Origin of the sequence: Cryobacterium tagatosivorans (assembly GCF_004402215.1) — a bacterium.
In the GTDB taxonomy this organism is placed as follows: Bacteria; Actinomycetota; Actinomycetes; order Actinomycetales; family Microbacteriaceae; genus Cryobacterium; species Cryobacterium tagatosivorans.
Map to the genome: position 1 here is coordinate 1 of NZ_SOEZ01000063.1, position 55,865 is coordinate 55,865.

Consider the following 55,865-nt stretch of genomic DNA (forward strand, 5'->3'; position numbering starts at 1 on the left):
CAATCCGAGTCCACTGGTCATCGGTCAGCAGAGCAGTACGCGACATTCCTCCAGCCTCCCAAACGAATCACGATTCGATTAGGAGACACGCCCTAGTCCGGGTGCGGGTGGTACAGCTCGCCGACGGGCACCTCGACGGGCACGATGTTGCCGGCCTGGGGAAGCGGGCAGGCCCACATCGGGTCGAAGGCGCAGGACGGGTTGTAGGCGAAGTTGAAGTCGAGGATGAGGGTGTCGTCGTCCATGCCCGGGCCGAGGTCGGCGCCCTTGACGGTGTCGAGCAGGTAGCGCCCGCCGCCGTAGGTCCCGCCGGGCTTGCCGGCCAGGGCGTCCTTGAGCGGCAGGAACAGGCCGCCCGCGTAGCTGGCGAGGCGCCACACGTCGAGCACTCCGATGTAGGGCAGCCGCACCGTGCCGACGAGGTCGAACGGGACCGTGCCGTCGGTTCCGGTTTCGACGACCATGCGCAGCGGCTCCTCGGTCCGGTGCACCTCGGCCTCGAATCGCCAGTCGGGGTCGTAGGCGGCGATGGGCAGTCCGGTGAACGCGGCGCGGTCATCCGGCAGCAACGGCGACGACGGATGCCCGGCGAAGAGCTCGTCGCGGCCGGAGCGCCAGAGCTCGTGGCCCGCGGCCGGGCTACGCGCGCTGAGCTGGCGCACCCCGGCGTACAGGCCGAAGACCCGCCGGCGCCAGTCGACGAGCTGCAGGGCTCCCAGTGAAGAACTCATCTCGTCAGGCTAGCGGGATGTCGGCGCCGAGGTCGTGCCGCCAGGTGGGGGCCAGCTGCTTGAGCCGCAGGGCCCGCCACTGCCAGAACGCCCAGAACGCGGGCCAGAGCGCAAGGGTCGCCGGACCGGCGCGGAAGATCAGCTGGTCGCGGTAGAGCGTCTTGCCGGTGCCGGCCGGGTCGGGGGCGATCGCCATCTGGTGGTCCCAGAGGGTGACGGCGGCCAGGGACCCGGAGACGCCCCGGCCGGTGTCGCGCAGGATGCGCACGCCGTCGGGCCGGGTCGTGGCCAGGGCCAGGCGGATGACCTGTTCGCCGAGCGGCACCAGGCCGAGCCCGCGGAGCGCGACGGGGTGCTCGCCCTGCTCCCAGACCGTGGGAAAGCCCGCGTCGTCCCGCGACTCCATGCTGACGAGGGGCGCACTGACTTCCCGGAAGACCGCGGGGCTTTGGATGGCGCGCCAGGCAGCATCCGGGGGGCAGTCGAGGATTTCTTTCAGCAGCACGCGCATGCCCCCAGTCTCTGTGCAAGCCGCATGGGATACAACTGGAGCGTGGCAATCCGATACTGGCTGGGCGTCGCGCAGCGCGAAAACGTGCGGCGCGGGGTCGCCATGGGCATCGCGCAGGTCAGCCACGGTGCCCGGCCCGCGCTGGAAAGCATGCGCGACTCGGACGGGATCGTCTACTACTCGCCGCGGACCGACTTCGAGGGCGATCCGCTCAAGTGCTTCACCGCGATCGGGTGGGTGGCCGACGACACGGTCTTCCAGCCCGCCGAGTCCCCGGCCGGCGGCTACCGGCCGTGGCGGCGCCGGGTGGACTACGACCAGGGCGCCGTTGAGGCACCCATCCGACCGCTGCTGCCGCTGCTCGACCTGACCCGGGGCAATCCGGACTGGGGATATCAGCTCAGGCGCGGCCTGCTCGAGATCTCCCGGCACGATTTCGAGGAGATCCGCCGGCAGATGCGGCGCCCCTCGGCCGACGACCGGTAGCGCCGCTTCATTCGCCGGCGCGGGCCGGCGGATGCGCCGGGCCGGGCTCGGCAGGATCGTTAGACTCGCGACTATGACTGGCGAACTGTGGTGGGTACCTTCGGTCATTGTCCTCGGTCTTGTCCTGGCCATCGTCGCGTTCATCGTCGTGGTGGCCCGGCGGCGGCGGCGGGGGCGTGAGCGGGTCGCTGACGCGGAGGCGGCCGACCTCGCCCGATCGGCATCGATCGGCCTCGTGCGCGCCGATGACCTGATCCAGGCGGCCACCGACGAGCTGGGATTCGCGATCGCGCAGTTCGGGGAGAACGCGACCCGGGACTTCGCCGCGGCGCTCGCCGTGTCCCGCCGCCAGCTGCGCGACGCCTTCGCCCTGCAGCAGAAACTCGACGACGCCCTGCCCGAAAGCGCTGCCGAACGGCGGCGCTGGAACGAGCAGATCATCGCGCTCACCGCGGAAGCCACGAACCGGCTCGACGAGCAGACCCGGGACTTCGACGCCAAGCGCGGCATCGAGCGGGATGCCCCGCAGCGGCTGGACCAGCTGCGCCGGCGCCTCGACCGGGTCGCCGACCGTCTCGGCAGCGGCGCGGCGAGCCTGGACCGCCTCGGCCACACCTACGCCCCAGCAGCCCTCGCCCCGATCGGCGGCAACGTGGCGAGGGCCAGGGGCGCCCTCAACCAGGCGCGGTCCGCGGCCGACGCCGTCGCCGCGCGGCTCGAGCACGGGGCGGCCGAGCCGGTGGGGGAACAGATGCGCGAGGCCGAGCACGGCCTGTTCCTCGCCACCCGACTGCTCGATGCGATCGAAACGGGCGAGGACGAGCTGCACATCGGCCACGCCGGCCTGGTCACCGCTCTCAACGCGGCCGACGCGGAACTCGCCGAGGCGCGCGCGCTCCGCGACCGGCACGAGGAGGCCGACACGAGCGCCGAGCTCAACCGGGTCATCGCCGAGGCCGACCGGGTGCTCGCGGAGCTCCGCGATCCGGCCAGGCCGAGCCATCCGTCGGCCGACCTTGCCCGGCTGCGGGAGGCGATGGACGGCCTCGACGTCATGCGCTCTGAGGCGCGTAACCGCCAGCTGCGCCTGGAGAACGCGCGCACGGCGCTCGGCGGCGCGCTGCTCGCGGCCCGCAGCCAGATCGCGCTCACCCGCGACTTCATCACCGGGAACCGCGGCCGGGTGGGAGCGGCCGCCCGCACCCGACTCGCCGAAGCCGAACGGCAGCTCGCGCTCGCCGAGGCCGAGGCCGACCCGGTCAGCGCCCTCGACACCGCCCGCCGGGCGATGACCCACGGGACGGACGCCGAGGCCCTCGCCCGCTACGACGCTCGCTGAGCGGATCCCCGTTCCCCTCTTCGTATCTTCGTATCTTCCCTTCTTCGTATTTTGCCTTCTTCGTATATCTTCGTATCCGCCCCGCTCGCCGCGCCTACTCGCCCAGCCACCGGTTCCGCGCACAACTCCTCCAGAAAATCGGCGCAGCGCGAGTCTGCCCCGGAAATACAAGGAGGTCGCGGCGGCCGCCGCCGATCTGGAGGAGTTGTGAACGCGCCGAAGCGGCGGGAGCGGGCGGGGCTAGCCTTGGGGGGTGATTGACGTGCAGCCGCAGCAGAAGTACCAGGTCCGGTTCGACTGGGGGCTGGCGGGGTTCCAGGCCCTCGCGGAGCAGGCGGACGTGGTCATCCTCGCCGACGCGCTGCCGACGACGGATGCCGCCAACGGCTACCCGACACCGCTCGCCGCGCACCAGGTGATCGCCGCGGGGCTGGGCAATCGCAGCGCCGTGGCCGAGTGGGTGCTCGCCCGCCAGACCGAGAAGGGCGACCGCTTTTCCGTCGCCGTCATCGCCGTGGGGGAGCGGCGCCCGGACGGCACACCGCGCGTCGCGGTCGAAGACCTCCTCGTCGCCGGCGCCGTGATCGACGCCCTCACCGGCCTCGGCATCGACCATTGCTCGCCAGAGGCGGCCGCAGCATCCGCGGCCTTCGTGGGCTTGAAGCGCGCGCTGCGGCACCTCACCAGCGCCTCCGAAACCGGCCAGGCGCTGGCCGCGGCCGGCCGGGACGCCGAGGTGGCGGCCGCCGGCCTGCTGGACGACTCCCGAACCGTTTTGGGACTCGGGGAATTTACCTTTCCGGCCTGACGTTTCGGCAGGGGAAGCCCACCTTACGAAGGAGCCCCATGCAGGCAGTCATCAACGGCACCGTCATCGCCGACGCACCCCTGGCCGACCTGATCAAGATCGAGGGGAACTGGTACTTCCCGCCGGCGAGCGTCAACGCCGACCTGCTCGTCGAAAGCCCCACCCCGTACACCTGCGGGTGGAAGGGCGACTGCCAGTACTTCAGCGTCAAGGACGGCGACACCCTGCTGCAGGACCGCGCCTTCAGCTACCCGACGCCCTACCCCGCGTCGTTCGACCGCGTCGGCCAGGACTACAGCAACTACGTCGCCTTCTGGAAAGAGGTCCAGGTCGTCGACTGAGGCGACTGAGGCGACTGGCACGCCTGAGGACGACTGGGCCGTCTGCGACGCCTGAGGGGCGACCGGGCGCGGCCGAGGCCCGGCCCCGGGCGGTCAGCTGGCTGCCGCCGCCGCCCGCCGTCTGGCCGCGGCGGTGATCTCGCGCCGGTCCCAGGTGATCAGGTGGGCGCGGTTGAACCCGCGGCCGCACAGCCCACAGGCCAGGGCGCGGGTCGGCTGCCGGTACCGGTAGTGCGTGTGCCCGGCCGGGCACGTGCCCACCCAGGGCGCGAGTTCGTCGGCGATCTCGCCGTCGTGCGTGCGCTTGCCGTCGTAGCCGAGGTCGAGGGCGACCTTCTTCCACCTCGGCCCGTGCGCGGCGCGGGGGCCGGCCAGCGCGTGCGCCACCTCGTGCAGCAGGATCTGGTGGATCTCGTCGTCGTCGTACCGGGCCGCGAGGTACCGGGAGACGGTGATGCGGCGGGCGGTGAAGTTGCACAGGCCCGCGCGCTTCTTGGCGTTGTCGAAGTCGAACACCCACGTGGCGTCGAGGTGCAGGGCGATGAGCGCGTTGGCCCACCGGCGTACCCGGTCGAGGTCTGCCATCAGGGCGCCACCTCCACCTGGTACAACCGGTCGTCGCCGGGAGCGGGGGTGCCCCGACCGTCCGTGTTGTTGCTCACAAACCACAGTGTGCCATCCGGACCCGGCACGACATCGCGCAGCCGCCCGTAACTGTGCACAAACCAGTCGCCGGCCTCCCCTGAGGAGGGATCGATGCGCCACAGGCGCTCGCCGCGCAGGCCGGCCATGAAGATGGTGTCGTCCACGATCGCGATCCCGCTCGGGCTGGCCTGGTCCGTCGACCACTGGACCAGGGGATTCACGAACACCTCGTGGTCGCTCTGCCCCTCGACGATCGGCCAGCCGTAGTTCGCACCGGCGGTGATCAGGTTGAGTTCGTCCCAGGTGCTCTGGCCGAACTCGCTCGCCCAGAGCCGCCCGCGGGAATCCCAGGCGATCCCCTGCGGATTGCGATGCCCGTAGGAGTAGACGTACGTGCCGAACGGGTTGCCCGCTGGCACCCGGCCGGTCGGCGTCATCCGCAGGATCTTGCCGCCGAGCGAGTCGAGGTCCTGCGCGTTCGCGCCGTTGCCGGCGTCCCCGGCCGTCGCGTAGAGCAGACCGTCCGGGCCGAACGCGATCCGGCCGCCGTTGTGATTCCCGGCCCTCGGGATGCCGTCGAGGACGGGCTCGGGCGCGCCCAGGGTGCGCTGTCCGGCGGGGCCGCCCAGCGGCATCCGCACGATGCGGTTGTCGACGTCGGCCGTGAAATAGGCATAGACCCAGCCGGTTCCGCCGGGGGCCGCGGTGTCCGGGAGGAACGCCAGGCCGAGCAGCCCGCCCTCGCCGCCCGGCCGCGCATCGGCGACGACGCCGGCCTGCCGCAGGCTGCCGTCGCCCCGCAGTTCCCGGATGAGCGTCGTGTCGCGTTCGCTGATCAGGGTGCCGCCGCCCGGAATGCGCAGGATCGACCACGGTGCGGCCAGGCCAGAGGCGATGACGACGGGGTCGCCCACCGGGTGCACCGGTCGAGGCACGGCTCCGGGCGACGGGCTCGCGGACGAGACCTCCCGGGCCGGCGTCGCCGTCGAGGCGGACGGGGCGGGCGCGCCCGCCGTGCAGCCGGACAGCGCGACGAGCACGCTTGCTGCCAGCGCAGCCCGTGTCACAGCCCCCGCCCGCATATTCACGTTCCACCTCATCGACGTCGCAGGCCAACCCCTGCTGGTCACAGCATGCCGCAGAACGGCGCGAGCGGCGAGGTGCGGCGCGTGCGGCGAGGTCCGCGATAGCCCGCGCAGCGCGGGGTCAGCGCGCCTGGTCCCGCTCGGCGATGAACGACTCGACCACGGCGACCGCGATGAGCGAGCTCTCGAGCTGGTCGGTCGGGGCGCCGGCCTTCTCGCGCAGGAAGACCGCGGCGGTGAAGTCGGTCAGCGCGTCCTCGAGGTTGCCCTGGTCGAAGTGCACCTTGCCGCGGTGCTGGCGGGCGAAGGCGGCAACGTGCGTCCAGTCGTGCGTTTCGGCATCCGCCACGCAGTGCGTCAGCTCGTAGGCGGCATCGTCGAGCTTGCCCTGCGCCTGCAGCACCTGGGCGCGACGGATGCGACAGGCGGTGAGTTGTTCCCGGGACCCGGTGAACCGGGCCTGGCGGGTGGCCTCGTTGGCGAGATCCCAGGCCTCGTCGAGGCGGCCGAGGAGGCGCAGCAGCGCGGCCTTCTCGTTCAGCGCGGACAGGCTGCGCAGCGCGCCGAGTTCGTCGAGGCGCTCCGCCGCGGCGCGGAGGTCGACCTTTTCGCGCAGGGTGACTGCGTCGTAACCGATGATGATGCTCAGGGTGTTGTCCTGTAGGCGAAGGCGGCGCGTGCCGCGTACGGGGGGTGGTCCTTCCAGAGTAACCCGGGCGCCGGGGCCTGCGCCCCGGCCCCGCCGCGCGCCTCAGTTGCCGATCTGGAAGACGGTCCGGCCGGGGAGCGGCGACGGCGTGGCCGTGGCATCCGTCGACACCGACGCGGCGGCCATGAACTGCTTCAGCTCGGCGCCCTGGATGACCTTCGCCGGGTGCGGCCCGCCGGCGAGCAGCCGCTGCACCCAGTCGAGGTCGATCGGCGTGTGCGCGGCCACGAACACGATGTTGCCGAAGCGGCGCCCCTTGAGCACCTGCGTCTCGGCCAGCCCGATCACGTGCGGGAACACGGCGGAGAGCGTCGCCGCCTGGCCGCGGGCGAAGGCCAGGCCGGGGCCGTCGGCCACGTTCACCGTGAGCACTCCGCGCGGGCTCAGCAGCGGCGCGGTCAGCTCGTAGAACTCGCGGCTGGTCACGTGGGCCGGCGTGCGCGCTCCGGAGAAGATGTCGACGACGACGAGGTCGACCGCCCCGCGGAGCCCCGCGGGCAGTTTGCCGAGCACCTCCCGGGCATCCCCGTGCCGCACCCGCAGCTGGGCGCGCTTGTCCCAGGGCAGCCAGGCGCGCACCAGGTCGATCAGGTCGCTCTCGAGTTCGACCACCTGCTGGCGGGAACCGGGCCGGGTCGCCTCGACGTACCGGGGGAGGGTCAGCGCGCCGCCGCCGAGGTGCACAGCGGTGATCGGCTCGCCGGGTTCGCCGAGCAGGTCGATCACGTGGCCGATGCGTTGCACGTATTCAAAGAAGAGCTCGTCGGGATGCTCGACGTTCACGTGCGACTGCGGGGTGCCGTCGACGATCAGCTGGAAGCTGCCCGGCGTGAAGCGGTCGGGTTCGATGACGGCCACGTGCCCGCTCAGCTTCAACGTGACCGACGGATGCTGCTGCTGCTCGCCCCTGCTCATCCCCCCATCTTCCCCTTTCTTTCCACCGCGAAACCGCAGTCGTGCACGTTATTCGGGGGTTTTAGCGCGCACAACTGCGGTTTCGCGGTGGAGGGAAGCGGGCTTATACCTGAGAATTTGCACAAGGTCAAGAATCCAGTGGACACGGCGATTCAAAAACAATATGATGGACCATTGCGCTCCCAGATTAACCTCTGCCTTCATATTGCGGTCGGCTTTGCGTGCTCAAGCCAACTTGCGGCACATCTTCCATGAGGTCTCAGAACCTCAGAGGGTCTGTGGAGTAAATCCCTTAATAACAGTAACTAGGCCTGACGGGGTCCACGGAGGTTATTTTCTTGGCTGCTGCGCGCAACGCAACCACCAACTCACCCAAGAACGGTCGCTCAGCAGAGCGTCTTTCGTTCGCAAAGATCAGCGACAACCTCACTGTTCCGGATCTGCTCGCTTTGCAGACCGAGAGCTTTGACTGGCTTGTCGGGAACGACATCTGGAAGGCGCGCCTCGCTGAGGCGCAGAAGGCCGGTCGTCAGGACCTGCCCAGCCGCACCGGACTCGACGAAATCTTCGAAGAGATCTCTCCCATCGAGGACCTCGGCGAAACGATGCAGTTGTCGTTCACCAACCCGGAGCTCGAGCCGGAGAAGTACACCATTGACGAGTGCAAGGAAAAGGGCAAGACCTACTCCGCACCGCTCTATGTGAACGCTGAGTTCATGAACCACCTCACCGGTGAGATCAAGACCCAGACCGTGTTCATGGGTGACTTCCCCCTCATGACGCCCAAGGGCACCTTCGTGATCAACGGCACCGAGCGTGTCGTCGTCTCACAGCTCGTGCGTTCGCCCGGCGTCTACTTCGACCGCCAGCAGGAGAAGACCTCCGACAAGGACATCTACTCCGCTCGCGTCATCCCTAGCCGTGGTGCCTGGCTCGAATTCGAGATCGACAAGCGCGACCAGGTCGGCGTCCGCATCGACCGCAAGCGCAAGCAGTCCGTCACCGTCTTCCTCAAGGCGCTCGGACTGACCAGCGAGGAAATCCTCGAGGAGTTCAAGGGCTTCGCGTCCATCGAGCTCACCCTCGAGAAGGACAACATCCTCACCAAGGAAGAAGCCCTCAAGGACATCTACCGCAAGCTCCGCCCGGGCGAGCAGGTTGCCGCCGAGGCCGCACGCGCGCTCCTGGACAACTTCTTCTTCAACTCCAAGCGCTACGACCTGGCCAAGGTTGGTCGTTACAAGATCAACCGCAAGCTCGGCCTCGAGGCCCCGCTGAGCGACTCCGTACTGACCCTCCAGGACATCCTGGCCACGATCAAGTACCTCGTCGCGCTGCACGACAACCAGACGACGATCGTCGGCACCCGCGAGGGCAAGAAGACCGACATCCGGATCGACATCGACGACATCGACCACTTCGGTAACCGTCGTATCCGCGCCGTCGGCGAGCTGATCCAGAACCAGGTCCGCACCGGCCTGTCCCGCATGGAGCGCGTCGTTCGCGAGCGCATGACCACGCAGGACATCGAAGCGATCACCCCGCAGACCCTGATCAACGTGCGCCCCGTCGTCGCCGCGATCAAGGAGTTCTTCGGTACCTCGCAGCTCTCGCAGTTCATGGACCAGAACAACCCGCTCGCCGGACTGACGCACAAGCGTCGCCTGTCCGCGCTGGGCCCGGGTGGTCTGTCCCGTGACCGTGCCGGCGTCGAGGTGCGAGACGTTCACCCCTCGCACTACGGCCGCATGTGCCCGATCGAGACCCCGGAAGGCCCGAACATCGGCCTGATCGGTTCGCTCGCCTCGTTCGCGCGGATCAACGCCTTCGGTTTCATCGAGACCCCGTACCGTCGCGTTGTCAACGGCAACGTCACCACGGACATCGACTACCTGACCGCGTCCGAGGAAGACGAGTACATCGTCGCCCAGGCAAACGCGCCGCTCACCAAGGACTCGCACTTCGCCGAGACCCGCGTGCTGGCCCGTAAGAAGGGTGGAGAGGTCGACCTCTTCCCCGCGGACGAAATCGGCTACATGGATGTCTCGCCGCGCCAGATGGTGTCGGTCGCGACCTCGCTCATCCCGTTCCTCGAGCACGACGATGCCAACCGCGCGCTCATGGGCGCCAACATGCAGCGCCAGGCCGTGCCGCTTCTGCTCAGCGACAGCCCGCTCGTCGGAACCGGTATGGAGGTCTTCGCGGCCATCGACGCCGGTGACGTGCTCACCGCCGACAAGGCCGGTGTGGTCATGGAGGTTTCGGCCGACGTCGTCACCATCCAGCTGGACGAGGGCGGAACGCAGGACTACTACCTGCGCAAGTTCGCCCGCTCCAACCAGGGAACGAGCTACAACCACCGCGTCATCGTCAATGCGGGCGACCGCATTGAGGTCGGCGAGGTCATCGCCGATGGCCCGGCCACCGACAACGGAGAGCTCGCCCTCGGGAAGAACCTCCTCGTGGCATTCATGCCGTGGGAGGGTCACAACTTCGAGGACGCGATCATCCTGAGCCAGAACCTGGTGAAGGATGACACCCTCTCCTCGATTCACATCGAGGAGTACGAGGTCGACGCCCGCGACACCAAGCTGGGCAAGGAAGAGATCACCCGCGACCTGCCCAACGTGTCGCCTGACCTCCTCGCCGACCTCGACGAGCGTGGCATCATCCGGATCGGCGCAGAGGTTCGCCCCGGCGACATCCTCGTGGGCAAGGTCACGCCGAAGGGCGAGACCGAGCTTTCCGCCGAGGAGCGCCTGCTGCGCGCCATCTTCAACGAGAAGAGCCGCGAAGTTCGCGACACGAGCCTGAAGGTTCCCCACGGTGAGCGCGGCACGATCATCGGCGTCAAGGTGTTCGACTCGCAGGATGGCGACGACGAGCTCGGCTCGGGCGTCAACCAGCGCGTTGCCGTCTTCATCGCCCAGAAGCGCAAGATCACCGAGGGTGACAAGCTCGCAGGCCGTCACGGCAACAAGGGTGTCATCTCCAAGATCCTGCCCGTCGAGGACATGCCGTTCCTCGCCGACGGAACCCCGGTTGACATCATCCTCAACCCGCTGGGTATCCCCGGTCGGATGAACTTCGGTCAGGTGCTCGAGACCCACCTCGGCTGGATCGCCAAGCAGGGCTGGAACGTCGAGGGCAAGCCCAAGTGGGCCGCCAAGCTCCCCGAGAAAGCGCACAGCGCCGCCCCGGGCACCAAGGTTGCGACCCCGGTGTTCGACGGCGCGCTCGAGGCCGAGATCGAGGGTCTGCTGGACTCGACGACCAAGACCCGCGATGGCGACCGCCTGATCGACTCCACCGGAAAGACCATGCTGTTCGATGGCCGCTCCGGCGAGCCGTTCCCGCGGCCGATCTCCGTTGGCTACATGTACATCCTGAAGCTCCACCACCTGGTTGACGACAAGATTCACGCACGTTCGACCGGCCCGTACTCCATGATCACGCAGCAGCCGCTGGGTGGTAAGGCACAGTTCGGTGGACAGCGTTTCGGTGAGATGGAGGTGTGGGCGCTCGAAGCATACGGAGCCGCTTACGCCCTGCAGGAACTCCTGACCATCAAGTCGGACGACATCCTCGGCCGCGTCAAGGTGTACGAAGCGATCGTCAAGGGCGAGAACATCCAGGAGCCCGGTATCCCCGAGAGCTTCAAGGTTCTGATCAAGGAAATGCAGTCGCTGTGCCTGAACGTCGAGGTGCTCTCGGCCGACGGAACCGCAGTCAGCCTGCGCGACACGGATGACGAGGTCTTCCGCGCTGCGGAGGAACTGGGCATCAACATTTCCACCCGGTTTGAGTCGTCGTCCATCGACGACATCTAAACCAGGCCACTGACGAAAACTTCGAAAAACTTTCCAAGGAGAGAAATTGCTCGACGTAACAACATTTGACGAGCTTCGCATTGGCCTGGCCACCGCTGACGACATCCGTCGTTGGTCGCACGGTGAGGTCAAGAAGCCCGAAACCATCAACTACCGCACGCTCAAGCCGGAAAAGGATGGGCTGTTCGGCGAACAGATCTTCGGCCCGTCCCGCGACTGGGAGTGCTCCTGCGGCAAGTACAAGCGAGTGCGCTTCAAAGGCATCGTTTGTGAGCGCTGTGGCGTAGAGGTCACGAAGTCGTCGGTGCGCCGCGAGCGCATGGGCCACATCGAGCTCGCCGCCCCGGTCACCCACATCTGGTACTTCAAGGGCGTTCCCTCGCGCCTCGGCTACCTGCTGGACATGGCCCCGAAGGACCTCGAAAAGGTCATCTACTTCGCGGCGTACATGGTCATCACGGTTGACGAAGACGGTCGCCACCAGGACATGCCTGGCCTGGAGAACGAACTGCGCCTCGAGATCAAGACCATCGAAGGTCAGCGCGACTCCCGGATCGCCGACCGCCTGCAGCGCCTCGAAACCGACCTCGCAGCACTGGAGGCCGAAGGCGCCAAGAGCGACCAGAAGAAGCGTGCCAAGGACTCGGCCGAGAAGGAGATGAGCCAGGTCCGCAAGTCCCTCGACGAGCAGATCGCTCACCTCGAGCGAGTGTGGGAAGACTTCCGCACCCTCAAGGTCGGCGACCTCAAGCCCGAGGACTCCGTCTTCCACGAGCTGCAGGACCGCTTCGGCATGTACTTCGAGGCCTACATGGGCGCCGAAGCCATCAAGAAGCGCCTGCTGGCCTTCGACCTGGTCACCGAAAGCGAGAACCTGCACCTGCAGATCGCCGAGGGCAAGGGCCAGAAGAAGATCCGTGCGATCAAGCGCCTCCGCGTGGTCAACGCCTTCATCATGACCGGCAACTCGCCGGCCGCGATGGTGCTCGACGTCGTGCCGGTCATCCCGCCGGAACTGCGCCCGATGGTGCAGCTCGACGGTGGCCGCTTCGCGACCTCCGACCTCAACGACCTCTACCGTCGTGTGATCAACCGCAACAACCGCCTGCGTCGTCTGCTTGACCTCGGTGCCCCCGAGATCATCGTGAACAACGAGAAGCGGATGCTGCAGGAAGCCGTTGACGCGCTGTTCGACAACGGTCGTCGTGGTCGCCCCGTCACGGGCACAGGCAACCGCGCCCTCAAGTCCCTGAGCGACATGCTCAAGGGCAAGCAGGGTCGTTTCCGCCAGAACCTGCTCGGCAAGCGCGTCGACTACTCCGGCCGTTCGGTCATCGTCGTCGGCCCGCAGCTCAAGCTGCACCAGTGTGGTCTGCCCAAGCAGATGGCCCTGGAGCTGTTCAAGCCGTTCGTGATCAAGCGCCTGATCGACCTGAGCCACGCTCAGAACATCAAGGCCGCCAAGCGCATGGTTGAGCGCAGCCGCCCGCAGGTTTGGGACGTGCTCGAGGAGATCATCCGCGAGCGCCCCGTGCTGCTGAACCGCGCACCGACGCTTCACCGCCTGGGCATCCAGGCGTTCGAGCCTCAGCTCGTTGAGGGTAAGGCCATCCAGCTGCACCCCCTCGTCTGTGCCGCGTTCAACGCCGACTTCGACGGTGACCAGATGGCAGTCCACCTGCCGCTGTCGATGGAAGCCCAGGCCGAAGCGCGCATCCTGATGCTCGCCTCGAACAACATCCTGAAGCCGTCCGACGGCCGCCCGGTGACTCTGCCCACCCAGGACATGATCATCGGTCTGCACCACCTGACCACGCTCAAGGAAGGCGTCGAAGGCGAAGGCCGTGCGTTCTCCTCCACGTCAGAGGCGATCCTCGCCTTCGACCAGAAGTCGCTCGACCTCAACGCCAAGGTGCGCATCCGCCTGACCGACAAGTACTTCACCGAGGGCACGCAGCCCGACGGCGTCGAACTCGTGGGCGGCCAGGCCGTGGGAACGGTCCTCGTGACCACCACGCTCGGACGCGCGATCTTCAACGAGGCCATGCCGGTCGACTACCCGTACTTCGAGAAGGTGGCCGACAAGGGCACGCTCTCCGCGATCGTCAACGACCTCGCCGAGCGCTACCCGAAGGTGGAAGTTGCCGCGACGCTTGACCGCGTCAAGGACGCCGGTTTCTACTGGGCCACCCGCTCAGGCGTGACCGTCGCCCTGAGCGACATCCTGACCCCGCCGAACAAGCCGCAGATCGTTGCCGGCTACGAGAAGCAGGCCGCCAAGGTCCAGTCGCAGTTCGAGAAGGGTCTCACGACCGACCTCGAGCGTCGCCAGGAGCTCATCCAGATCTGGACCCGCGCAACGGAAGACGTTGCCAAGGCCATGCAGGAGAACTTCCCGGAAGACAACACGATCAACCGTATGGTGACATCCGGTGCTCGTGGTAACTGGCTGCAGGTGCGCAACATCGCCGGCATGCGAGGCCTGGTGAACAACCCGAAGGGTGAGATCATCCCTCGCCCGATCATCTCGAGCTACCGCGAAGGCCTGTCCGTCGCCGAGTACTTCATTGCTACTCACGGTGCTCGTAAGGGTCTGGCCGACACGGCTCTCCGTACCGCCGACTCGGGGTACCTCACCCGTCGTCTCGTGGACGTCTCGCAGGATGTCATCATCCGCGAAGACGACTGTGGAACGACCAAGGGCCTCGAGTTGCCGATCGCGACCGTCGATTCGACCGGGGCACTGGTTCGCCACCCCAACGTCGAGAACGCGGTTTACGCTCGCAGCCTGGCCGCTCCGGCGGTCAACGGCAAGGGCGAGGTTGTCGCGGATGCCGGCGCCGACGTGGGCGACGTGCTCATCGGCAAGCTGGTCGCCGCGGGCGTCGAGAACATCAAGGTGCGTTCGGTGCTCACGTGTGAGTCGGCCGTCGGTGTGTGTGCTGTCTGCTACGGCCGCTCGCTTGCCACGGGTCTGCTCGTCGACATCGGTGAGGCCGTCGGTATCATCGCCGCGCAGTCCATCGGTGAGCCGGGTACCCAGCTCACGATGCGTACGTTCCACACCGGTGGTTCGGCATCCGCCGACGACATCACCCAGGGTCTGCCGCGCGTGCAGGAACTGTTTGAGGCGCGTACCCCCAAGGGTGCATCGCCGATCGTCGACACCGCCGGTCGCATCACGATCGAGGACACGGACCGCAGCCGCAAGGTGATCCTGACCCCCGACAACGGCGACGAAGCGATTGCCTACCCGGTGCTCAAGCGTTCGACCCTCCTCGTCGAGGATGGCCAGCACGTCGAGCTCGGCACGCAGATCATCATCGGCGCCGTCGACCCGAAGGAAGTTCTTCGAGTCAAGGGTGTCCGCGAGGTGCAGAAGCACATCGTCGGTGGCGTGCAGGATGTCTACCGTTCGCAGGGCGTGCCGATCCACGACAAGCACATTGAGGTCATCGTTCGCCAGATGCTCCGCAAGGTGACCGTCGTCGACCACGGCGACACCGGCCTGCTGCCGGGCGAGCTCGTTGACCGGTTGAAGTACAACGAGCTCAACCGCACCGCGCTCACCGAGGGCAAGAAGACGGCCTCGGCTCGTCAGGAAGTCATGGGTATCACCAAGGCTTCGCTGGCTACCGAGTCGTGGCTGTCGGCCGCTTCCTTCCAGGAGACCACCCGGGTTCTGACCCAGGCGGCCATGGAAGGCAAGAGCGACCCGCTGATGGGCCTCAAGGAGAACGTGATCATCGGTAAGTTGATCCCGGCCGGCACCGGTCTTCCCCGCTACCGCGACGTCACCGTCGAGGCAACGGATGAAGCCAAGGCTGAGCGTTACCCGAACCGCATCTTCACCGATGATGCGTCGTTCAGCGAGGGTGACCTGAGCTTCGTCGACTTCGACAGCTTCTCGTCGGACGACGCGACGCCCGGTACGTACAACTAATACCGAGCCCGCTCCTCGGATGGCCCCCTGCTTCGGCAGGGGGCCATCCGCCGTTAACGGGGACCGATAAGGTAGAGCCAATCTCAAAGGGGAATCCGTTGGCCGCTGCACGACCTCGACCCGCGCCGACGTTCCCGGGCGCAGGACGCCCGGCCGCGGCGCCCCGGCCGTGGGTTTTCGTGGTGCTCGCCATCGCCGGGCTCGCGGTCGCCGCCCTGGTCGTCCTGGCCCTCATGCCCCGGGGGAACAGCCCGGCTGGCCCGGCCGGCCCTAACGCCCCCGCCGCGCGCCCTGTGCCCAGCTCGCCCGCGACCGCGTTGCCGATCACGCCGACACCCACGCCGGTTCCCGACGACGGGACTCCGCGGCCCGCCGGCTGCGACGAGCTCTACAGCCCGTCGATGGTGGAAGCCATGGGCGACCTCGTGCTCAACCCAGCCTGGAGCGCGGCGCCGGGCACCGAGGTGCTCTATGGCACCGACGACGCGCAGCTCCGCGGGATCATCGACACGGCCGAGCACCTGAACTGCATCTGGGGCACTGCGGAGGGCGGCTCGGACACCGGCCTCGTCACCGACCTCGTCTGGGTCACGCCGGAGCAGAGCGCGACGGTCAAGGCCCGGCTCGATGAGGCCGGCCTCCGCTGCTATGAGGAGCTCGAAGGCCTGCGCTGCATTGCGCAGGAGACCGCCGAGGCCGGAACGTTCGGCGAATCGCACTTCCTGCGCGACGGCATCTGGCTGGCGACGAAATACACGAACGCCGGCCCGGACGGCTACACGCACGACATCATCGGCAACGTCTGGAAGGACGCGTAGCTCCGCGAACCAGCCGGCACCGATAGTCACCCCCAGATTGCGGGACTGTCAAGCGTGTCGGAGCGCCGGTACCGTTAGCCTTGACCTAGATCCACACCCCGGGCGTCGACTGACCTGCACCGCCCGACGGTTTCGCCGCAGCGTCCAGCCCGGGGGGAGGATCACGTGGCAACCCTGACCGAAATCCTCATCCTGCACGGCCTGCTTCCCATCGAGGTCCTCGACACCCTGATGGCCGGCGACCCGGCTGACGAGAGCGCCGTGCGCGCCCTGGTCAAGAGCGGCGTGATCAGCGAAATCCAGTTCGCCAAGGCCGTCGCTGCCCAGGCCAACCTGCCGTTCGTCGAGCTGATCGACTACCCGGTCGACCGCCTCGCCGTCTCGCTCGTGCCCGCGGCCGTGTGCCGCCGCCACAACGTGCTCCCGCTCCGGATCGACGGCGGCCACCTCGTGCTCGCCATGGTCGACCCCGGCAACGTTTTCGCCATCGACGACGTCCGCGAAGCGGCCCGGATGCGCGTGGTCCCGGTCGTGGCCGAACGCTCCGACCTGCTCGGCGCACTCGCCCGCTACCACCGCGCCGACGACGAACTCAGCGACCTCACCTCCACGCTGGAGGAGGAGAGCGCGGCGCTGGACAGCTCCTCGTTCGGGCTCGCCGACTCCGCCGAGGACGACGCGCCGATCGTGCGGTTCGTCAACCTGCTGGTCAGCCAGGCCATCCAGGACCTGGCCTCGGACATCCACATCGAGCCGGCCGAGCACAACCTGCGCGTGCGCTACCGCATCGACGGCGTGCTGCACGAGATGCAGACCGCACCCAAGAGCATCCAGAACGGCGTGATCTCGCGGCTCAAGATCATGAGCGACATCGACATCGCCGAGCGGCGCAAACCGCAGGACGGCCGCATGTCGGTCAGCCACGGCGGCCGCAAGATCGACCTGCGCGTGGCGACCCTACCCACCGTGTGGGGCGAGAAGATCGTCATGCGCATCCTGGACAACTCGAACACGAGCATGAGCCTGAAAGACCTCAACCTGCTCGACTACAACTACGAGGCCTTCAAGACGGCGTACTCCAAGCCGTACGGGATGATCCTGGTGACCGGGCCCACGGGTTCGGGCAAGTCGACGACGCTCTACACGACCCTGAATTCGGTCGCCCGGCCGGAGATCAACGTGATCACCGTCGAGGACCCGGTCGAGTACCGGATGGCCGGCATCAACCAGGTGCAGGTGAACGTCAAGGCCGGCCTGACCTTCGCCAGCGCGCTGCGCTCGATCCTCCGCTCCGACCCCGACGTGGTGCTGCTGGGCGAGATCCGCGACCACGAGACCGCGCAGATCGCCATCGAGGCCGCCCTCACCGGCCACCTCGTGCTCTCCACGCTGCACACCAACAACGCGCCGAGCGCGATCACCCGCCTCACCGAGATGGGCATCGAACCCTTCCTGGTGGGCTCCGCCCTCGACTGCGTGGTGGCCCAGCGCCTCGCCCGCCGCCTCTGCGCACGATGCAAGGCGCCCGGCGCGCACGACGCCGACGAGCTGCAGAGCCTCGGCATCTTCTTCGATCCGTCTCTTCCGCCGCCGCCGATCTACCAGCCGGTCGGATGCGCGAGCTGTTCCAACACCGGCTACCGAGGGCGCGTCGCCGTGCACGAGGTCATGACGGTCTCCGAAGAGATCGAACGGCTCACCGTTGCCCGCGCGTCCAGCGCGGACATCTCCCGGGCCGCCAGGGAGCAGGGAATGCTCACCCTGCGTGAAGACGGCTGGGCGAAGGTCCGGCTTGGTTTGACGTCCATTGAGGAAATTCTGCGAGTGGTCGCATAGTGCAAAAGGGGAAGTCCGCATGAACCAGCCCATCTACGAGATTCCGGTGACGCCGCCGGGCACCACAGCGGCCAGCTGGAGCCTCAGCGAGCCCGACACCGGGCTGGCCGCGGCTGCAGCTGCCGCGGCTGCCGAGGCCGCGGGGGCGACCGAGGTGGAACCGGACTTCAACACGCCGGCGCTGCGCCAGCCTTCCGGTCTTCCCGACGGGCAGCGCGGTCAGTTCGGCGGCGTCGCCGAGGCGGAGATCGTGACCTTCGCCGATCGCCCGCGCCGCAGCCGCGCCGGCGACACGAACGCGCCCGACCCCGACCTCATGGGCGCCCTCGCCGAGGTGCTCGACCTCAACGCCTCGGACCTGCACGTCACGGTCGGCGCACCGCCGAGCATCCGCGTCGACGGCGGCCTCCGGCCCATTGAAGGCTCGACCAAGTGGATGCGCGACAAGGTGCTGTCGGCGCTCTACAGCATCCTCACCCCGGCGCAGCGGGAGGAGTTCGAGCGTGAACTCGAACTCGACTTCGCCTACACCGCCGGCGGGGCGCGGTTCCGGGTGAACTACTACCAGCAGCGCAGCTCGATCGGCGGCGCCTTCCGGCTGATCCCGCGCGAGATCAAGCAGCTGAAGGACCTGGGCGTGCCCGAGTCGGTGGCCCAGTTCGCCGCGATCCCGCGTGGCCTCGTTCTCGTCACCGGCCCCACCGGTTCGGGCAAGTCGACCACCCTGGCCGCGCTTGTCGACCTGGTCAACCGCACCCGCGCCGACCACATCGTCACCGTCGAGGACCCGATCGAGTTCCTGCACCGGCACCAGAAGTCCTTGGTCAACCAGCGCGAGGTCGGCAGCGACACGCACAGCTTCGCCTCCGCGCTCAAGCACGTGCTGCGGCAGGACCCCGACGTCATCCTGATCGGTGAGCTGCGCGACCTGGAGACCATCTCGGTCGCCCTGACCGCCGCAGAGACCGGCCACCTCGTCTTCGCCACCCTGCACACGCAGTCGGCCGCGCAGACGATCGACCGGGTCATCGACGTCTTCCCACCGCACCAGCAGGGCCAGGTGCGGGCGCAACTCGCGGCCACCCTGCAGGGCGTCGTCTGCCAGACCCTGGTGAAGAAGGTCGGCGGCGGACGCGTGGTCGCCACCGAGGTGCTCGTCACGACCTCCGGAATCGCGAACCTCATCCGCGAGGGCAAGACCTACCAGATCGCCTCCGCGATGCAGGCCGGTCGCGCCCAGGGCATGCACACCATGGACCAGCACCTGGCCGAACTCGTCAACTCCGGCCTGATCACTCGCCACTCGGCGGAGGAAAAGGCCCAGGACTTGGAGGGCCTCGCCCAACTCATCCGCCGGGTCGACCCCACCGATGATCCGATGGCCGGCGGCATTGACTTCGGCGACTCCTTCTCGCCCAAGGGCAAGTAAGTGGCCACCAGCCTGGCCTTCGCCTACAAGGGCCGCAACGCGGCCGGCAAGGTCGTCAAGGGGCGGCTGGACGCCGCCTCGGAGGCAGCGGCCATGGGCCGCATGCGCACCATGGGGCTGGCGCCGATCACCGTGTCCGAGGTCCCGGTGGGCACCGGACTCAGCATGGAGATCAAGATCCCCGGCTTCGGCAAGGGGGTCGGGCTCAAGGACCTTGCCATCATGAGCCGTCAGATGGCGACCATGACCTCTGCCGGGCTGTCGCTGCTCCGCACGCTCAACATCCTCTCGGAGCAGACCGAGAACAAGGAACTCGCACGAATCCTCACGACGATCCGTAATGACGTGGAAACCGGCGTCTCACTTTCCGAGGCGATGGACAAACACAACACGGTCTTCCCGCCGATCATGATCAACCTGGTCAAGGCGGGCGAGACGGGTGGGTTCCTGGAGAACTCGCTCAACTCGGTCGCCGGAAACTTCGAATCGGAGGGCAAGCTTCGCGACACCATCAAGTCCGCGATGGCCTACCCGACAATCGTGCTGATCATGGCCGTCGTCGCCGTCATCGGCATGCTGACGTTCATCGTGCCCGTGTTCGAGAAGATGTTTGCGGGGTTCGGCGGCCAGCTGCCGGGGCCAACGATGGTGCTTGTTGTGCTCTCGAAGGCGATGGTCTGGCTGCTACCCCTGCTCATCGTCGGCGGAATCGTGTTCACGGTCTGGTGGAAGAAGAACAAGCACACGGAAGCCGTGCGCAAGATCGTGGACCCGCTCAAGCTCAAGCTGCCTGTCTTCGGCCCGTTGATGACGAAGCTCGCGATCGCGCGGTTCAGTCGCAACTTCTCAACGATGATCGGTGCCGGTGTTCCCATCCTGCAATCGCTGAACATCGTCGGCGAGACGTCGGGTAATTATGTGGTGGAGTCCGCGCTCCGCAAGGTGCAGGAATCCGTGCGTCAAGGGAAGTCGATCGCCGGGCCCCTGAGCCTGGAACCGGTCTTCCCCGCCATGGTGACGCAGATGATCGCTGTGGGCGAGGACGCCGGCGCCCTGGAACAGATGCTCGGCAAGATCGCGGACTTCTACGACCAGGAGGTGCAGTCCACGGCCGAGCAGCTCACCGCCCTGATTGAGCCGCTCATGATCGCCTTCATCGGCGTCGTCGTGGGCGGCATGATCGTCGCGCTGTACATGCCCATGTTCAGCATCTTCGAGTACATCAAGTAGCCGCCCCCGCACTGGGGGCGCGTTATGCCGGAAAACCCCCTGTAAGTGGGATATTGCCCCACGCCGTGGCCCATAAGCTTCAAATCAGGCAACGCAAAAGCCTTTCCCAGCACCCATCCAGCAAAGGACACTCACATGATCAAAAGCATCACTGAGGCGCTTGCCCGCAAGCGTTCAGAACTCGGCAACAAGGAAAAGGGCTTCACGCTCATCGAGCTCCTCGTCGTCGTCATCATCATCGGCATCCTCGCCGCCATCGCCATCCCGATCTTCCTCGGCCAGCAGGCTTCGGCCCGCGACGGCGCAGTGAAGTCGGACATCACCAACGCCAAGGTCGCCGCCGTCTCCTACATGGTCGACAATAACGGCACACCGCCGGCCGACGCTGCAGCCCTCACGGAATTCACGCCGGGTGCCGACTCCGCGATTGTTGTGAAGGCCACCGCCACCGGCTTCTGCATCTCTGGCAAGAGCGTCATCAACAATGACAAGACCTTCCGGGCGACCGACCTCACTGGGGTTGCCGAAGGCGCTGCCTGCTAACTCAGCGCCAACCTAAAGCGGTGGGGTGCCGCGGTCGCGGCGCCCCACCGCTATCTCATTGATTGAAAACCATGGATTCCGAAGGGGCGGTCTGCGAAATGATTCCCCAGTGGCGCCTTGAAGCAGCCCGTCAGCGCGAGGATGGCTTCGGTCTGATCGAGATCGTCGTCTCGATGTTCCTGCTCGCCTTGCTGGCGGTTGCCTTCCTCCCCCTCCTCATAACGTCCATGAAGACGACCGTCAAGAACTCCACGATCGCCACGGCGACGCAGCTCGTCAGTCAGCAGATGGAGCAGGCGCGCGCGGCCGGCGACACCTGCACGGCCCTCACTGCCTACGGCAATCCCAGCCCCGCCCTCGCGGCCGTCACCGACGCCCGCGGCAACAGCTATCAGGCAGCGCGGGCGGTCGAGGTCTGCCCGACTCTGGCAACGGCATATCCCCGAACGGCACGAGTGACAGTGACCGTATCGGTGGCCGGTTCAGCAGTCCCAGCCCAGACGGCAACAACCCTCGTCTACCTGAAGGCGCCCTGATGGACCCCCGCGCCGAGGTCTCGGACAGCGGCTCCAGGGAGGCCGGGCTCACGCTCATCGAGCTCCTCATTTACATGGTCCTGGCTGTCGTCGTGCTCACAATCGTCGGGGCCTTCCTGATCAACTCGCTGAGCAGCCAACGCACGGTGCAGGACGCCACCCAGGCCAGCAGCGCCGGCCAACTCGTCTCCAAATCGGTCGGCCATGGCGTGCGCAATGCGAGTGCCATCTGGCACAGCCCGGTCGGTACCGTGCCCGAGATACTCATTGTTCGAACCGCCGGCTCCGCAAACACGGAAAGCTGGCTTTGCCAGGCCTGGTCCTATCAAAACGGCCAGGTCCGCACCCAGACCTCGACCGCGCTCATTCCCACCACGACTGCAAGCATCTCAACCTGGACCCTTCTCGGGGATGGCATGGCGCCCGTGTCCGGCTCCCGGGTTTTCGGAGGTACCGGCCGCAACGTCAATCTCAAACTCGACGTCGATTCCGGCGAGGGCCAGCCCGTTCGAATCGACACATCGCTACACAGCCGGCAGCCCGTGCCGGCGACCGGAGTGGAAGTGAGCCTGCCATGTTTCTAGCCCTGGGACTGCGCACTCGACGACAAAACGAACGCGGCAGCGCACTGATGGCGGTGGTTGGTGTGATGGCGGTCACCGTGGTTATCGGCCTGACGATCACGGCGGCAACCATCAACGGCCTCGGCGTGACCAGTAGCAGCAAAGCCTCCGTGCAGGCCAGGGCGGCGGCCGAGGCAGGCGTCGACGTCGCCGCGGTGGGGCTCCAGACCACCGGCAGTTGCGCGGCGGTCAGCCACGTCTACACCTCCGCGGCCGGGACGACACCCAAGTACAGCGCCGTCGTCGAGTATCAGGCGGGCGCCGGCTGGATAGCAGGGTGCCCCACGACAACGACGTCGCAGGTGCGCATTCGGTCGACCGGGTATGCCCAGGCGAACGGAGTCGCCGGGGCCACATCAGGGAACACCGAGCGGGTCGAGGCCCTCTACGACTACATTCCGGCATACCCGGGAATCCCCCAGATTGCTTTGACCGGCGCCGCGATTTACGCGGAAACGTTCGCCGCAACTCACAGCCAGTTCGGCATTGTCGACCCGATCATCACTGACAGCGTCCTGGCCGACGTGCAAATCGGGCACGGTGACATCGACATCGACTGCAAGACCAACGGCGGCATCGCCGGCAGCGTCATCGCGGGCGACGGATCCATCATCCTGAACAACTGCGACGTCTCCGGCTCCGTTCACGCGTCGAAGAATGTGAAACTCACCGGCGGAACGGTGCAGGGCGACGTGATCGCAAGTGGCACTGTGACGGTGGGCGGAACCGTTAACGGCAGCATTTGGGCTGGTGGAGACACCACCGTGTCCAGCAGCACGGTGAAGAAGTCCATCATCCTGGCCGGGACCGCAACAAGCGTCGCAACCGTCACCGCGGGCTCCACGGTCATGGGCGACCTCCTGTCGAGCGGTACAGCCACCGTCGCCACTGGCGCCGTGCAAGGTGCCGTGCGCACCGGCGTGGGGAGCCTGACTCCGCCGCCGCCGCCCAAGATCCCCAGCTGGGTGGACGTGCCGTACCCCTACGCCTCTCCCGCCTCGGCGGCGTGGTTCCTCACCTCCAAATGGAAAGCAGAGGGATACGTCGAGATTCCCTGGGCGGGCGCGCCCGCCAGCTGCTCGATCAAGAACCTCGAAGCCGCGTGGTTGGATGCCATTGTCGTTCCCACGGTGGTCAACGCGCTGAACTGCCCGAACGGCATCAGCACGGACAGCAGCATCAAACCCATCGCCCTACACGCCAATGTCGCCATCATCGCCAAGAGCTTCACGATCAACAAGCTCGAGGCAACCGGGGTGGGAGGCAGCCGCAAGCTGTGGCTCATCGTGCCGGATAACACCGCCGACCACGCGCCCACCTGCGTGGCACCTGGCGACATCTACCTCAACAACGAGACGAACACCGACGTGACCCTGTCCGTGATGGTCTACACGCCCTGCAGTATCCTGATCGACCGCAACAACTGGCGCGGCCAGCTGTACGGCGCGACGGTGCAGTTCAACCAGCAGGCCCAGATGAACTTCGCCCCGGTCGGGATCCCGGGCGAGAACCTCGGCGGGGACCCGCCGATCCCGCCGATCCCGGCCCACCTCGGAAGCCGGACCAGCTTCCGTGACCTGAGGTAGTCGATGGTTGGCGCGCTGGTCGGACTGTCCGGGGTCTTCGGGTCGCTCATCGGATCTTTTCTGAACGTGGTGATCTTCCGCCTGCCGGCAGGGCGCTCGATTGTCGCGCCGCCGAGCGCGTGCGGGAGCTGCGGCGCGCGGATTCGGCCGTGGGACAACGTTCCGGTGTTTTCGTGGCTGGTGTTGCGCGGAAGGTGCCGCGATTGCGCGGCGGGGATCTCGGTGCGGTATCCGCTGGTAGAGCTCGGGACTGCTGTGTTCTTCGGGGTTGTTGCGTGGTGGGGGCTGTCGGGAGGATTGGTCTCGACAGGCTCGACCGCCGGAGGTGTGGTCTCGACAAGCTCGACCACCGGGCTGGGCTCGACTGCCGTCATCCTCGTGGCATTTTTGTATTTGGCGGCGGTGAGCGTGGCACTGACAATGATCGACCTGGACACGCACACGCTGCCGAACCGGATCGTGCTTCCGGCGTATCCGGTGGCGGCGGTGTTGCTGACCGGCGGCGCTCTCTTGGCGGGCACGCCCGAGCGGCTGCTCCCCGCGCTGGCGGGCGGCGCGGCACTGTTCGGCCTCTACCTGCTGCTGGCGCTCATCTACCCCGGCGGCATGGGCCTCGGCGACGTGAAACTGGCCGGTCTGCTCGGCCTGTACCTCGGCTGGCTCGGCTGGGCTCCGCTCGCCGTCGGCGCGTTCAGCGCGTTCCTGCTCGGCGGAGTCTTTAGTCTTGTGCTTGTCATCACCCGCAGGGCAAACCGGAAGAGCGGTATTCCGTTCGGTCCGTGGATGCTGGCCGGAGCGTGGCTGGGCATTTTCGGCGGCGAAACGATCGCCACTTGGTACCTGTCACTCTTTGGTTTGGCATGACGACACGACTAGCGGGGGAGAAGCCATGACGACCAGCGTCGTAGGGATCGACATCGGCAGCGCCGCGGTGCGCGCCGTAGAGGTGAGTGACGCCGGGAAGGCGAAGCCGACCCTCGTGCGCTTCCATGAGGTGGCCCTGCCCGACGGCGCCGTCAACCGCGGAGAGGTGGTCGAGCCGAACACGGTCGCGGCCGCCATCAAGCAGTTGTGGTCCGCCGGCGGCTTCAAGAGCAAGAACGTCGTGCTCGGCATGGGGAACCACCGGGTGCTCGCCCGGGACCTCGCGGTGCCCAAGGCCTCGATGAAGCACATCCGTGAAGCGCTGCCGTTCCAGGTGCAGGACATGCTGCCCGTGCCGGTCGCCGACGCGCTGCTCGATTTCTACCCGATCTCCGAGAGCGAGGGAGAAACCGGCCCGCAGATCAACGGGCTGCTCATCGCAGCGGTGAAGGACGCGGTACTCAGCAATGTGCTCGCCGCCGAACTCGCCGGCCTGACGCCCGTCGAGGTCGACCTCATCCCGTTCGCGCTCAGCCGCGCGATCCACCGCGGCGAGAACACCGACGGAGCCGTCGTGCAGATCGATGTCGGTGCCGGCACCACCAGCGTCGTGATCACGATCGCCGGTGTTCCGCAGTTCGTGCGCCTGATTCCGACCGGCGGCGACGACCTCACGCAGGCGCTCACGGTTCGTCTGGCCATCCCCGTCGAGGAGGCCGAGGCCATGAAGAAGGCCCTGGGGCTTTCCCCGGCGGGCGCGCTTCCCGAACACCACGCGGCCGTCACGATCATCCGCGAGGTCACGACCGAGCTGCTGAACAGCCTGCGGAACACCGTGAACTACTTCACCAACACACGAGACCACCTCACGGTGACCCGGATCGTCCTCACCGGCGGCGGGGCACAACTGGATGGGTTCGCCGAAGCGCTCGGGGAGATGACCAGGCTGCCGGTCGTGGCTCCGGAATCGATCGGGTCCGTGACCCTCGGGCGCGGTGTGGACGCAGCTGCCTTGACGCAGACCAGGGGTGCATTCCTGGTAGCGCTGGGCCTGGCCCTGGGGAGCAAAGCATGAGCCGCACATCCGCTACCGACGAACTGATCATCGGCGGTGAGCCGAGGGTCGACCTGCTGCCTCCGATCGTGAAGGCCAGGCAGCGCGGCAAGGTGCTCCGCAGGAACCTCGGCTTTGCCGTCGTCGCGGTGGTCGTGCTCGTGGCCGCCGGCGCGGGCGTGGCGTTCTGGCAGGCCGCCGTGAGCCAGGCGCAGCTCGCCACCGTGCAGCAGCGCACGACCGAATTGCTGGCAGAACAGGCCAAGTTCGTGGAGGTGCGCCAGGTGCAGGATGATGTGGACCTGTCGATGGCCGCACGCCAGGTGGGTGCCTCCACCGAGGTCGACTGGAAGGCCTACCTCGAGAAGATTCGTCGTGCCCTGCCGTCCGACGTGACGATCGACACGGTCGACATCAACGCTGCGTCACCGCTCGTGCTCTTCGAGCAGCCGACCGTTCCGCTCCAAGCGGCGCGGATCGCCACCATCATGATCACGTTGACGAGCCCGGGCCTGCCGACTGTGCCCGACTGGCTCGAGGAGATGAAGGCCCTGCCGGGCTATGCCGATGGTTCACCGACCTCGATCAAGCGCTCCGACACGGGCGCGTACGAGGTCGACCTCACCCTGCACATCAATGAAGGCGCGTACTCCAACCGCTTCGCCGACACCGAGGAGAAGTAGCCGTGAACATGAACCGGATGTGGGTGCTCGGGGCGGTCCTCCTGATCGGCATCGTCGCCGTGCTGGGCTGGATGCTCGGCATCTCGCCGAAACTCAGCGACGCGAAGGAAGCCAAGGCCCAGCAGGCCACCGTGGAGACACAAAACACGGAGTTCGAGGCGCAGCTCGTGAAGCTCAAGAAGCAGTTCGAGAGCATCGACGACCTGCGGGACGAGCTGGCCGGCCTCCGGGAATCCGTGCCGAGCGACCCGGACATGGCTGCCTTCGTCGGGCAGCTCGACACCATGGCCGGGAAACACCGGGTGACGCTGACTCAGATCACGGTCAGCGACGCCCAGCCGTACGTGCCCGTCATCGCCGCACCCGCCGCGGAGCCGGCACCGGCAGAGGGCGCCGCCACCGGTGACGCCGCCGCCGCAGCCCCCGTCGACGCTGCTGCGGCAGCTGCTGCCGCAGCGGAGGCCGCAGCGGCAGCCGCGGTTCCTGCCCCGGTCGTGAATCCGCTGGTGACGGCTCAGAACTTCGTCGCCGTTCCGATCTCGGTGGAGGTCAACGGCCGCTACGACGACGTGCTCGCCTTCGTCGCTGGCCTGCAGAAGGGCAAGCGCCTGGTCATGGTCACCACGTTCAAGACGTCGGAGGAGGAAGACTCCGGCAACGTGACCGGCACGATCACCGCTTTCGTCTACGTGCTGATCGACCCCAACGCGGCCACCCCGGCCGCCGAGGCGACCGCGGCGGGTTAGGCGCGCCGCGCGCCTGCCGTCCGCTGATCCGGCAGGCGCCTTGCTAAAGTTGCTGCAGATAGCTATGGCCCCGGCCACGAGGAGTGCAGCATGAGCGACACCACGCCCACCGATGGCAACCGCAACGACGGCAAGCGCAACGACGAGAACTGGACCGACAACCCGGAGAACACCGGTGAGGTTCGCGAGCCCGTCGAGCAGCCGGAGCACGTCGAGCAGCCCGAGCCGGTCGAGCACGCCGGGACCGACGAGCACCACGCCGCGGCCGGCACCGACCCGAATGGCTTCACCGGGACCGGCTCGCACGCGGCCGTCTCCGAGCCGACGCCGGCTGAGACGCCGGCTGAGGCTCCGGCCCAGGCGCCGGAGCCGACCCCGGCCGACGCGATGACGCACGAGAGCTACCGTCCGGCCGCCACGGTAGCCGCGGCAGCTCCCGCCGCCGCCGCCCCGGCAGCGACCCCCGACTACGCGCCCCGCGAGCAGGCCACGGACTACGTCCCGACGCAGACCGCCACCCCGCAGCCGATCTACGTCCAGGCGCCGACGCCCCCGCGTTACCGCGGCAACCGCGCCACCGGAATCCTCGTCGCGCTGCTCGCAACCGTGGCCTACGCAGTCCTCTATGCGCTGGTGGCCATCATCATCGTCGGCGTGAACGTCGACAGCGCAGCCGAGGCGACCGCCCGCTTCACCGAGTTCGTCGTGCGCCCGGTGTTCTACATCCCGGTCATCTTCTTCTTCATCGCCCTCGCCGTGCTGGTCGCCCTGGTCAACCGCGGCGGCTGGTGGGCCTACGTGCTCTTCGGCTTCGCGGTCGCGGCCGTCGTTTACTTCTCCTACATCGGTGGAGCCCTCCTCACCGTGCAGGCGTGGAACTACGCCCCGGAGGAGGCCGTGCGGTTCGTCAACACGCTCTGGCTGAACCCGCTCGCCATCGCAGCAGCTGTCATCGCCCGCGAGGTGCCGATCTGGGCCGGGGCCTGGATCGCCCGCAGCGGACGGTCGGTCACCGCCCGCAACGCCGAGGCCCGCGCCGAGTACGAGCGCCAGCTCGCCGAGGGTCCGCAGGTCACTCGTTCGGCCTAAACTCGGGTCGTGCGCGACTATCAGAAATATGCGACGATACTCGCCGTCTTCACGGCGGCGCTCTACCTCGCCCTGATCGTCGCTGCCTTCGGCCTGGTCAGCCTCGCCACAGACACGGATGTCGTCACCCAGCCGGATGCCGGGCCCCTCGTCGGGCCCGGCATGGCCGGCGCGGCCGTGTTGCTCGTCTTCGTCCTGCTGCTCGTTCTCGGCGTGAACACCCCGCCGGAACGCCAGCGGATCGCGGTTGGATTCGCCGTCGGCACCGGCCTGGGCGCCGTCGCCGCCTTCGTTGTCGCCGGCGCCGTGCTCTACGCGGTGGGGGAGGGGGAGTCGATCAGCGCGCTCACCTTCGCGTCATCGATGCTGCTGGGCCCCTACGCCGCGGCGACCGGCATCCTCGCCTTCATCGTCGTGCTTGTCTACTCGTGGATCCTCGCCGCCCGCGTGGGCGAACACGGTCGCCCGCTCTGGCCGTGGGAACGCCGCGGCGAATAGCCGCAGGGAGTATCCTCAGTATCCATGGAGGGTTCCATCGAGTCGCGCGTCAGCCACGAGGTTGATAACTGGCTGCGTTGGGTTCCCCGCTGGCGCCCCGGCACGCACCGCGGCCGGGCCAGGCTCTGCCGCCAGTGTTTCGGCTCGCCGGTCATCGCGGCCGCCGGCCTGGCCACGGATGTTCCGCACGCCGTGCAGCACGCGCTCTCGATGCGCATGAAACTCGTCATCGACGCGTCGGTGGACGAGTACACCGACCGGAACCTGCCGCTGCTCAGCCGGGAGATCCACATCAACGAGGCGCGCAAGGCGGCCACGGAGTACCGGCCAGCCGACGGGCTCGACCCCGAGTTCAAGGGCCTCGACCTCGACCCGCCGGCGGCCCCGGATGCCCCGTACCTCTTCACCTTCGGCGAACTCGCCAGCCCGGAGGAGCCCACCGACGTCGCCCCGCCGCCCCCGCCGCTCTCCGCCGAGGAGAAGGCGGCACTCCGGGCGGAACTGAGGCTCGCCGACGACTACGCGATCCTCGTGGGCAAGCGGGTGTGCGCCGAACTGGAGGAGCACCGCGACCGGATCCACCGAGCGGTGGCGGAGTACGTCGAGCCCCAGGTGAAGGCGCTGCTGGCCGACCTCGAGAGCGCGCTGGATTCGCCGCTCTGGCCGAGCAGCGGGTAGCGGGATCTCGACAAGCTCGATCACCGGGGGAGTGGCTCGATCACCGGTGGGACGGACTCGATCGACGGCATCCATTTGACCGGGTGGGCAGGCGCGGGTTAGTATTTCGGGGTGTGCGCTTTGTCGTGCGGTTGAACTATGCCACCGACAAGACCATGCACCCAGGGTTTGCTCTCCGAGCAGCCCCCACGGCATACCCACCTGAATCGCGGAAACACGTTCCGCGCGCGCTGGTGGGTCCAGATGAACTCGACTCGCACGGCGACGTGCGGAACGAATGCTAGCCATCAATGAGCTGTCACCGTGCAGTTATATCAAGGAGTAATTAGTGCCAACCATTCAGCAGTTGGTCAGAAAGGGCCGCAGCCCCAAGGTCACCAAGACCAAGGCTCCCGCCCTGAAGGCCAACCCACAGCAGCGCGGCGTTTGCACCCGTGTCTACACCACCACGCCGAAGAAGCCGAACTCGGCTCTCCGCAAGGTCGCCCGCGTCAAGCTGTCCAACGGCACCGAGGTCACCGCCTACATTCCCGGCGAGGGCCACAACCTGCAGGAGCACTCGATGGTGCTCGTCCGCGGCGGTCGCGTTAAGGACCTCCCGGGTGTTCGTTACAAGATCGTTCGCGGCGCACTGGACACCCAGGCCGTCAAGAACCGCAAGCAGGCTCGTAGCCGTTACGGCGCCAAGATGGAGAAGAAGTAATGCCTCGTAAAGGCCCAGCGCCCAAGCGTCCCGTTATCGCTGACCCGGTTTACGGTGCTCCCATCGTCAGCCAGCTCGTCAACAAGATCCTCCTGGACGGCAAGAAGGGCCTCGCCGAGCGCATCGTTTACGACGCACTCGAAGGGGTCACCGCCAAGAACAACGCGGATGCCGTTGTCACGCTGAAGAAGGCACTCGACAACGTTCGCCCGACCCTCGAGGTGCGTTCGCGCCGCGTCGGTGGTTCCACCTACCAGGTGCCGGTCGAAGTCAAGCCGCACCGCGCCAACACCCTGGCCCTCCGCTGGTTGACCAGCTACGCCAAGGCTCGTCGCGAGAAGACGATGACCGAGCGTCTCACCAACGAGATTCTCGACGCATCCAACGGCCTCGGTGCCGCTGTGAAGCGTCGCGAAGACACTCACAAGATGGCTGAGGCGAACAAGGCCTTCGCACACTACCGCTGGTAGTCGTTTCGATGGTCGAGCTTGTCGAGGTCACAGATCTCGACAAGCTCGATCACCATGCTTGTTTAGCCCCACAAAACCACAGACTTCCGGAGGACTCCCGTGGCACTTGACGTGCTGACTGACCTGAGCAAGGTCCGCAATATTGGCATCATGGCGCACATTGATGCCGGCAAGACCACCACGACTGAGCGCATTCTGTTCTACACGGGTGTCAACCACAAGATCGGCGAGACCCACGACGGCGCCTCGACGATGGACTGGATGGCGCAGGAGCAGGAGCGCGGCATCACGATCACGTCCGCCGCGACGACGTGTTTCTGGGACAACAACCAGATCAACATCATCGACACCCCCGGCCACGTGGACTTCACCGTCGAGGTGGAGCGTTCGCTCCGCGTCCTCGACGGCGCTGTCGCGGTGTTCGACGGCAAGGAGGGCGTTGAGCCCCAGTCCGAGACCGTCTGGCGCCAGGCCGACAAGTACGACGTGCCCCGCATTTGCTTCGTCAACAAGATGGACAAGCTCGGCGCCGACTTCTACTTCACGGTCGACACGATCATCAAGCGCCTCGGCGCCAAGCCGCTGGTCATCCAGCTGCCCATTGGTGAAGAGTCGAACTTCGAGGGCGTTGTCGACCTCGTTCAGATGCGCGCGCTGACCTGGCGCGGCGACTCCAAGGGTGACGTCGAGATGGGCGCCAAGTACGCCATCGAAGAGATCCCCGCCGACCTCGTCGAGAAGGCGGCCGAGTACCGCAAGCTTCTCCTCGAGACCGTCGCCGAGACCGACGACGAGCTCATGGAGCGTTACTTCGCCGGCGAAGAGCTGACCGTCGCCGAGATCAAGGGCGCCATCCGCAAGCTCACCGTCAACAGCGAGATCTACCCGGTCCTCTGTGGTTCAGCGTTCAAGAACCGCGGCGTCCAGCCGATGCTCGACGCTGTCATCGACTACCTCCCCACCCCGCTCGACGTGCCCGCCATTGAGGCGCACGACCCGCGTGACGAGGAGAAGGTCATCATGCGTCACCCGGATGCCGACGAGCCGTTCACCGCTCTCGCCTTCAAGGTTGCCGTGCACCCGTTCTTCGGTCGCCTGACCTACGTTCGCGTGTACTCCGGCCGTCTCGACTCCGGAGCCCAGGTCATCAACTCGACCAAGGGCAAGAAGGAGCGCATCGGCAAGATCTTCCAGATGCACGCCAACAAGGAGAACCCGGTGGCCTTCGTGACCGCCGGTCACATCTACGCGGTCATCGGCCTCAAGGACACGACCACGGGTGACACCCTGTGCGACCCGAACGCGCAGGTCGTGCTCGAGTCGATGACGTTCCCGGAGCCGGTCATCGAGGTTGCCATCGAGCCGAAGACCAAGCAGGACCAGGAAAAGCTGGGTCTCGCGATCCAGAAGCTGGCCGAAGAAGACCCCACCTTCCGCACCGAGCAGAACCAGGAAACTGGCCAGACGGTCATCAAGGGAATGGGTGAACTTCACCTCGACATCCTCGTCGACCGCATGAAGCGTGAATTCAACGTTGAGGCGAACGTCGGCAAGCCGCAGGTTGCTTACCGCGAGACCATCCGCAAGGTGGTTGAGCGTCACGACTACACGCACAAGAAGCAGACCGGTGGATCCGGCCAGTTCGCGAAGATCCAGATCGCGCTCGAGCCGCTTGAAATCACTGTCGACAAGACGTACGAGTTCGTGAACAAGGTCACCGGTGGCCGTATCCCGCGCGAGTACATCCCCTCGGTTGACGCTGGTATCCAGGACGCGCTGCACGTTGGCGTCCTGGCCGGCTACCCGATGGTGGGCGTCAAGGCGAGCCTGCTCGACGGTGCCGCGCACGACGTCGACTCCTCGGAGATGGCGTTCAAGATCGCCGGATCGATGGGCTTCAAGGAAGCCGTTCGCAAGGCGAACCCCGTTCTTCTCGAGCCGTTGATGGCCGTCGAGGTGCGCACCCCTGAGGAATACATGGGTGACGTCATCGGAGACCTCAACTCCCGTCGTGGGCAGATCCAGACCATGGAGGACGCGCAGGGCGTGAAGGTAATTCGCGCCCACGTTCCCCTCTCGGAGATGTTCGGATACATCGGTGACCTGAGGTCGAAGACCTCCGGCCGTGCCGTGTACTCGATGACTTTCGAGAGCTATGCGGAGGTCCCGAAGGCAGTCGCCGACGAGATCATCCAGAAGAACAAGGGCGAATAGCCCAACCCCTGGCCTTCGGGCCGAATCGCTTAGGCCGCCTGGCCCAAGTAACATAAGTAGACACATCTCCAGCAGAGTCACCGGTCGCCGTGAAAAGCGGCCGGTGGACTGCACGAGGATCCTGAGGAGGACCTACAGTGGCCAAGGCCAAGTTCGAGCGGACCAAGCCGCACGTAAACATCGGAACGATCGGTCACGTTGACCACGGAAAGACCACGCTGACTGCAGCGATCTCAAAGGTCCTTGCCGACACGTATCCGTCCAAGACCAACGTTCAGCGCGACTTCGCGTCGATCGACTCCGCTCCCGAAGAGCGCCAGCGCGGCATCACGATCAACATCTCGCATGTTGAGTACGAGACCGAGAAGCGTCACTACGCACACGTTGACGCCCCGGGCCACGCTGACTACATCAAGAACATGATCACCGGTGCCGCTCAGATGGACGGCGCGATCCTCGTGGTTGCCGCTACTGACGGCCCGATGGCTCAGACCCGTGAGCACGTTCTTCTCGCCAAGCAGGTCGGCGTGCCGTCCCTGATGGTCGCGCTGAACAAGTCCGACATGGTTGACGACGAAGAGATCCTTGAGCTCGTTGAGCTCGAGGTTCGCGAGTTGCTTTCCGCCCAGGGCTTCGACGGGGACAACGCTCCCGTCGTGCGCGTTTCCGCACTCAAGGCGCTCGAGGGCGACCCCAAGTGGACCGCGAACATCCTTGAGCTCATGAAGGCTGTCGACGACTTCATCCCGGACCCCGTCCGCGACAAGGACAAGCCGTTCCTCATGCCCGTCGAGGACGTCTTCACGATCACCGGTCGTGGAACCGTCGTCACCGGCCGCGCCGAGCGTGGAACCCTCAAGATCAACTCCGAGGTCGAGATCGTCGGCATCCGCCCGACGCAGAAGACCACGGTCACTGGTATCGAGATGTTCCACAAGCAGCTCGACGAGGCCTGGGCCGGCGAGAACTGTGGTCTTCTTCTTCGTGGCACCAAGCGCGAAGACGTCGAGCGCGGCCAGGTCGTCGTCAAGCCCGGTTCGGTTACGCCGCACACCGAGTTCGAGGGCACCGCCTACATCCTGTCAAAGGATGAGGGTGGCCGTCACAACCCGTTCTACGCGAACTACCGCCCGCAGTTCTACTTCCGCACCACGGACGTCACCGGCGTCATCACGCTGCCCGAGGGCACCGAGATGGTCATGCCCGGCGACACCACCGACATGACGGTCACGCTGATTCAGCCGATCGCCATGGAAGAGGGCCTCGGCTTTGCTATCCGCGAAGGTGGCCGCACCGTCGGCGCCGGAACGGTCACCAAGGTACTCAAGTAACACCCTTCTGCCGGCTCGCATGTTGAGCTAGTCGATCCGAAAGGGGTCGGGCCTTCGGGCCCGGCCCCTTTTTGCGTGCTCGGCGCCCGGGCATTGCAAAGGTCGCCGCGTCGTTCTAGCTTTGACGGGATGGGCCGCGCCGGGCGGCCGACAGCGGAGGAGCGATCGTGGGACTCGAGGACATCACCAGGAAGGCCCAGGAATTCCTGGACGACAGCAAGGTCAAGGAAGCGCTGAACAGCCAGCAGGCCGAGGACATCAGCGACAAGGTGCTCGGCGGCACGGCGGATGCCGTCAAGAAGGTCACCGGCGGCAAGTTCGACGAGCAGATCGAGGGCGCCCGCGACGAGGCCGACAAGAAGGTCGGCAACGACTAGAGCCGCCCGGCCGGTCACGGCCCCCTTTCGCCGGCGTTTCGCTTTCGGCACCCGGGCCGCTGCGAAGCGTCGCACAGTCGGCAGCCGGGCCGCGCGCGGGTACTGCGTCGCTGCGCGGGCGTTGCGCCGCCCGCGCAACGGCGTAGCACCCGCGCAACTCGGGCGGACGGGCGTCCTCCCCAGTGGCCGCGCCTGGGGGCTCCTCCACCCGATTTGTGCCGCGCCCGCCCGCCCGGCAGCCGTCGAACAGACTGAGCGGATGCTGGAGCCGAATGACCTGGAGCCGAATGACCTGGAGCCGAATGACCTGGCGCCGAACAACCCGGGGCGGAATGAGCCGAAGACGAATGACACGGAGCCGAATGACACGCAGCCGACTGACACGGAGCCGAATGACGCAGGCGCCCTCACCGACGGCCTCGTACTCGCCTCCGACCTGAGCGGTGCCTTCGGCGCAGACCTTCGTCTGCGCCGGCTTGCCCAAAGCGGCCACCTGCATCGGTTCTACCGCGGGCAGTATGTCGTTGCCGCTCGCTGGCGGGAGTTCACACGGGACCAGAAGTACGAGCTTCGGGTGCGCGGTGCCGCGCTGGCCCGCGGGGGCTCCCTCCCGGTATCCCATCAATCCGCCGCGGTGCTCTGGGGGCTGCCGATTCTTGTGCCGTGGCCGCGGGAGGTTCACTTCCTGATCGAACGCGCGGCGGGCGGCCGGTCCGACCCGGGGATCCGCAAGCACGCAGTGGGCATCCACGCGGCAGACCTGACCGAACGCGATGGGGTGCTCCTGACGACAGTCGCGCGAACGGTCGTCGATCTCGCGGCCACGATGGATCTGAAGTCGGCGGTCGCGGCGGTCGATCGTGCGCTGGCAGTCGACCGCTTCGGCCGGGTACTCCCGTTGACGACGAAGGCGGAGCTGCTAGACACCTGGCAGCGGATGCTGCCCTTCCGCGGGTCGGTGCGGGCGCGGGCGATCATCGAGTTCGGCACCCACCTGTCCGGATCCTCCAGCGAATCGGGGAGCCGCGTCAATATTGCGCTGAGCGGATTCCCCGATCCGGAACTCCAGCACCGCTTCCAGGTCGACGGCCGAGACGTGGAAACCGACTTCTTCTGGCGGGACTACGACTCCGTCGGCGAGTGCGACGGCACGGGCAAGTACTTCGACCCGGTGATGCTCAGGGGACGCACGCCGGCCGAGGCGGTCTATGCGGAGAAACTGCGGGAGGACGGCATCCGGCGGCAGGTCCGTGGGTTCACGCGCTGGGACACCGCCACCGGGCTGAATCAGTACCGGCTGCGCGCGCGTTTGCTCCAGCTCGGGCTGCCGACGGGACGTTCGCGGCTGATTCGCGGGTAGTACGCCGCTGCGCGGCACCTGCGCCACGGGCGCAGCGGCGCACTACCCGCGCACCGCGAGATTCGGCAGAAACTCGCAGGAATGCACATCGGCGCGCGGGTTCCTGCGCCCGCACCCTCGTTGGGCGACTCCCGGGCGGGCATTGGGCGAGAGGGACACGCCGAAAGCGACACGCCCGGGTTGCACAATGCCCCAACCCTATGGCAGACTCTTCTAGTTCAACACTTTCGGCCCGCGCACTGCGCAGTGGCTGGGATCACTGCCAGGCAGTGCATAACCGCTCCTCACGGGAGTCCAGGTTAGGCCGCGGGTAGCAGAGCACAGCTTAAATCAACTCTCCAAAAGATGTGGGTAAAACCATGTCCGCCCTCCGGTCCGCCGGAGCGTGGGGGTTGGCCTTGGCGAATACCGACAATTCGGTGTGAGCTGAAATTGACAGAAGAACAGTGGTGCTTCAGCAGTAGTGCTACTACGGCGTCCAATGCAGCCTTCGGGATGTAAGAAGCCTTGACAGAGAGAGAGTTCGACATGGCGGGACAGAAAATCCGCATTCGGCTTAAGTCGTATGACCACGAGGTCATCGACACCTCGGCGCGCAAGATCGTCGACACAGTCACCCGTGCGGGTGCCACCGTCGTCGGCCCCGTGCCGCTTCCGACCGAGAAGAACGTGGTGTGTGTCATCCGTTCCCCTCACAAGTACAAGGACAGCCGGGAGCACTTTGAAATGCGCACCCACAAGCGTCTGATCGACATCATTGACCCGACGCCGAAGGCCGTCGACTCGCTTATGCGTCTCGACCTCCCGGCAGACGTCAACATCGAGATCAAGCTGTAGGGGCCGGTATGTCTTACTCCGATACCAAGACCACCAAGGGTCTGCTCGGCAAGAAGCTCGGTATGACCCAGGTGTGGGACGAGAACAACAAGCTCGTACCCGTCACCGTCATCGAGATCTCGCCGAACGTCGTGACCCAGATCCGCAGCAAGGAGATCGACGGCTACGCCGGCGTTCAGATCGCTGCAGGCGCCATCGACCCGCGCAAGGTGAACAAGCCGGCCGCAGGCCACTTCGACAAGGCCGGCGTCACGCCGCGCCGTCACCTCACCGAGCTCCGCACCGCGGATGCCGCTGACTACACCCTGGGCCAGGAACTCACCGTTGACGGTGTCTTCGTTGCCGGCACCAAGGTCGACGTCATGGGCACCAGCAAGGGCAAGGGCTTCGCCGGTGTCATGAAGCGCCACAACTTCAAGGGTGTTTCCGCTTCGCACGGTTCGCACCGTAACCACCGCAAGCCCGGTTCCATCGGTGCTTCCTCGACCCCGAGCCGTGTCTTCAAGGGCATGCGCATGGCCGGTCGGATGGGTGGAGAGCGCGTTACCGTCCTGAACCTCAAGGTTCACGCGGTTGACGCTGAGAAGGGCCTCCTGCTGGTCAAGGGTGCCGTTCCCGGCGCCAAGGGCCGCCTCGTATTCGTCCGCAACGCAGTGAAGGGGGCGTAGTCACTATGGCTAACTCACTTGACCTCATTGACGCCAAGGGTCAGAAGGCCGGCACCGTTGAGCTGCCCGCCGAGATCTTCGACGTTCAGACCAACATCCCCCTGATTCACCAGGTCGTTGTCGCGCAGCTCGCTGCCGCACGCCAGGGAACGCACAAGGTGAAGGGCCGCGGAGAAGTTTCCGGTGCCGGTCGCAAGCCGTTCAAGCAGAAGGGAACCGGTCGCGCTCGTCAGGGCTCGATCCGCGCCCCTCAGATGACCGGTGGTGGCATCGTCCACGGACCGACCCCGCGCAGCTACGACCAGCGCACCCCGAAGAAGATGATCGCGGCAGCACTGCGCGGATCGCTTTCCGACCGCGCCCGTGGCGACCGCCTGCACGTGGTCACCGCGCTGTTCTCGGCCGAGACGCCCAGCACCAAGGGCGCCATCGAGCTGCTCACCAAGATCGCCACCAGCAAGCACGTGCTGGTCGTCCTGGAGCGCACCGATGAGCTCACGCTTCGCAGCGTGCGCAACGTCCCGACGGTCCACGTTCTTTCGTGGGACCAGCTGAACGCCTACGACGTGCTCGTCAGCGACGACATCGTCTTCACCAAGGGCGCGTTCGACGCGTTCGTGGAGAGCAAGACCAAGAAGGAAGAGGTGTCCGCATAATGGCTACCCCCGTAAACAAGGACCCCCGCGACGTCATCATCGCTCCGGTCGTCTCTGAGAAGAGCTACGGCCTGATCGACGAAGGCAAGTACACCTTCGTTGTTGACCCCCGCTCGAACAAGACCGAGATCAAGCTCGCTATCGAGAAGATCTTCAAGGTCGAGGTCGCGTCGATCAACACCCTGAACCGTCAGGGCAAGACTCGCCGCACCAAGTTCGGACTCGGCAAGCGCAAGGACACCAAGCGTGCCATCGTCACGCTGAAGTCCGGCTCCATCGACATCTTCACGGCCGTCGGCTAAGCGGCGCGGACAAGAGGACTAAGAAATGGCTATTCGTAAGTTCAAGCCCACGACCCCGGGTCGTCGCGGATCATCTGTTGCGGACTTCGCAGAGATCACCCGTTCGACCCCCGAGAAGTCGTTGCTCCGCCCCCTGTCGAAGACCGGTGGCCGCAACAACCAGGGTCGCATCACGACTCGTCACATCGGTGGTGGCCACAAGCGCCAGTACCGCGTGATCGACTTCAAGCGCAACGACAAAGATGGCGTCAACGCGAAGGTCGCTCACATCGAGTACGACCCGAACCGTACGGCTCGCATCGCGTTGCTGCACTTCATGGATGGTTCCAAGCGCTACATCATCGCCCCGAACAAGCTCAACCAGGGCGACATTGTGGAGTCGGGCGCCGGTGCTGACATCAAGCCCGGCAACAACCTGCCGCTGAAGAACATCCCCACCGGTACCATCATTCACGCGATCGAACTCCGCCCCGGCGGCGGTGCCAAGATGGCCCGCTCCGCTGGTGCGTCGGTTCGTCTCGTCGCGAAGGATGGCATCTACGCCCAGCTGCGTCTGCCGTCCGGAGAAATCCGCAACGTCGACGCCCGCTGCCGCGCCACGATCGGCGAGGTCGGCAACGCCGAGCAGTCGAACATCAACTGGGGCAAGGCCGGCCGCATGCGCTGGAAAGGCGTTCGTCCCACAGTTCGTGGTGTCGCCATGAACCCGGTCGACCACCCCCACGGTGGTGGCGAGGGCAAGACCTCCGGTGGACGTCATCCTGTTAGCCCCTGGGGCCAGAAGGAAGGCCGTACCCGGCACATCAACAAGGAAAGCGACAAGCTCATCGTTCGTCGCCGTACCGTCGGCAAGAAGCGTAAGTAGGAGTAGACGATGCCAAGAAGTCTTAAGAAGGGCCCCTTCGTTGATGACCACCTGCTTCGCAAGGTTGTCAGGGCGAATGAAGCCTCCAGCAAGAATGTGATCAAGACCTGGTCGCGCCGTTCGATGATCATCCCCGCAATGCTGGGACACACCATCGCCGTGCACGACGGGCGCAAGCACATCCCGGTGTTCGTCACCGAGACCATGGTTGGGCACAAACTCGGCGAGTTTGCTCCCACCCGCACCTTCCGTGGACACGTGAAGGACGACAAGAAGGGCCGTCGCCGCTAACGCGGGGACGTGAAGGAGGAGAAGAAATGGTGGAGTCGATCGCACGCGTGCGTCACATCCGCGTTACCCCCCAGAAGGCTCGTCGCGTTGTCAACCTGATCCGCGGCAAGCAGGCGCAGGAAGCGCTGGGAATTCTGAAGTTCGCACCGCAGGGTGCAAGCGACCCGGTGTACAAGCTGGTTGCTTCGGCCATCGCCAACGCGAGGGTCAAGGCAGACGCCGCGAACACCTACCTGGACGAGCAGGACCTGTTCGTCAGCCAGGCCTACGTCGATGAGGGAACCACCCTCAAGCGTTTCCAGGCACGGGCACAGGGCCGCGCATTCCAGATCAAGAAGCGCACCAGTCACATCACGGTTGTGCTCACCACTCCTGAGGAGGGGACGAAGTAATGGGTCAGAAAGTAAATCCCTATGGCTTCCGTCTGGGAATCACGACCGACCACGTGTCGCGTTGGTTCTCTGACAGCACGAAGCCGGGCCAGCGTTACAGCGACTTCGTTGCTGAAGACGTCAAGATCCGTCGTCTGCTGAGCACGAGCCTCGACCGTGCGGGCGTGTCCCGCATCGAGATCGAGCGCACCCGTGACCGCGTCCGCGTTGACATTCACACCGCCCGTCCGGGCATTGTGATCGGTCGCCGCGGCGCCGAGGCCGAGCGCATCCGCTCCGACCTCGAGAAGCTCACCGCCAAGCAGATCCAGCTGAACATCCTCGAGGTCAAGAACCCCGAGCAGGATGCCCAGCTTGTCGCGCAGGGTATTGCCGAGCAGCTCTCCGCTCGTGTGGCTTTCCGCCGCGCGATGCGTAAGGGCCTGCAGGGCGCCCAGCGTGCCGGCGCCAAGGGTGTTCGCATCCAGGTGTCGGGCCGCCTCGGCGGCGCTGAGATGAGCCGTTCGGAGTTCTACCGCGAAGGCCGCGTGCCACTGCACACGCTTCGCGCGAACATCGACTACGGCTTCTACGAGGCCAAGACCACCTTCGGCCGTATCGGCGTGAAGGTCTGGATCTACAAGGGCGACATCACCAACAAGGAACTCGCTCGCGAGCAGGCAAGCGCAAAGTCATCGCGCCCCGAGCGTCGCGACGACCGTCCCCGCCGTGCGCCCCGCGCAGAGGCAGCAGCGGCTCCGGTCGCTGCGGCAGGAGTTGAGGCATAACCATGTTGATTCCACGTAGAGTCAAGCACCGCAAGCAGCACCACCCCGGCCGTAGCGGCCATGCAACCGGTGGCACGACCGTTTCGTTCGGTGAATACGGCATCCAGGCCCTGACCCCCGCTTATGTGACCAACCGTCAGATCGAGTCCGCTCGTATCGCCATGACGCGTCACATCAAGCGCGGCGGCAAGGTATGGATCAACATTTACCCCGACCGCCCGCTCACCAAGAAGCCTGCCGAAACCCGCATGGGTTCCGGTAAGGGTTCCGTTGAGTGGTGGGTTGCGAACGTCAAGCCGGGTCGCGTGCTCTTCGAGCTGAGCGGTGTCTCTGACACCGTCGCTCGCGAGGCGCTCACCCGCGCAATTCACAAGCTGCCCCTCAAGGCACGCATCATCAAGCGCGAGGAGGGCGACGCATAATGGCGATCGGATCCAAGGAGCTCGCCTCAAACGAGCTCGACACTTTTGAAAACGAACGACTGTTCGACGAGCTGAAGAAGGCCAAGGAAGAGCTGTTCAACCTGCGCTTCCAGTCGGCCACCGGCCAGCTCGAAAGCCACGGCCGCCTCCGCGCGGTCAAGCGGGACATCGCTCGGATCTACACGGTTCTCCGTGAGCGCGAGCTGGGCATTCGTGCCACGCCCGTCGCAGTCGAGGCTCCGGCCAAGGCTGAGAAGAAGACGACCAAGAAGGCCAAGGCCGAGACTGCACCCGTAACGGATGACGTCGCAGCCGAGGCCGTCGAGACGAAGGAGGCCTAGCCATGGCGAAGACAGACGAGAAGGTCGTCGCAGCCGAGGCAACGGCTCTCGAGCGCGGCTACCGCAAGACCCTTCGCGGGTTTGTGACCAGCGACAAGATGGACAAGACCATCGTCGTTGAGGTCGAAGACCGCGTGAAGCACCCCCTGTACGGCAAGGTCATCCGCCGTACGTCCAAGCTGAAGGTGCACGACGAGGCGAACACCGCCGGCGTCGGCGACCTCGTCCTGATCAGTGAGACCCGTCCGCTGAGCGCCACCAAGCGCTTCCGCCTGGTCGAGATTCTCGAGAAGGCCAAGTAAGCCTCGCGCTTGCTTGATAGAAGGAGTTAGAAAGTGCTTCAGCAAGAATCACGACTCAAGGTTGCCGACAACACGGGTGCCAAGGAACTGTTGACCATTCGCGTGCTCGGCGGCTCCGGCCGTCGTTACGCCGGTCTCGGTGACGTCATCGTCGCCACGGTTAAGGACGCCATCCCGGGCGGCAACGTCAAGAAGGGTGACGTCGTCAAAGCCGTCATCGTTCGAGTCAAAAAGCAGACCCGTCGTTCAGACGGTTCGTACATCAAGTTCGATGAGAACGCCGCAGTGATCTTGAAGGCTGACGGGGACCCTCGTGGCACCCGCATCTTCGGACCGGTCGGTCGCGAGCTTCGCGACAAAAAGTTCATGAAGATCATTTCGCTGGCACCGGAGGTTATTTAGTCATGGCCAGAATCAAAAAGGGTGACCTCGTTGAGGTCATCACCGGCCGCAGCCAGGCTCGCGGAGGCGACAAAGGCAAGCAGGGTCGCATCCTCGAGGTGCAGGTGGAGAAGAACCGCGTCCTCGTAGAGGGCATCAACTTCGTCACTAAGCACAGCCGCGTCGGCCAGAGCCAGCGCGGCACCAAGACCGGCGGCATCGAGACCATGGAGGCCCCGATCCACGTGTCCAACGTGGCCCTGGTCGACCCGGAGTCCAAGAAGCCGACTCGCGTCGGAGTTCGCATTGAAGAGGTAACGAAGGACGGCGTCACCAAGACGGTCCGCGTTCGTTACGCAAAGAAGTCTGGTAAGGACCTGTAATGACTGACACAGCAGTTGCAGCTGGCAAAATCCAGCCGCGTCTCAAGCAGAAGTACCGCGACGAGATCTCCGCCCAGCTCTCCAAGGACCTCGGTTTCACCAACGTGCACCAGGTGCCGAACCTGGTGAAGATCGTCGTCAACATGGGTGTCGGCGAGGCTGCCCGCGACGGCAAGATCATGGACGGCGCCGTCGCCGACCTCACCAAGATCACCGGCCAGAAGCCGCAGGTCACCAAGGCACGCAAGTCGATCGCGCAGTTCAAACTGCGTGAAGGACAGCCCATCGGCGCCCACGTCACGCTTCGTGGCGACCGCATGTGGGAGTTCCTCGACCGCCTGCTGAGCCTCGCGCTTCCCCGTATCCGTGACTTCCGCGGCCTGTCGGACAAGCAGTTCGACGGCAGCGGTAACTACACCTTCGGTCTCACCGAGCAGGTCATGTTCCACGAGATCGATCAGGACCGGATTGACCGTATCCGCGGAATGGACATCACAGTTGTGACGACCGCCCGCAACAACGAAGAGGGACGCGCGCTGCTCAAGGCGCTCGGCTTCCCCTTCAAGACGGCCGAGAACACCCCGTAAGACGGGCCAGCATTACCCCCGGGGGCTGGACAGCCGTTCAGCCCCGCAACCACCACAGGTCGTCATCCGTGTAACGGGTGCACGAAACCAGGCGAGAAAGGCACCACAAAATGACAATGACAGATCCGGTCGCAGACATGCTGACCAGACTGCGCAACGCTAACTCGGCGTACCACGACACAGTGTCGATGCCGCACAGCAAGCTCAAAGCGCACATCGCTGACATCCTCAAGGCGCAGGGTTACATCTCTGCCTGGGACGTCAAGGATGCCAAGGTAGGCCAGACCCTCACGCTGAACCTCAAGTTCGGCCCCAACCGCGAGCGTTCCATCGTCGGCATCAAGCGGGTTTCCAAGCCCGGCCTTCGCGTGTACGCAAAGTCGACCGAGATCCCCACGGTTCTCGGCGGCCTCGGCGTTGCCATCCTGTCCACGTCCAGCGGACTCCTCACGGACCGTCAGGCTGAGAAGAAGGGCGTAGGCGGAGAAGTTCTCGCTTACGTGTGGTAGCCGACAATGTCACGAATTGGAAGAGTTCCCATCCAGATCCCCGCTGGGGTCACGGTGGAGGCTGACGGCCAGGCCGTCAGCGTCAAGGGCCCGAAGGGTGAGCTCGCGCTCACCGTCGCCAAGCCCATCGAGGTCAAGATCGAGGACGGCCAGGTTGTCGTCACTCGTCCCGACGACGAGCGCAACTCGCGTTCGCTGCACGGACTGACCCGCACCCTGATCGCCAACCAGATCATCGGGGTGACCGTGGGTTACACCAAGGGCCTCGAGATCGTCGGTACCGGTTACCGCGTAGCGCAGAAGGGCACCTCAGTTGAGTTCGCCCTCGGCTTCTCGCACCCGGTCCTCATCGAACCGCCCGCTGGTATCAGCCTGACCGTCGAGAGCGTCAACAAGCTCACGGTCAGTGGTATCGACAAGCAGGCCGTCGGCGAGGTTGCCGCCAACATCCGTAAGATTCGCAAGCCTGAGCCTTACAAGGGCAAGGGTGTGCGTTACGCCGGCGAGATTGTTCGCCGCAAGGCCGGAAAGAGTGGTAAGTAACCATGGGTCTCGGAACTAGAGGAAAAAGCAAGTCGGCTGCCCGCGGACGCAGGCACGCACGTCTTCGCAAGAAAATCGAGGGCACCGCGGTTCGTCCGCGCCTCGTCGTCACCCGTTCGGCTCGTCACGTTTTCGTGCAGGTCGTCGACGACAGCAAGGGTTTCACCCTGGCTTCGGCTTCGACGCTCGAAACCGACATGCGCACCTTCGATGGTGACAAGACGGCCAAGGCTCGTAAGGTCGGCGAACTCGTCGCCGAGCGCGCCAAGGCAGCCGGTATCGACGCCGTCGTATTCGACCGTGGTGGAAGCAAGTACGCGGGTCGCGTCGCGGCCATCGCCGAGGGAGCTCGAGAGGGTGGATTGAACCTGTGAGCACTGAAACTGCAAAGACAGCAACAAAGGAGACAGTGGTGGCTGCAGAGGCACCAGTGGAGACTGCTGCATCAACGGCTCCGCCGCAGAACGAGCCTCGTGAGGCTCGTCGTGGTGGCCGTGAGCGCAGCCCGAACAAGGATCGCGGCAGCCGCGACGCCGACAAGAGCCAGTTCCTGGAGCGCGTTGTCACCATCAACCGCGTTTCCAAGGTGGTCAAGGGTGGTCGTCGCTTCAGCTTCACCGCGCTCGTTGTCGTCGGTGACGGCAACGGCCTGGTAGGCGTTGGCTACGGCAAGGCTCGTGAGGTTCCGACGGCAATCTCCAAGGGCGTCGAGGAAGCGAAGAAGAACTTCTTCCGCGTTCCCCGCGTCGGCCTGACGATCCCGCACCCCGTGCAGGGCGAGGCAGCAGCAGGCGTTGTCCTGCTCCGTCCCGCAGCTGCCGGTACCGGCGTTATCGCCGGTGGCCCGGTTCGCGCCGTGCTTGAATGCGCCGGCATCCACGACGTGCTGAGCAAGTCGCTCGGTTCGTCGAACACCATCAACATCGTCCACGCCACGGTCGAGGCGTTGCACCAGCTCGAAGAGCCGCGTGCAGTCGCAGCTCGTCGTGGCCTCGCGTACGAAGATGTGGCTCCGGCCCGCTTCCTCCGCGCCGACGCCGACGCAGCAGCTGCTGCAGCGGCAGCAAAGGCAGGTGCCTGATGGCTCGCCTCAAAGTGACGCAGATCAAGTCCAAAATTAGTGAGAAGCAGAACCAGCGCGACACGCTTCGCAGCCTGGGTCTCCGACGCATTGGCGCCGTGGTTATTCGCGAGGACAACTCGCAGAACCGTGGCTACGTCAACACCGTCGCTCACCTTGTGAAGGTCGAGGAGATTGACTAATGGCTGACGAGAAGGAAGCTGTCAAGAAGACAGCCGACAAGCCCGCCACCGCGAAGAAGGCCGCCCCCAAGGCTGCCGCTGCCAAGGCTCCGGCCAAGGCTGCTGCTGCCAAGGCTCCGGCCAAGGCCGCTGCTGCCAAGGCTCCGGCCAAGGCCGCTGAGCCCAAGACGGCTGCTGCAACCAAGGCTCCGGCCAAGGCTGCCGCGCCGAAGAAGGCCGCTGCCGAGCCCGCTGAGACCCGCGAGCACGTGCTGAAGGTTCACCACCTTCGCCCGGCTCCCGGTGCGAAGAAGGCCAAGCAGCGCGTCGGCCGTGGTGAAGGATCCAAGGGTAAGACCGCGGGTCGTGGCACCAAGGGCACCAAGGCGCGCTACAAGGTGCGTATCGGCTTCGAGGGTGGGCAGATGCCTCTGCACATGCGCACCCCGAAGCTGCGCGGGTTCAAGAACCCGTTCCGCGTCGAGTACCAGGTTGTCAACCTGGAGCGCCTGGCCGAGCTGTACCCGAAGGGTGGCGACGTCACCGTTGCCGACCTGGTAGCAAAGGGTGCCGTTCGCGACAATGAGAAGGTCAAGGTTCTCGGTAACGGGGACATTGCGGTTAAGCTGACAGTTGCAGTAGACAAGGTCTCCGGCTCAGCAGAGCAGAAGATCGTCGCAGCAGGTGGCTCGATCAAGTAAGTCCGTAGACGTTGGTCGAGCTTGTTGAGTGATGGCGCCGAGAAATCGGCGGCGAATCTCGACAAGCTCGATCAACGCATTTAACTGGAGGCCTTTTGTTTAGCGCCATTGCGCGGATATTCCGCACACCGGACCTTCGTAAGAAGATCGGGTTCACCCTGGTCGTCATCGCGGTGTACCGTCTGGGTTCACACATCCCGACTCCGTTCGTCGACTTCGGCAACGTCCAGGCCTGCCTCGCAGCCAACCAGGACGCCAGCGGTCTCTACCAATTGGTCAACCTGTTCAGCGGTGGCGCACTGCTGCAGCTCTCCATCTTCGCCCTGGGGATCATGCCGTACATCACGGCCTCGATCATCGTGCAGTTGCTGCGCGTGGTCATCCCCCACTTCGACACCCTCTACAAGGAGGGTGCGTCCGGCCAGGGCACACTGACGCAGTACACGCGTTACCTCACGATCGCGCTCGGCATCCTCCAGTCGACCACGCTGATCACCGTGGCCCGCAGTGGCGCCCTGTTCGGCACGTCCGGCAGCCCCGAGTGCTCGCAGCTGCTGACCAATGACGCCTGGTACGCCATCATGCTGATGGTCATCACCATGACCGCCGGTACCGGCGTCATCATGTGGATGGGCGAGATGGTCACCGAGCGCGGCATCGGCAACGGCATGTCGATCCTCATCTTCACCTCGATCGCCGCCCAGTTCCCGAACTCGCTCCTCGCGATCGCCCAGCAGAAGGGCATCGACATCCTGCTCATCGTGCTGGCCATCGGTTTGCTGATCGTCGCCGCCGTGGTCTTCGTCGAGCAGTCGCAACGTCGCGTCCCGGTGCAGTACGCCAAGCGGATGGTCGGCAAGCGCACCTACGGCGGCAACAACACCTACATCCCGATCAAGGTGAACATGGCGGGCGTCATCCCGATCATCTTCGCGTCGTCGCTGCTGTACCTGCCCGCGCTGATCGCCCAGTTCAACCAGCCGGCCGCCGGCCAGCAGCCCGCGGCCTGGGTCGTCTGGATCACGAACTACCTCACCAAGGGCGACCACCCGCTCTACATGCTGATGTACTTCCTGCTCATCGTCGGATTCACCTACTTCTACGTCGCGATCACCTTCAACCCCGAAGAGGTCGCCGACAACATGAAGAAGTACGGCGGGTTCATCCCCGGCATCCGGGCCGGGCGCCCGACGGCCGAGTACCTCGACTTCGTTCTGACGCGAGTGACCCTGCCCGGCTCGATCTACCTGGGCCTGATCGCGCTCATCCCGCTGATCGCGTTCGTCGCGATCGGTGCAAACCAGAACTTCCCATTCGGCGGCGCGAGCATCCTGATCATCGTCGGTGTCGGCCTTGAGACGGTCAAGCAGATCGACTCGCAGCTGCAACAGCGTCACTATGAAGGGCTTCTCCGATGACCCGACTTCTACTGATCGGCCCGCCAGGGGCCGGCAAGGGCACCCAGGCCGTGCGCCTCGCCGAGGCCTTCGAGGTTCCCGCCGTCTCGACCGGGGACATCTTCCGGGCGAACGTCAAGAACGGCACCGAGCTCGGCCTCGAGGCGAAGAAGTTCATGGACGCCGGCGAGTACGTGCCCGACTCCCTGACCAACGCCATCGTGCACGACCGCCTGCAGGAGGTCGACGCCTCAGGCGGCTTCCTCCTCGACGGCTACCCGCGCACCACCGAACAGGTGCACGAACTCGACCGTCTGCTGCACACCGACGGCACGGCCCTCGACGCCGTCGTCCAGATCGTCGCCGACACCGACGAGGTCGTCGCGCGGCTGCTCAAGCGCGCCGCCGAGCAGGGCCGGGCGGATGACACCGCCGAGGTGATCCGTCACCGGATGGACATCTACGAGGCACAGACCGCACCCCTCATCGAGGTCTACGGCTCGCGCGGCCTCGTCGTGACCGTCGACGGACTCGGCCCCGTGGACGAGGTGACCGAGCGCATCCTGGTTGCCCTCGCCGCGCGCGGGCTGCACGCCGTTCGCCCGGTCGAAGCCTCCTGACCGGTTCCGGGGGAATCGGATGAGCCTTCGACGCTCGATTTACAAGACGCCGGCGCAGCTGCGCCTGATGATCGCGCCCGGCCTGGCCACTGCGGCCTCGCTGGCCGCGGCCCGCGCCGCCATGCGGCCGGGCGTGTCGACCCTGGAGCTCGACGCCGCCGCTGAGGCGGCGATCGTCGCCCTCGGCGGCACCTCCAACTTCAAGCTGGAGGCCGGCTACCGGCACACCGTGTGCGCCTCGATCAACGAAGAGGTCGTGCACGGCATCCCGACCGACCGGCGCCTGGCCGCCGGCGACATCGTGTCGATCGACAGCGGCGCCGTGATCGACGGTTGGAACGGCGATGCCGCCTTCACCTTCGTGATCCCCGACCCGTCCCGGCCGGAGCTCGTCGCCGCGCGCGAGGAGCTGTCCCGGGTGACCGAGCAGTCGCTCTGGCACGGCATCGCCCGCCTGGCCGTCGCCCGCCACCTCAACGAGGTCGGCGAGGCGATCGAGGACTACGTCGAGTCGCAGGGCAGCTACGGCATCCTCACCGACTACGTCGGCCACGGGATCGGCCGTTCGATGCACGAGGCACCGCCCGTGTTCAACTACCGGGTGCGCCAGAAGGGCCCGGACGTCAAGCCCGGCCTGGTCGTCGCGATCGAGCCGATGGTCGTGCTCGGCTCCATCGAGACGTTCGTGCGCGAGGACGAGTGGACGGTCGCCACGAGCGACCTGAAGGCCGCCGCGCACTGGGAGCACAGCGTCGCCGTGCACAAGGACGGCATCTGGGTGCTCACCGCCGAAGACGGCGGAGCATCCGGCCTGAAGCCGCTCGGCATCACACCCGTCCCCATCCCCTAACCCCCCTCCTCCCACCCCGCGAAACCGCACTTGTGCGCGTTATTCGCGCGTTTTAAGGCGCACAACTGCGGTTTCGCGGTGGGCGAGAGGGGGCGAGAGGGGGCGAGAGGGAGCGTGAGGCCAGGGATTATAGGAGAGAATTGCTAAAAGGCAACCTCATACCTTAGAGTTGATCCTTGGTGTCTTGCACCGTCGTTCTCGGCGCGTCATTTCACCACAATCCACGCACGACCAGCAAACCAATGCATTGAGCGACAGTGAGGCTATGGCGAAAAAAGACGGTGTCATCGAAATCGAGGGCGCAGTAGTCGAAGCTCTTCCCAACGCGATGTTTCGCGTTGAGTTGACCAACGGCCACCGTGTTCTTGCCCACATTTCGGGCAAGATGCGTCAGCACTACATCCGCATCCTCCCAGAGGACCGCGTGATCGTTGAGTTGAGCCCGTACGACCTGACCCGCGGCCGGATCGTCTACCGCTACAAGTAACGGTTGCTGTAAGTAACGGCCCGCGGCATCCCGTGGGTACGAAGACAGCGAACACAAGGAATCACCATGAAGGTCAATCCCAGCGTCAAGAAGATCTGTGACAAGTGCAAGGTAATTCGCCGTAACGGAAACGTCATGGTGATTTGCGAAAACCCGCGTCACAAGCAGCGCCAGGGTTAGAGTCCGACCCGGCTTCAGAGCCGACCGGCACTCGACCACACACGTTTCATAGCAGCACCGGGAACCCTTCGGGGCGACACCATCGGTTGGAGGCCGATGCACAGGTGCTGCTACAGACCTCCACTCATCAACAGGAGAAGCCACAATGGCACGTCTAGCCGGCGTTGACATTCCCCGCGACAAGCGCGTGGAAGTTGCACTGACTTACATCTATGGCGTCGGACGTACGAGGGCCCTCAAGACCCTCGCCGACACCGAAATCGATGGAAACATCCGAGTCAAGGATTTGAGCGACGACCAGCTCGTCCTGCTCCGTGACTACATCGAAGGAACCTTCAAGGTTGAGGGTGACCTCCGCCGTGAGGTTGCCGCTGACATCCGCCGCAAGGTCGAGATCGGTAGCTACGAAGGAATTCGCCACCGCAAGGGCCTGCCCGTTCGCGGCCAGCGCACCAAGACCAACGCTCGCACCCGCAAGGGCCCGAAGCGCACCGTAGCCGGCAAGAAGAAGGCCCGCTAGGCCTCGGCCCAGCGCGCTCACGCCTTTAGGATTCAGGAGAAATTCATGGCAGCACCCAAGTCGGCCGTACGGAAGCCGCGTAAGAAAGAAAAGAAGAACATTGCTGTGGGCCAGGCCCACATCAAGTCCACCTTCAATAACACCATCGTCTCGATCACCGACACCACCGGTGCGGTCATCAGCTGGGCGTCGTCAGGTGCCGTTGGCTTCAAGGGTTCGCGCAAGTCGACCCCCTTCGCCGCACAGCTGGCAGCCGAGTCGGCCGCCCGCCAGGCGCAGGAGCACGGCATGAAGAAGGTTGACGTCTTCGTCAAGGGACCGGGCTCCGGCCGCGAGACCGCGATCCGCTCGCTCCAGGCCGCAGGCCTCGAGGTCGGCTCGATCAACGACGTCACCCCGCAGGCGCACAATGGTTGCCGCCCGCCCAAGCGCCGCCGCGTTTAACTTCCTTTCAGTGGTCGATCCCTCTCGGTGATCGAGCCCGTCGAGATCTCGACAAGCTCGATCACCGATGGCTCGATCACCGTCAAGTTCGGCAGCGACAGACTCGGTTGTCGAGCTTGTCGAGACACATAACTCAAAAATCATCGCAAGTGTCATATAGCGGACACTTAGCCGAAAGGAATCAATAGTGCTTATCGCACAGCGCCCCACGCTCACCGAAGAGAACGTCTCGGAGTTCCGCTCCAAGTTCGTCATCGAGCCGCTTGAGCCCGGTTTCGGTTACACCCTCGGCAACTCGATGCGCCGCACCCTTCTTTCCTCGATTCCCGGCGCTGCTGTCACCAGCATCCGCATCGACGGCGTGCTGCACGAGTTCAGCACCGTTCCCGGTGTCAAGGAAGATGTCACCGAGATCATCCTGAACATCAAGGGCCTGGTCATCTCGAGCGAGCACGACGAGCCGATCACCGCGTACCTGCGCAAGCAGGGTGCCGGCCAGGTCACCGCCGCCGACATCTCGGCTCCGGCCGGCGTCGAGGTTCACAACCCCGAGCTCGTCATCGCGACCCTCAACGACAAGGCCAAGTTCGAACTCGAACTGACCATCGAGCGTGGCCGCGGCTACGTGTCGTCCACCCAGAACCGGAACGAGTACTCGGAAGCCGGCCAGATCCCGGTCGACTCCATCTACTCGCCCGTGCTCAAGGTGACCTACCGCGTTGAGGCCACCCGTGCCGGTGAGCGTACCGACTTCGACCGCCTCGTCGTTGACGTGGAGACCAAGTCGGCGATCACCCCCCGCGACGCCATCGCATCCGCCGGTCGCACCCTGACCGAGCTGTTCGGCCTGGCCCGCGAGCTCAACACCGCTGCCGAGGGCATCGAAATCGGCCCCGCGCCGGTGGACGCCGTCCTCTCGAACGAGCTGTCGATCCCGATCGAAGACCTCGATCTGTCGGTTCGCTCTTACAACTGCCTCAAGCGCGAGGGCATCAACAACGTCAGCGAACTGGTCGCCCTCTCGGAGACCCAGCTGATGAACATCCGCAACTTCGGTCAGAAGTCGGTGGATGAGGTCAAGGACAAGCTCGTTGAGCTCGGCCTGTCGCTCAAGGACTCGGTGCCCGGATTCGACGGCGCCCACTTCTACAGCGGCTACGACGAAGAAACCATCTAAAGCAGTCACTCAGACTGACTTTCGACTTTTGATACTGGAGATTACCAATGCCTACGCCCACTAAGGGAGCCCGCCTCGGCGGCGGCCCGGCCCACGAGCGCCTCATGCTCGCCAACCTGGCCGCGTCCCTGTTCACCCACAAGTCGATCAAGACGACCGAGACCCGTGCCAAGCGCCTGCGTCCGGTTGCCGAGCGACTGATCACGTTCGCCAAGAAGGGTGACCTGCACGCTCGTCGTCGCGTGCTCGCCACCATCGGCGACAAGACCGTCGTGCACGAGCTCTTCACCGAGATCGCGCCGCAGGTTGCACTTCGCGAGGGCGGCTACACCCGCATCACGAAGCTCGGCTTCCGCAAGGGCGACAACGCCTCGATGGTGCAGATGGAACTCGTTCTCGAGCCCGTCACGCCGAAGGTCAAGAAGGCCAAGGCCTCCACGAAGGCTGCGCCCGTCGTCGAAGAGCCCGCTGCCGAGGTCGCCGAGGAGCCCACCGAGGCTCCCGTCGCCGAGGAGTCCGCGGACGAGTCGACCGAGGCTCCGTCCGAGGCCGACGCTGCGGTAGAAGCCGAAGAAGCCAAGTAACACCTGCTTCACACTGCTTCACTTGTTTCATCCTGAGAGGGGCCCGACTTCGGTCGGGCCCCTCTTTCGTTCCCCGACCCTTGCGCCCGCCCACCTGCGCCACCCCCGGTTGAGTTGCGGGAAAAGTACCTTCGTTTGGCAATTGAAGGTACTTTGTCCGCGACTCACCTCGGCGACGACCGGGGGAGGGGCCTCGGTAGGCTGGACGGATGGCTGTAGAACTGCGACCGCTGAGCGAGCGCGTCACCGCGCCGACCGAGCCGACGCTGCCGGAGCATCCGGATGTCGCCGAGTGGCGCCCGGCGACCGACGCCGACATTGACGGCATCTGGCGTTTGCGCCAGGCCATGGGGCGGCTCGACCACCCGAACTACCTCACCACCCGCGGGGCGATCGCCGCCGACTTCGGCTACTCGCACTTCCACCCCGAGGTCGACTCCCTGGTCGGCCTCGACAGCGACGGACGCATCGTCGCGAACGGGGTGGTGCTCCTTCCGCCCCGCCAGGAGACCCTCGTGCGGTCGATCGCGATCGGCGGCGTGCACCCCGAACTGCGCGGACGCGGCATCGGCCGGCAGTTGCTCGCCTGGCAGTTGGACCGCGCGAAGCAGCAGCTGGCCTCTTCGGCCAAGGCGTTGCCGGGCTGGATCCTGCTCTACGCCGACGAACGCGCCCCGCAGAACGCGCGGCTGTTCGAACGCGCCGGGCTGAACCTCTCCCGGTACTTTCTCTCGCTCGAGCGGGTGCTCGCCGAACCGATCCGCGCGATCGAACCGGCCGCCGGCATCCGCATCGCGCCATACACGCCCGCGGTCTCGGACGCGGTCCACACGGCGCGCGACGACGCGTTCATGGACCACTGGGCCAGCCAGCCGATGAGCGACGAGAACTGGGCGGCCTTCGTGGGGTCGAGGTGGTTCCGCGAGGACCTCTCCTTCGTGGCCTTCGGCACGGCCCCCGACGGCCGGGAGCAGGTCGTGGGCTTCGTGCTCACCACCGCGAACGAAGACGTCTGGAAGACCCAGGGCTTCACCGGCAGCTACATCGACCTGGTCGGCGTGGTCAGCGGCTGGCGCGGCAAGCACATCGCGCAGGCCCTCCTGGCCGCCCAGCTGCAGGCGGGCCGCGGCCTTGGCCACGAGCGCGCGACGCTCGCCGTCGACTCGGCCAGCCCGACCGGCGCCCTGGGCCTGTACACCGGCATGGGCTTCGAGCCGGTTCATCGCAAACTGGCCTTCACGCTCGAGTTCTGATCGGCGCCCGGCCCTGTTCGCTCCCGGGGGTGCCCCGGAATAGGGTTGGCACATGGTTGACCCTGTGCGTCCCCTCCATGACCGCGTCACCGCGCCGGAGTCGTTGCCGCTTCCCTCGCATCCGGATGTCGCCGCCTGGCGGCCGGCAACCGCGGCCGATGTCGACGGGATCTGGCAACTCGACCGGGCCATGGGCGAGGTCGACCACCCCGACTACCTCGCCACCAGGGACGAGATCGCCGAGGACTTCGGCTTCTCGCACTTCCACCCGGAACTCGATTCCCTCGTCGGGCTCGACTCCGCGGGGGCCATCGTCGCCAACGGGATGGTGATGTTCCCGCCGGGCCAGCAGACGCTCGTGCGCTCGGTGCTGCACGGCGGGGTGCACCCCGAGCTTCGGGGCCGGGGGATCGGCCGCGAGCTCCTGGCCTGGCAGCTCGGCCGGGCGAGGCAGCAGCTCGCGTCGTCGCCGAAGACGCTGCCCGGGTGGGTCATCGTGTTCACCGACGAGCGAGCGCCGCAGAACGCCCGGCTCTACGAGCGCGGGGGTCTCAGCCTCGCTCGGTACTTCCTTGCCCTGCAGAGGGTGCTCGGCGACCCGATCCGCGAGTTCGCCCTCGCCGACGGCATCCGGATCGCGCCGTACTCGCCGGAGCGCGGAGCGGCCGTCCACGCCGCACGCGACGAAGTTTTCATGGACCACTGGTCGAGCCAGCCGATGAGCGACGAGGCCTGGGACGCGTTCGTGGGCTCGGACGTGTTCCGCGCCGACCTGTCCTTCGTCGCCCTCGGCGCGGAGCCGGGAGGCGCCGAACGGGTGGTCGGCTTCGTCCTCTCCACGGTGAACGAAGACGACTGGGAGCGGCAGGGTTTCACGGGCTCGTACATCAGCCTGGTCGGCGTGCAGCGGGCATGGCGCGGCCGGCACATCGCGCAGGCGCTGTTGGCGGAGCAGCTGCGGGCCGCCCGCGCCGCCGGGCAGGAGCGGGCGACTCTTCACGTGGACTCGGCCAGCGCCACCGGCGCCCTCGACCTGTACACGGGCATGGGTTTCACGCCGACGAACCGCGAGTTCGCCTTCACCCTCGAGTTCTAGCGTCCGCGAGGCCCAGGGCGGCTCGGCACCCTAGGCTGGAGCAGTGAACAGCACGCCGGATGACGCCTCCCGGCGCCCGGAGACCCCCGGGACCACGCGCCTCCGGCTGGACATCGCCTACGACGGCACGAACTTCGCCGGCTGGGCCATCCAGCCGGGCTTCCGCACGGTGCAGGGCGAGATCCAGGCCGGACTCGCGGCGATCCTCAAGCGCTACCCGCCGGGGCCGACGCTGGCCGTCGCCGGGCGCACGGATGCCGGGGTGCACGCCTTCGGCCAGGTCGCCCACGTCGACCTCACCGCGGAGCAGGCCGAGGGCCTCGTGCGCCCGCGCCAGGGCATCGGGGTGCGCCCCGCCACGCTCGAACTGGGAGCGGAACTGCACCACCGGCTGCGCGGCATCCTCGTCAACCGGCCCGACATCGTTGTCGTCCGGGCGCGCCGGGCGGCCGCCGGGTTCGACGCCCGCTACTCGGCCCTCTGGCGCCGGTACGAGTACCGGATCGCCGACCGCCTGGCCCTGCACGACCCGCTGCAGCGCCTCCGCACCACGTGGTATCCGCAGGAGCTGGACGTCGCGGCGATGGATGCCGCCGCCGCCAGCCTCGTCGGCCTGCACGACTTCGCCGCCTACTGCAAGCGCCGCCCGGGGGCCACGACGATCCGCACCCTGCAGCAGTTCAGCTGGCGGCGGGACCCGGACGGCGTGCTCGTGGCCGTGGTCAAGGCGGATGCGTTCTGCCACAGCATGGTGCGTTCCCTCGTCGGCGCCTGCGTCGCCGTGGGGGAGGGCAAGCTCGACCCGGCGCGCCTCATCGACCTGCGGTTCGAACGGGAACGCCCGAGCGGCGACTTCAACGTGATGGCGCCGCACGGCCTGTCGCTCATCCAGGTCGGATACCCGGAGGACGCCGAACTGGCCCTGCGCGCGGTGGAGACCCGCGCCCGGCGGGTGCACCCGGAGGCCTTCCCCACCTGAGCGCGTCCCGGCCCGAATTGCGAGTCCGGCGCCGGCCGACTACCATGGACCTTTGGTGTCTGCGCGTTGCAGCCAGGC

66 protein-coding genes are annotated in these 55,865 nt (G+C 66.0%); 60 read left to right on the forward strand and 6 right to left on the reverse strand.

Annotated elements, in window-relative coordinates; all coding sequences use genetic code 11:
- Positions 1–92 precede the first annotated feature (92 nt).
- On the reverse strand, positions 93–731 hold the full coding sequence (locus tag E3O23_RS13170) for a DUF1684 domain-containing protein (protein WP_134491716.1): 639 nt from the start codon (positions 729–731) through the stop codon (positions 93–95).
- A gap of 4 nt (positions 732–735) precedes the next feature.
- Positions 736–1,242 carry a hypothetical protein gene (locus E3O23_RS13175; RefSeq protein ID WP_134491718.1) on the reverse strand — a complete coding sequence of 169 codons (507 nt, stop codon included), beginning with the start codon at positions 1,240–1,242 and terminating at the stop codon, positions 736–738.
- A 42-nt stretch (positions 1,243–1,284) separates the two neighbouring features.
- On the opposite strand from E3O23_RS13175, the gene E3O23_RS13180 reads away from it, so the two are divergent.
- From E3O23_RS13180 to E3O23_RS13195, 4 genes are all read left to right on the forward strand, one after another.
- Positions 1,285–1,728: an EVE domain-containing protein gene (locus E3O23_RS13180; RefSeq protein WP_241983476.1), complete on the forward strand. Its 444-nt coding sequence runs from the start codon at positions 1,285–1,287 to the stop codon at positions 1,726–1,728.
- A gap of 73 nt (positions 1,729–1,801) precedes the next feature.
- Positions 1,802–3,067, forward strand: coding sequence for a coiled-coil domain-containing protein (locus E3O23_RS13185; RefSeq protein WP_134491721.1), 1,266 nt, complete (start codon positions 1,802–1,804; stop codon positions 3,065–3,067).
- Between the two features lie 253 nt (positions 3,068–3,320).
- Complete coding sequence (locus E3O23_RS13190) at positions 3,321–3,875, forward strand: 2-phosphosulfolactate phosphatase (RefSeq protein ID WP_134491723.1); 555 nt, start codon at positions 3,321–3,323, stop codon at positions 3,873–3,875.
- Positions 3,876–3,913: 38 nt separating this feature from the next.
- Positions 3,914–4,216, forward strand: a complete 303-nt coding sequence (locus E3O23_RS13195) for a DUF427 domain-containing protein (protein ID WP_134491725.1) — start codon at positions 3,914–3,916, stop codon at positions 4,214–4,216.
- A gap of 93 nt (positions 4,217–4,309) precedes the next feature.
- Here the strand turns inward: E3O23_RS13195 and E3O23_RS13200 are convergent, their stop codons facing one another.
- The 3 genes from E3O23_RS13200 to E3O23_RS18555 form a co-directional block, all read right to left on the reverse strand.
- Positions 4,310–4,801, reverse strand: a complete 492-nt coding sequence (locus E3O23_RS13200) for a SprT-like domain-containing protein (RefSeq protein WP_134491727.1) — start codon at positions 4,799–4,801, stop codon at positions 4,310–4,312.
- On the reverse strand, positions 4,801–5,928 hold the full coding sequence (locus E3O23_RS13205) for a PQQ-dependent sugar dehydrogenase (RefSeq protein ID WP_241983477.1): 1,128 nt from the start codon (positions 5,926–5,928) through the stop codon (positions 4,801–4,803). The genes E3O23_RS13200 and E3O23_RS13205 overlap by 1 nt, the downstream gene beginning before the upstream one ends.
- Before the next feature lie 139 nt (positions 5,929–6,067).
- The gene (locus tag E3O23_RS18555; RefSeq protein ID WP_241983478.1) at positions 6,068–6,295 is read right to left on the reverse strand and encodes a hypothetical protein; all 228 of its coding nucleotides are present in this window, start codon (positions 6,293–6,295) and stop codon (positions 6,068–6,070) included.
- A 3-nt stretch (positions 6,296–6,298) separates the two neighbouring features.
- Between E3O23_RS18555 and E3O23_RS18560 the strand changes: the two genes are divergently transcribed.
- Positions 6,299–6,610: a hypothetical protein gene (locus E3O23_RS18560; protein WP_241983479.1), complete on the forward strand. Its 312-nt coding sequence runs from the start codon at positions 6,299–6,301 to the stop codon at positions 6,608–6,610.
- A gap of 87 nt (positions 6,611–6,697) precedes the next feature.
- Here the strand turns inward: E3O23_RS18560 and E3O23_RS13215 are convergent, their stop codons facing one another.
- On the reverse strand, positions 6,698–7,570 hold the full coding sequence (locus E3O23_RS13215) for a spermidine synthase (protein ID WP_134491730.1): 873 nt from the start codon (positions 7,568–7,570) through the stop codon (positions 6,698–6,700).
- A 338-nt stretch (positions 7,571–7,908) separates the two neighbouring features.
- Here E3O23_RS13215 and rpoB point away from each other — a divergent pair, with 338 nt between their 5' ends.
- The 55 genes from rpoB to truA all read left to right on the forward strand — a co-directional run bounded on the left by rpoB (position 7,909) and on the right by truA (position 55,787).
- Entirely contained in the window at positions 7,909–11,400 is a 3,492-nt protein-coding gene (rpoB, locus tag E3O23_RS13220; RefSeq protein ID WP_134491732.1) for a DNA-directed RNA polymerase subunit beta, read from the forward strand.
- Between the two features lie 46 nt (positions 11,401–11,446).
- Positions 11,447–15,343 carry a DNA-directed RNA polymerase subunit beta' gene (locus E3O23_RS13225; RefSeq protein WP_134491734.1) on the forward strand — a complete coding sequence of 1,299 codons (3,897 nt, stop codon included), beginning with the start codon at positions 11,447–11,449 and terminating at the stop codon, positions 15,341–15,343.
- Positions 15,344–15,441: 98 nt separating this feature from the next.
- Positions 15,442–16,161: a hypothetical protein gene (locus E3O23_RS13230; RefSeq protein WP_134491736.1), complete on the forward strand. Its 720-nt coding sequence runs from the start codon at positions 15,442–15,444 to the stop codon at positions 16,159–16,161.
- A gap of 165 nt (positions 16,162–16,326) precedes the next feature.
- On the forward strand, positions 16,327–17,997 hold the full coding sequence (locus E3O23_RS13235; protein ID WP_134491738.1) for a GspE/PulE family protein: 1,671 nt from the start codon (positions 16,327–16,329) through the stop codon (positions 17,995–17,997).
- Between the two features lie 19 nt (positions 17,998–18,016).
- Positions 18,017–19,426 carry a type IV pilus twitching motility protein PilT gene (locus E3O23_RS13240; RefSeq protein ID WP_277613902.1) on the forward strand — a complete coding sequence of 470 codons (1,410 nt, stop codon included), beginning with the start codon at positions 18,017–18,019 and terminating at the stop codon, positions 19,424–19,426.
- Complete coding sequence (locus E3O23_RS13245) at positions 19,427–20,656, forward strand: type II secretion system F family protein (RefSeq protein WP_241983480.1); 1,230 nt, start codon at positions 19,427–19,429, stop codon at positions 20,654–20,656.
- 135 nt (positions 20,657–20,791) lie between these two features.
- Entirely contained in the window at positions 20,792–21,199 is a 408-nt protein-coding gene (locus tag E3O23_RS18735; RefSeq protein ID WP_134491740.1) for a type II secretion system protein, read from the forward strand.
- Positions 21,200–21,270: 71 nt separating this feature from the next.
- On the forward strand, positions 21,271–21,735 hold the full coding sequence (locus E3O23_RS13255; RefSeq protein WP_134491742.1) for a prepilin-type N-terminal cleavage/methylation domain-containing protein: 465 nt from the start codon (positions 21,271–21,273) through the stop codon (positions 21,733–21,735).
- A complete protein-coding gene (locus tag E3O23_RS13260; RefSeq protein WP_134491744.1) occupies positions 21,735–22,319 on the forward strand; it encodes a PilW family protein in 585 nt (194 codons plus the stop codon). The genes E3O23_RS13255 and E3O23_RS13260 overlap by 1 nt, the downstream gene beginning before the upstream one ends.
- Entirely contained in the window at positions 22,310–23,944 is a 1,635-nt protein-coding gene (locus E3O23_RS13265) for a bactofilin family protein (protein ID WP_134491746.1), read from the forward strand. The genes E3O23_RS13260 and E3O23_RS13265 overlap by 10 nt, the downstream gene beginning before the upstream one ends.
- A gap of 3 nt (positions 23,945–23,947) precedes the next feature.
- Positions 23,948–24,808 carry a prepilin peptidase gene (locus tag E3O23_RS13270; protein WP_134491748.1) on the forward strand — a complete coding sequence of 287 codons (861 nt, stop codon included), beginning with the start codon at positions 23,948–23,950 and terminating at the stop codon, positions 24,806–24,808.
- Between the two features lie 25 nt (positions 24,809–24,833).
- Positions 24,834–25,883, forward strand: a complete 1,050-nt coding sequence (pilM, locus tag E3O23_RS13275; RefSeq protein ID WP_134491750.1) for a type IV pilus assembly protein PilM — start codon at positions 24,834–24,836, stop codon at positions 25,881–25,883.
- Positions 25,880–26,545: a hypothetical protein gene (locus tag E3O23_RS13280; RefSeq protein ID WP_134491752.1), complete on the forward strand. Its 666-nt coding sequence runs from the start codon at positions 25,880–25,882 to the stop codon at positions 26,543–26,545. The genes pilM and E3O23_RS13280 overlap by 4 nt, the downstream gene beginning before the upstream one ends.
- A gap of 8 nt (positions 26,546–26,553) precedes the next feature.
- Positions 26,554–27,291, forward strand: a complete 738-nt coding sequence (locus E3O23_RS13285) for a type IV pilus inner membrane component PilO (RefSeq protein WP_241983482.1) — start codon at positions 26,554–26,556, stop codon at positions 27,289–27,291.
- Positions 27,292–27,381: 90 nt separating this feature from the next.
- Positions 27,382–28,380, forward strand: coding sequence for an ICP22 family protein (locus tag E3O23_RS13290; RefSeq protein ID WP_134491756.1), 999 nt, complete (start codon positions 27,382–27,384; stop codon positions 28,378–28,380).
- A 9-nt stretch (positions 28,381–28,389) separates the two neighbouring features.
- Positions 28,390–28,878 carry a DUF6121 family protein gene (locus E3O23_RS13295; protein WP_134491758.1) on the forward strand — a complete coding sequence of 163 codons (489 nt, stop codon included), beginning with the start codon at positions 28,390–28,392 and terminating at the stop codon, positions 28,876–28,878.
- A 24-nt stretch (positions 28,879–28,902) separates the two neighbouring features.
- The gene (locus E3O23_RS13300) at positions 28,903–29,556 is read left to right on the forward strand and encodes a spermidine/putrescine ABC transporter substrate-binding protein (RefSeq protein WP_134491760.1); all 654 of its coding nucleotides are present in this window, start codon (positions 28,903–28,905) and stop codon (positions 29,554–29,556) included.
- A 328-nt stretch (positions 29,557–29,884) separates the two neighbouring features.
- Positions 29,885–30,259, forward strand: a complete 375-nt coding sequence (gene rpsL, locus E3O23_RS13305) for a 30S ribosomal protein S12 (protein WP_055787040.1) — start codon at positions 29,885–29,887, stop codon at positions 30,257–30,259.
- Complete coding sequence (rpsG, locus tag E3O23_RS13310; protein WP_092322384.1) at positions 30,259–30,729, forward strand: 30S ribosomal protein S7; 471 nt, start codon at positions 30,259–30,261, stop codon at positions 30,727–30,729. Before rpsL ends, rpsG begins: the two co-directional genes overlap by 1 nt.
- A gap of 99 nt (positions 30,730–30,828) precedes the next feature.
- The gene (fusA, locus tag E3O23_RS13315) at positions 30,829–32,943 is read left to right on the forward strand and encodes an elongation factor G (protein WP_134491762.1); all 2,115 of its coding nucleotides are present in this window, start codon (positions 30,829–30,831) and stop codon (positions 32,941–32,943) included.
- A 137-nt stretch (positions 32,944–33,080) separates the two neighbouring features.
- A complete protein-coding gene (gene tuf, locus E3O23_RS13320) occupies positions 33,081–34,274 on the forward strand; it encodes an elongation factor Tu (RefSeq protein WP_092322382.1) in 1,194 nt (397 codons plus the stop codon).
- A 167-nt stretch (positions 34,275–34,441) separates the two neighbouring features.
- Positions 34,442–34,651: an antitoxin gene (locus E3O23_RS13325; protein WP_241983481.1), complete on the forward strand. Its 210-nt coding sequence runs from the start codon at positions 34,442–34,444 to the stop codon at positions 34,649–34,651.
- 259 nt (positions 34,652–34,910) lie between these two features.
- Entirely contained in the window at positions 34,911–36,011 is a 1,101-nt protein-coding gene (locus E3O23_RS13330) for a hypothetical protein (protein ID WP_134491766.1), read from the forward strand.
- A 528-nt stretch (positions 36,012–36,539) separates the two neighbouring features.
- Positions 36,540–36,848 (forward strand): 30S ribosomal protein S10, encoded by a 309-nt coding sequence (gene rpsJ / locus E3O23_RS13335; RefSeq protein WP_005050520.1) that lies wholly within the window; start codon positions 36,540–36,542, stop codon positions 36,846–36,848.
- An 8-nt stretch (positions 36,849–36,856) separates the two neighbouring features.
- On the forward strand, positions 36,857–37,516 hold the full coding sequence (gene rplC / locus E3O23_RS13340; RefSeq protein WP_134491768.1) for a 50S ribosomal protein L3: 660 nt from the start codon (positions 36,857–36,859) through the stop codon (positions 37,514–37,516).
- Between the two features lie 5 nt (positions 37,517–37,521).
- Positions 37,522–38,172, forward strand: a complete 651-nt coding sequence (gene rplD / locus E3O23_RS13345; RefSeq protein ID WP_134491770.1) for a 50S ribosomal protein L4 — start codon at positions 37,522–37,524, stop codon at positions 38,170–38,172.
- On the forward strand, positions 38,172–38,474 hold the full coding sequence (gene rplW, locus E3O23_RS13350; protein ID WP_134491772.1) for a 50S ribosomal protein L23: 303 nt from the start codon (positions 38,172–38,174) through the stop codon (positions 38,472–38,474). Before rplD ends, rplW begins: the two co-directional genes overlap by 1 nt.
- 25 nt (positions 38,475–38,499) lie before the next feature.
- Positions 38,500–39,339 (forward strand): 50S ribosomal protein L2, encoded by an 840-nt coding sequence (rplB, locus tag E3O23_RS13355; RefSeq protein WP_134491774.1) that lies wholly within the window; start codon positions 38,500–38,502, stop codon positions 39,337–39,339.
- A gap of 9 nt (positions 39,340–39,348) precedes the next feature.
- The gene (rpsS, locus tag E3O23_RS13360) at positions 39,349–39,630 is read left to right on the forward strand and encodes a 30S ribosomal protein S19 (RefSeq protein WP_092322373.1); all 282 of its coding nucleotides are present in this window, start codon (positions 39,349–39,351) and stop codon (positions 39,628–39,630) included.
- 26 nt (positions 39,631–39,656) lie between these two features.
- Entirely contained in the window at positions 39,657–40,022 is a 366-nt protein-coding gene (rplV, locus tag E3O23_RS13365) for a 50S ribosomal protein L22 (protein ID WP_092322372.1), read from the forward strand.
- A complete protein-coding gene (gene rpsC / locus E3O23_RS13370) occupies positions 40,022–40,789 on the forward strand; it encodes a 30S ribosomal protein S3 (protein ID WP_134491776.1) in 768 nt (255 codons plus the stop codon). The genes rplV and rpsC overlap by 1 nt, the downstream gene beginning before the upstream one ends.
- Positions 40,790–40,791: 2 nt before the next feature.
- Positions 40,792–41,211, forward strand: a complete 420-nt coding sequence (rplP, locus tag E3O23_RS13375; RefSeq protein WP_134491778.1) for a 50S ribosomal protein L16 — start codon at positions 40,792–40,794, stop codon at positions 41,209–41,211.
- Positions 41,211–41,552: a 50S ribosomal protein L29 gene (gene rpmC, locus E3O23_RS18740; protein ID WP_134491780.1), complete on the forward strand. Its 342-nt coding sequence runs from the start codon at positions 41,211–41,213 to the stop codon at positions 41,550–41,552. The genes rplP and rpmC overlap by 1 nt, the downstream gene beginning before the upstream one ends.
- Positions 41,553–41,554: 2 nt before the next feature.
- Positions 41,555–41,854, forward strand: a complete 300-nt coding sequence (gene rpsQ / locus E3O23_RS13385; protein ID WP_134491782.1) for a 30S ribosomal protein S17 — start codon at positions 41,555–41,557, stop codon at positions 41,852–41,854.
- A gap of 33 nt (positions 41,855–41,887) precedes the next feature.
- Complete coding sequence (rplN, locus tag E3O23_RS13390) at positions 41,888–42,256, forward strand: 50S ribosomal protein L14 (RefSeq protein WP_092322364.1); 369 nt, start codon at positions 41,888–41,890, stop codon at positions 42,254–42,256.
- Between the two features lie 2 nt (positions 42,257–42,258).
- The gene (gene rplX / locus E3O23_RS13395; RefSeq protein ID WP_092322362.1) at positions 42,259–42,618 is read left to right on the forward strand and encodes a 50S ribosomal protein L24; all 360 of its coding nucleotides are present in this window, start codon (positions 42,259–42,261) and stop codon (positions 42,616–42,618) included.
- Positions 42,618–43,205 (forward strand): 50S ribosomal protein L5, encoded by a 588-nt coding sequence (gene rplE, locus E3O23_RS13400; protein ID WP_092322360.1) that lies wholly within the window; start codon positions 42,618–42,620, stop codon positions 43,203–43,205. The genes rplX and rplE overlap by 1 nt, the downstream gene beginning before the upstream one ends.
- Before the next feature lie 110 nt (positions 43,206–43,315).
- A complete protein-coding gene (gene rpsH / locus E3O23_RS13405; RefSeq protein WP_092322359.1) occupies positions 43,316–43,714 on the forward strand; it encodes a 30S ribosomal protein S8 in 399 nt (132 codons plus the stop codon).
- Between the two features lie 6 nt (positions 43,715–43,720).
- Positions 43,721–44,257 (forward strand): 50S ribosomal protein L6, encoded by a 537-nt coding sequence (gene rplF / locus E3O23_RS13410; protein ID WP_134491784.1) that lies wholly within the window; start codon positions 43,721–43,723, stop codon positions 44,255–44,257.
- A gap of 2 nt (positions 44,258–44,259) precedes the next feature.
- Positions 44,260–44,631 (forward strand): 50S ribosomal protein L18, encoded by a 372-nt coding sequence (gene rplR, locus E3O23_RS13415; protein ID WP_134491786.1) that lies wholly within the window; start codon positions 44,260–44,262, stop codon positions 44,629–44,631.
- A 35-nt stretch (positions 44,632–44,666) separates the two neighbouring features.
- Positions 44,667–45,338 (forward strand): 30S ribosomal protein S5, encoded by a 672-nt coding sequence (gene rpsE, locus E3O23_RS13420; RefSeq protein ID WP_134491788.1) that lies wholly within the window; start codon positions 44,667–44,669, stop codon positions 45,336–45,338.
- Positions 45,338–45,520, forward strand: a complete 183-nt coding sequence (gene rpmD, locus E3O23_RS13425) for a 50S ribosomal protein L30 (protein ID WP_174774754.1) — start codon at positions 45,338–45,340, stop codon at positions 45,518–45,520. The genes rpsE and rpmD overlap by 1 nt, the downstream gene beginning before the upstream one ends.
- Positions 45,520–46,200, forward strand: coding sequence for a 50S ribosomal protein L15 (gene rplO, locus E3O23_RS18575; RefSeq protein ID WP_134491790.1), 681 nt, complete (start codon positions 45,520–45,522; stop codon positions 46,198–46,200). The genes rpmD and rplO overlap by 1 nt, the downstream gene beginning before the upstream one ends.
- Positions 46,201–46,295: 95 nt before the next feature.
- Positions 46,296–47,618: a preprotein translocase subunit SecY gene (gene secY, locus E3O23_RS13435; protein WP_134491792.1), complete on the forward strand. Its 1,323-nt coding sequence runs from the start codon at positions 46,296–46,298 to the stop codon at positions 47,616–47,618.
- Positions 47,615–48,217, forward strand: coding sequence for an adenylate kinase (locus E3O23_RS13440; protein ID WP_134491794.1), 603 nt, complete (start codon positions 47,615–47,617; stop codon positions 48,215–48,217). The genes secY and E3O23_RS13440 overlap by 4 nt, the downstream gene beginning before the upstream one ends.
- Before the next feature lie 19 nt (positions 48,218–48,236).
- On the forward strand, positions 48,237–49,067 hold the full coding sequence (map, locus tag E3O23_RS13445) for a type I methionyl aminopeptidase (RefSeq protein ID WP_134491796.1): 831 nt from the start codon (positions 48,237–48,239) through the stop codon (positions 49,065–49,067).
- 265 nt (positions 49,068–49,332) lie between these two features.
- Complete coding sequence (infA, locus tag E3O23_RS13450) at positions 49,333–49,554, forward strand: translation initiation factor IF-1 (protein ID WP_055811571.1); 222 nt, start codon at positions 49,333–49,335, stop codon at positions 49,552–49,554.
- A 66-nt stretch (positions 49,555–49,620) separates the two neighbouring features.
- Positions 49,621–49,734: a 50S ribosomal protein L36 gene (gene rpmJ / locus E3O23_RS13455; RefSeq protein ID WP_022883251.1), complete on the forward strand. Its 114-nt coding sequence runs from the start codon at positions 49,621–49,623 to the stop codon at positions 49,732–49,734.
- A gap of 145 nt (positions 49,735–49,879) precedes the next feature.
- Complete coding sequence (rpsM, locus tag E3O23_RS13460) at positions 49,880–50,254, forward strand: 30S ribosomal protein S13 (protein ID WP_092322347.1); 375 nt, start codon at positions 49,880–49,882, stop codon at positions 50,252–50,254.
- A 45-nt stretch (positions 50,255–50,299) separates the two neighbouring features.
- Positions 50,300–50,698 carry a 30S ribosomal protein S11 gene (gene rpsK / locus E3O23_RS13465; RefSeq protein WP_092322345.1) on the forward strand — a complete coding sequence of 133 codons (399 nt, stop codon included), beginning with the start codon at positions 50,300–50,302 and terminating at the stop codon, positions 50,696–50,698.
- 187 nt (positions 50,699–50,885) lie between these two features.
- Positions 50,886–51,875 (forward strand): DNA-directed RNA polymerase subunit alpha, encoded by a 990-nt coding sequence (locus E3O23_RS13470; RefSeq protein ID WP_134491798.1) that lies wholly within the window; start codon positions 50,886–50,888, stop codon positions 51,873–51,875.
- Between the two features lie 47 nt (positions 51,876–51,922).
- Entirely contained in the window at positions 51,923–52,459 is a 537-nt protein-coding gene (gene rplQ / locus E3O23_RS13475; protein WP_134491800.1) for a 50S ribosomal protein L17, read from the forward strand.
- Between the two features lie 209 nt (positions 52,460–52,668).
- A complete protein-coding gene (locus E3O23_RS13480; protein WP_134491802.1) occupies positions 52,669–53,712 on the forward strand; it encodes a GNAT family N-acetyltransferase in 1,044 nt (347 codons plus the stop codon).
- A 52-nt stretch (positions 53,713–53,764) separates the two neighbouring features.
- On the forward strand, positions 53,765–54,808 hold the full coding sequence (locus tag E3O23_RS13485; RefSeq protein ID WP_134491804.1) for a GNAT family N-acetyltransferase: 1,044 nt from the start codon (positions 53,765–53,767) through the stop codon (positions 54,806–54,808).
- Positions 54,809–54,851: 43 nt separating this feature from the next.
- Entirely contained in the window at positions 54,852–55,787 is a 936-nt protein-coding gene (gene truA, locus E3O23_RS13490; RefSeq protein WP_134491806.1) for a tRNA pseudouridine(38-40) synthase TruA, read from the forward strand.
- Positions 55,788–55,865 lie beyond the last annotated feature (78 nt).

Coding starts and splice junctions, on each gene's coding strand:
- E3O23_RS13170 (WP_134491716.1), bottom strand. CDS start 731: ATGAGTTCTTCACTGGGAGCCCTGCAGCTCGTCGACTGGCGCCGGCGG.
- E3O23_RS13175 (WP_134491718.1), bottom strand. CDS start 1,242: ATGCGCGTGCTGCTGAAAGAAATCCTCGACTGCCCCCCGGATGCTGCC.
- E3O23_RS13185 (WP_134491721.1), top strand. CDS start 1,802: ATGACTGGCGAACTGTGGTGGGTACCTTCGGTCATTGTCCTCGGTCTT.
- E3O23_RS13195 (WP_134491725.1), top strand. CDS start 3,914: ATGCAGGCAGTCATCAACGGCACCGTCATCGCCGACGCACCCCTGGCC.
- E3O23_RS13200 (WP_134491727.1), bottom strand. CDS start 4,801: ATGGCAGACCTCGACCGGGTACGCCGGTGGGCCAACGCGCTCATCGCC.
- E3O23_RS13215 (WP_134491730.1), bottom strand. CDS start 7,570: ATGAGCAGGGGCGAGCAGCAGCAGCATCCGTCGGTCACGTTGAAGCTG.
- E3O23_RS13240 (WP_277613902.1), top strand. CDS start 18,017: ATGAACCAGCCCATCTACGAGATTCCGGTGACGCCGCCGGGCACCACA.
- E3O23_RS18735 (WP_134491740.1), top strand. CDS start 20,792: ATGATCAAAAGCATCACTGAGGCGCTTGCCCGCAAGCGTTCAGAACTC.
- E3O23_RS13255 (WP_134491742.1), top strand. CDS start 21,271: ATGGATTCCGAAGGGGCGGTCTGCGAAATGATTCCCCAGTGGCGCCTT.
- E3O23_RS13260 (WP_134491744.1), top strand. CDS start 21,735: ATGGACCCCCGCGCCGAGGTCTCGGACAGCGGCTCCAGGGAGGCCGGG.
- E3O23_RS13265 (WP_134491746.1), top strand. CDS start 22,310: ATGTTTCTAGCCCTGGGACTGCGCACTCGACGACAAAACGAACGCGGC.
- E3O23_RS13270 (WP_134491748.1), top strand. CDS start 23,948: ATGGTTGGCGCGCTGGTCGGACTGTCCGGGGTCTTCGGGTCGCTCATC.
- pilM (WP_134491750.1), top strand. CDS start 24,834: ATGACGACCAGCGTCGTAGGGATCGACATCGGCAGCGCCGCGGTGCGC.
- E3O23_RS13280 (WP_134491752.1), top strand. CDS start 25,880: ATGAGCCGCACATCCGCTACCGACGAACTGATCATCGGCGGTGAGCCG.
- E3O23_RS13285 (WP_241983482.1), top strand. CDS start 26,554: ATGAACCGGATGTGGGTGCTCGGGGCGGTCCTCCTGATCGGCATCGTC.
- E3O23_RS13290 (WP_134491756.1), top strand. CDS start 27,382: ATGAGCGACACCACGCCCACCGATGGCAACCGCAACGACGGCAAGCGC.
- E3O23_RS13300 (WP_134491760.1), top strand. CDS start 28,903: ATGGAGGGTTCCATCGAGTCGCGCGTCAGCCACGAGGTTGATAACTGG.
- rpsG (WP_092322384.1), top strand. CDS start 30,259: ATGCCTCGTAAAGGCCCAGCGCCCAAGCGTCCCGTTATCGCTGACCCG.
- E3O23_RS13330 (WP_134491766.1), top strand. CDS start 34,911: ATGCTGGAGCCGAATGACCTGGAGCCGAATGACCTGGAGCCGAATGAC.
- rpsJ (WP_005050520.1), top strand. CDS start 36,540: ATGGCGGGACAGAAAATCCGCATTCGGCTTAAGTCGTATGACCACGAG.
- rplC (WP_134491768.1), top strand. CDS start 36,857: ATGTCTTACTCCGATACCAAGACCACCAAGGGTCTGCTCGGCAAGAAG.
- rplD (WP_134491770.1), top strand. CDS start 37,522: ATGGCTAACTCACTTGACCTCATTGACGCCAAGGGTCAGAAGGCCGGC.
- rplW (WP_134491772.1), top strand. CDS start 38,172: ATGGCTACCCCCGTAAACAAGGACCCCCGCGACGTCATCATCGCTCCG.
- rplB (WP_134491774.1), top strand. CDS start 38,500: ATGGCTATTCGTAAGTTCAAGCCCACGACCCCGGGTCGTCGCGGATCA.
- rpsS (WP_092322373.1), top strand. CDS start 39,349: ATGCCAAGAAGTCTTAAGAAGGGCCCCTTCGTTGATGACCACCTGCTT.
- rplV (WP_092322372.1), top strand. CDS start 39,657: ATGGTGGAGTCGATCGCACGCGTGCGTCACATCCGCGTTACCCCCCAG.
- rpsC (WP_134491776.1), top strand. CDS start 40,022: ATGGGTCAGAAAGTAAATCCCTATGGCTTCCGTCTGGGAATCACGACC.
- rplP (WP_134491778.1), top strand. CDS start 40,792: ATGTTGATTCCACGTAGAGTCAAGCACCGCAAGCAGCACCACCCCGGC.
- rpmC (WP_134491780.1), top strand. CDS start 41,211: ATGGCGATCGGATCCAAGGAGCTCGCCTCAAACGAGCTCGACACTTTT.
- rpsQ (WP_134491782.1), top strand. CDS start 41,555: ATGGCGAAGACAGACGAGAAGGTCGTCGCAGCCGAGGCAACGGCTCTC.
- rplX (WP_092322362.1), top strand. CDS start 42,259: ATGGCCAGAATCAAAAAGGGTGACCTCGTTGAGGTCATCACCGGCCGC.
- rplE (WP_092322360.1), top strand. CDS start 42,618: ATGACTGACACAGCAGTTGCAGCTGGCAAAATCCAGCCGCGTCTCAAG.
- rpsH (WP_092322359.1), top strand. CDS start 43,316: ATGACAATGACAGATCCGGTCGCAGACATGCTGACCAGACTGCGCAAC.
- rplF (WP_134491784.1), top strand. CDS start 43,721: ATGTCACGAATTGGAAGAGTTCCCATCCAGATCCCCGCTGGGGTCACG.
- rplR (WP_134491786.1), top strand. CDS start 44,260: ATGGGTCTCGGAACTAGAGGAAAAAGCAAGTCGGCTGCCCGCGGACGC.
- rpmD (WP_174774754.1), top strand. CDS start 45,338: ATGGCTCGCCTCAAAGTGACGCAGATCAAGTCCAAAATTAGTGAGAAG.
- rplO (WP_134491790.1), top strand. CDS start 45,520: ATGGCTGACGAGAAGGAAGCTGTCAAGAAGACAGCCGACAAGCCCGCC.
- E3O23_RS13440 (WP_134491794.1), top strand. CDS start 47,615: ATGACCCGACTTCTACTGATCGGCCCGCCAGGGGCCGGCAAGGGCACC.
- map (WP_134491796.1), top strand. CDS start 48,237: ATGAGCCTTCGACGCTCGATTTACAAGACGCCGGCGCAGCTGCGCCTG.
- infA (WP_055811571.1), top strand. CDS start 49,333: ATGGCGAAAAAAGACGGTGTCATCGAAATCGAGGGCGCAGTAGTCGAA.
- rpmJ (WP_022883251.1), top strand. CDS start 49,621: ATGAAGGTCAATCCCAGCGTCAAGAAGATCTGTGACAAGTGCAAGGTA.
- rpsM (WP_092322347.1), top strand. CDS start 49,880: ATGGCACGTCTAGCCGGCGTTGACATTCCCCGCGACAAGCGCGTGGAA.
- rpsK (WP_092322345.1), top strand. CDS start 50,300: ATGGCAGCACCCAAGTCGGCCGTACGGAAGCCGCGTAAGAAAGAAAAG.
- rplQ (WP_134491800.1), top strand. CDS start 51,923: ATGCCTACGCCCACTAAGGGAGCCCGCCTCGGCGGCGGCCCGGCCCAC.
- E3O23_RS13480 (WP_134491802.1), top strand. CDS start 52,669: ATGGCTGTAGAACTGCGACCGCTGAGCGAGCGCGTCACCGCGCCGACC.
- E3O23_RS13485 (WP_134491804.1), top strand. CDS start 53,765: ATGGTTGACCCTGTGCGTCCCCTCCATGACCGCGTCACCGCGCCGGAG.